The following is a 43,452-nucleotide window of genomic DNA, read 5'->3' on the forward strand; positions in this document are numbered from 1 at the left end:
CGGCGGCCGGTAGGTGACGGAGGAGACGAGGGTGCCGAGCGCGATCCGCTCGGTCTCGCGCGCGAGGCCCGCGAGGGTCGTCCAGGCGTCGGTCGGGCCGGGGCCGGGGTCGCCGTCGCCCATCCGGAGATAGTGGTCGGAGCGGAAGAAGCCGTCGTAGCCGAGGGCTTCGGTGGCCTGCGCGACCGCGAGGAGATCCTCGTAGCTGGCGCCCTGCTGGGGTTCGGTGAAGACTCTGAACTGCACGGGTCCAGCCTCGCGCACACCGGTCGCCGCGGTCGGGACCGACCCGCCCGCACGGCTCTCGGGACCCTCGATCGGGGACCTTGCGCCACCGGGCCGCCGAACGCGGTCGCGACCGCCCGTGTACCGTGGCAGGTTGCCGCCGACGAGAGGACCCCATGTCCGACAAGCCTTCCGCCCCGGACATCGCCGTCCCGCCCGCCGCCGACACCACCGCGAGGCCTCCGCAGCGCCTCGCCCGCTGGGTGTTCTGGCCCGCGGCGGTGATCACCCTGTCGATCGCCGCCTTCGCGATCATCGCGCCGGACGCCGCCACCAGCGTCTTCGCCTCCCTGCAGACCACGGTGGTGAACACCTTCAGCTGGTACTACGTGCTGATCGCCGCCGTCTTCGTCGCCTTCGCGATCTGGATGGGCGTCAGCCGCTTCGGCGACATCAAGCTCGGCGCCGACGACGACGAGCCCGAGTTCTCGATGCTCTCCTGGATCTCGCTGCTCTTCGCCGCCGGGATGGGCATCGGCCTCGTCTTCTACGGCGTCGCGGAGCCGCTCACCCACTTCGCCACCCCGCGCCCCGGCGTCACCGGCACCGAGACGGAGCTCGCGCAGAGCGCCATCTCGCAGACCTACCTGCACTGGGGCGTGCACGCCTGGTCGATCTACGTGGTCGTCGGCCTCGCCCTCGCCTACGCGATCCACCGCCGCAAGCGCCCGGTGTCGATCCGCTGGGCGCTCGAGCCGCTGCTGGGCCGTCGCGTCCGCGGCGGCTGGGGCAACGCCATCGACGTGGTCGCCCTCGTCGGCACGATGTTCGGCGTCGCCACCTCGCTCGGCCTCGGCGTCACGCAGATCTCCGCGGGACTGGAGGCGAGCGGCATCGTCGACTCCTCGCTCACGGTGCAGATCATCGTGATCGCGGTCGTGACGGCGCTCACCGTGTTCTCGCTCGTCTCCGGTGTGGGCAAGGGCATGAAGTGGCTCTCGACCGGCAACCTGCTGCTCGCCGCCGCGCTGCTCGTGTTCGTGCTGGTCGCCGGCCCGACCCAGTTCCTGCTGCGCGAGTTCGTGCAGTCGCTCGGCAACTACCTGCAGAACTTCATCGGCCTCACCTTCACGGTCAGCGCCTACGCCGGCCAGGAGGGCGAGGCCTGGCAGGCGACCTGGACGACGTTCTACTGGGGCTGGTGGATGTCGTGGGCGCCGTTCGTCGGCATCTTCATCGCCCGCGTCTCGAAGGGCCGCACCGTCCGCGAGTTCGTCGCGGGTGTGCTGCTGGTGCCGACCATCATGACCTTCCTCTGGTTCAGCGTGCTCGGCGGCACCGCGCTCTACCGCGAGCTCTACGGCGACGGCGGGCTCGTCGGCGCCGACGGCTCGGTCAGCACCGACGCGGCGCTCTTCTCGATGCTGCAGGGCCTGCCCGCGGGCTCGGTGCTCACGGTCGGCGCGATCATCCTGATCGGCATCTTCTTCGTCACCTCCGCCGACTCCGGCGCCCTGGTGATGTCGATGATCGCCACCGGCGGCGACGCGGAGCCGCGCAACCGCATCCGCATCTTCTTCGCGCTCGCGACGGCGCTTCTCGCGCTCTCGCTGCTGATCGCCGGCGGACTCGACGCCCTGCAGACCGCCGCGATCCTCTCGGCGCTGCCGTTCAGCGTGGTGATGATCCTGATGTGCGTCGCGACGGTGATCGCCTTCCGGAGGGAGATCCGCGCGTACGACAAGGCCCGCCGGGCCGCCTTCGTCGGCGACATCGGCTCGTTCTACGGCCTCGAGGTGGAGGAGCCGCTCGAGCGCGAGCCGGCCCACCCGCTGAAGCGGCTGGCGCAGCGGATCAAGCCGGGGCCGACCCCGCGGGAGTAGGCGGGATCTCGATACGCCCGGCTGCGCCGGGCTACTCGATCAGCATGCAGCGCGGACGCTCGCCGGGCTGCCCGACCAGGATGAACTCGCGCTTGCCGGAAGCATGCTGGTCGAGTAGCCGCCGCAGGCGGCGTATCGAGACCCGCCGTGTCCGGCTCCTCGATGAGCACTGTGGGCGGGCGTCCTCTCGGGCGGTTCGCGCCAGCGGATGACACCACCTCGCCGCTTGCTACCCTCTGGCCCGTCGGGGCGCAGCGAGAGGGAGCATCATGCTGATCTTCTACGTCGATGAATTCGGGAATCACACGCTCGACCGGAACGATGCACCGGGAACTCCGACCCTCAAGGAAGGCGCCAGCCAGTACTTCGTGCTCGGCGCCGTCGGAGTTCGAGACACGTCACGGCGCGCCCTGGCAGAGCGGATCGTCGACGTCAAGGAGAAGCACTTCGGTGAGCTCGCTGCATGCGATCTTCCGTGGGGTGATTCCGAGATCAAGGGTCGCCACCTCCGTCGGGTGGCACGCAGTGTCGCATCAGGACATCGTCTGGACAGGCCCGCTGCCTACCGGGCACTCACCACCGAGAAGCAGACGGCCGCCCTCTTCAAGGACGTCGGGCTGCTCTTCGACACCTTCCGCCCGCTCGTCTTCGCAGCGGCTGTGGACAAGCTCGAGATGGTGGAGACCGGACGCGACCTCATGCCGCTGGGCGTCGCGTACGCATACCTGCACCAGCGCGTCGCGACGACTGTGGGCGACTACTACTCCGGGGACGCCGCGATGTTCGTCGCCGACCAGCAGTCCCAGCACGAGAAGTTCTTCCGCAGCGGCGGCCTGCGGGACGCGCGGGCGACCCTGGACAAAATGCTGCGGAGGAAGCCCGAGTACGACCTGGTGCTCGACAAGCCGCTGTGGGTCGACACGGAGCTCAGCCACTGGGATCGCGAGATCCTGCAACTCGCTGACATCGTCGCTTACTCGGCAGGCACCTACCTTCTGCAGGGCGGAGCGCCGGAGGAGCAGAGCTATCTCTGGGAGCAGATCCGACGGTGCATGGCACTGCACCAGAAGACGGGACTGCGCCTCGGTGCCGGGTTCTCGATGTACCCGAGCAGCGCGCGGATCCCGACGGGCGAGGCCGACGACGCGTGAGGGACCGGGCAGACGGAACCGGCGCGATGCGAGGCCCGCCGGATTCCAGAAGCCCCCGCTCGCGCCGGTGGCGTCGACGCTAGCAGGCCCTCTCCTCGTGCTGGTGGAGTGGACGCCGCATGCCGGCTCTGGAGACCCGGCGGCATCGATCCTGCTGCGACCGGCCGCCGCCGCTGGTCCGGCCTTCGCGCTGCCCGTACGATCGCCTCGCACGAGACCGACGTCCGCACCCGCGTCCTCAGGAGCACCCGCATGACCGATCCCCGCCCGCTGCTCTTCAACGCGTTCGTGATGAACACGCCCTCGCACATCCACCACGGCCAGTGGCGGCGGCCCGGGGCGCGGCCCGGCGCGTTCGAGGACCTGGGGCACTGGATCGAGGTCGCGAGGACGCTCGAGCGCGGGGTGTTCGACGCGATCTTCTTCGCGGACGTCGTGGGCACCTACGGGGCGGTCGGCGCCTCGCTCGAGGTGAACGCGCGCGAGGGACTGCAGCTGCCGAACAACGACCCGTCGATCCTACTCGCCGCCCTGATCGGCTCGACCGAGCACCTGGGACTGGCGATGACCAGCTCGATCCTGCAGGCGCACCCGTTCGAGTTCGCGCGGCGGATGTCGACGCTCGACCACCTCTCGAAGGGCCGGGTCGCCTGGAACATCGTCACCAGCTACCAGGAGAACGCGGCCCGCAACTTCGGCCTCGACCGCCTGACCGAGCACGACGACCGCTACGCGCAGGCCGAGGAGTACCTCGACGTCGTCTACAAGCTGTGGGAGGGGTCGTGGGACGACGACGCCTCGGTCCGCGACCAGGCCGGCGCGTACTCCCGTCCGGAGTCGGTGCACCGCATCGACCACGCCGGCGCGAGCTACCGGGTCGAGGGCCCGCACCTCTCGGCGCCGTCGCCCCAGCGCACGCCGTTCCTCTTCCAGGCCGGCTCCTCCCCCGCCGGGCGGGCCTTCGCGGCCCGGCACGCGGAGGCGCAGTTCGTCGGCGGCTCGACGACGGAGCAGACCCGCGAGCTGATCACCTCGACCCGAGCGCTCACGGAGGCGGCGGGGCGCCGCGGCGACGACGTGCTGTTCTTCTCACCCCTGTCGGTGATCGTGGGCAGCACCGAGCGCGAGGCCCGGGAGCGCGAGGCCGAGCTCGACGCGTACAGCAGCGTCGACGCCCACCTGCTGCACGCGGGGCTGAGCGTCGACCAGGCCGACGGGACGCCCTTCCCGCCCGAGACGAGGCTGCGCGACATCGTCACCAACGGGAATCGCAGCACGCTCGAGTCGATGATCCGGCTGCTCCCCGACCGGGACGCGACCGTCGCGGACCTGGCGCGACTCACCGTCGGCCGGCACCAGCGCGTCGTCGGGACGCCCGAGCAGATCGCCGACCGGCTGTCGGAGCTGCGCGACGCGGGCGTCGACGGCATCAACCTCAACCACTGGTCGCTGCCCGACAGCTACGTCGAGTTCGTCGACGAGGTGATGCCCGTGCTGCGCGCCCGCGGCCTGGCACGCTCGGAGTACGCGCCCGGCGGGCTGCGCGAGCGGCTGACCGGGTCCGCGCGGCTGAATCCGCGGCACCCGGCGGCGCGCTACCGCGGCGCTTTCCGCGGCTGACGAGGGTCGGCCGCCTCGTCGCCCGCCGCCCGCAGCGACGTCAGCGGTGGAGGGCGTGCACAGACAAGGCTGGAAGCGGCGGATCGAGCGTTTCAGGGCCGATCCGGCCCTTCCAGCCTTAGTTGTGCACGCGCCGGGCCGGAGCCCGGTCCGTCGCTCAGCTGGGCGAGGGGACGAAGGGGTGCTCCGGCGGGTCCTGGTCGTCGTCGAGGCGCGCATCGTCGTCGAGACGGGAGTCGGCTCCCTCATCGGTCGCCTCTCCGGTCGCCTCCGCGTCGTCGACCTCGGCCGGGTCCTCCGGGGGGACCGGCAGGGAGTCGGCGTCGGGACGGGTGGTGTCGGTGACGTCCTCGGGGGCGTCGAAGCCGAAGCTGCTCATGGTGTCCTCTCCGCGACGCACCGGGAGGCGGCGCCGCTGCGGGCAGCCTAGGTCGCGCCTCCGAGCCCGGTCACCTGCTTGACGGCGCCGCACCTTGCGAGAACCTTCGGCACGCGGAATCGACCTGGGCACGCGGAATCGTGCGCTTCGCGCGAGCCGGACGTGATTCGGCGTGCCGAACATCCCGCCGGGAGGCGAGCGGACCCCTCCGGCACGCACGACGGACCCCGGCACGCGGGACCGCGCGATTCCGGCGAGCCGGACGATGTTCCACGAGCCGGAGGTCGGCGAGCTCGCGCCTCGAGCGAGCGAGCGGCAGCGGGCGCCCGCTGCGGCCCTCAGTGCACGTACTCCAGCAGGTCGACGCCCAGCGTGCGCATGCCGTCGAGCACCGCGAGGCGGTAGCGCAGGCTCGAGTCGTCGAACTGCGTGATGACGGCGTAGGCGACGCCGGCGCGCGGCCCGCGGAGCACGCCGACCTCGGCACGGACCCCCACGTCGGTGCCGGTCCGGTTGACCAGCAGGACGCCGTGGTCGGGCTGCCGGTGCGAGAGCGCGTCGAGACCGAAGGCCGAGGCGACCATCGACAGGTCGCTGTTCAGCGAGAGCCAGCCGATGACGCGCGAGCTGACCGCGGGGTCGACGACCTCGCCGTTCGCGAGGGTCGCGAGCAGCCAGGTCAGCTCGCTGGCCGAGCCGATGGAGAGCTGCGGAGCGTCGTCCGGACCGCGCTCGTCGCGGACGACATCGAGCAGAGCGGTGCGCGAGAGGCCGAGCGCCTCGGCCCGCTCGCGGACGGCGTCGAGTCCGACCCGGCGCAGGAGGACGTTGGTGGCCAGGTTGTCGCTGGTCGCGCCGACGAGGGCGGCGAGATCCGCGATCGGCATCGACGGGATCTGCAGGTGCTGCCAGATCCCCGTGCCGGTGACGGCGTCGGCGGCGGTGCGATCGACGAGGCGCAGGTTCTCCTGCGGGTCGGTGGCGAGCCGCGCCGCGACCTCGACCAGGAGCACGATCGTGCCGACGGACGCCGTCGGCATGGAGACGGAGTCGTCGACCGTGAAGAGGGCGCGGCCGGTGCCGAGGTCGACCGCGCGCGCCGACACCACGACGCCGTCCAGGGCGAGCCGGCCGAGCGCGTCGAAGCCGCGCTGGAAGTCGTCGTGGTCGTAGTCGCCCTTGTGCCGGCCGCGGCGGGCGCGACGACTCTCACGACGGGTCTCGTGGGCGGGGATCACCACGGCTGCGGCCTCTCTCCGGGTCGGTGGAACGGTCGGTGCGGAGGGGAGGAGCGGAGTCCGCCGCGACGACGCGTCGGTGGACGGACGGCGCGGGAGGCATCGGTCGGCTCTCGATGCCCGCCGCTCGCCCGTGGTGCGGGACGGCAGTCGGCGGCGACTACCAGATGGCGACGCGCTCGCTCGGCGGGAGCCAGAGGGAGTCGCCTTCGGTGACGTCAAAAGTAGCGTAGAACTCGTCCAGGTTCCGGACGATCTGGTTGCAGCGGAACTCCGACGGCGAGTGCGGGTCGATGGCGAGCAGGCGGATCGTCTCCTCGTCGCGCGCCTTCTGCTGCCAGGCCTGCGCCCAGGAGAGGAAGAAGCGCTGCGCGCCGGTCAGGCCGTCGATCACGGGCGACTCCTCGCCGTCGAGCGAGAGCAGGTAGGCCTTCCACGCGATGCCGAGACCGCCGAGGTCGCCGATGTTCTCGCCGATGGTGAGCGCGCCGTTGACGTGGTGGCCGGGCGTCGTCGCGGGAGCGAGGGCGTCGTACTGCGCAATGAGGGCCTTCGTGCGCTCCTCGAACGCGGCCCGGTCGTCCTCGGTCCACCAGTCGGTGAGGCGGCCGTCGCCGTCGAAGCGCGAGCCCTGGTCGTCGAAGCCGTGGCCGATCTCGTGGCCGATCACCGCGCCGATCGCGCCGTAGTTGGCCGCGGCGTCGCGGGTCTCGTCGAAGAAGGGGAACTGCAGGATCGCGGCGGGGAAGACGATCTCGTTGAAGCCGGGGTTGTAGTACGCGTTGATGGTCTGCGGCGTCATGAACCACTCGTCGCGGTCCAGCGGCTTGCCGATCTTGCCGAGCTCGCGGTCGAACTCGAAGGCGGCGACGCGGCGGGCGTTGCCGACCAGGTCCGCCGGGTCGACCGAGAGGGCGGAGTAGTCGCGCCAGCGGACCGGGTAGCCGATCTTCGGCGTGAACTTCGCGAGCTTCTCCAGCGCGCGCTCGCGGGTGTCGGCGCCCATCCACTCGAGGTCCACGATCGAGCGGCGGTAGGCCTCGATCAGGTTCGCGACGAGGACGTCCATCGCGGCCTTCGCCGTCTCGGGGAAGTGGCGCTCGACGTAGATCCGGCCGACGGCCTCGCCGAGCGAGCCCTCGACGAGCGAGACGGCGCGCTTCCAGCGCTCGCGCTTCTGCGGCGTGCCGGTCAGGGTGCGGCCGTAGAAGTCGAAGTTGGCGTCGACGAAGTCGCTGGAGAGGTAGGCCGCGGCGCCGCGGATCACCTGCCAGGACAGCCAGTCGCGCCAGGCGGGGAGGCGGTCGTCGGTCAGCAGGCCGGCGAGCCCCTCGAGGAAGCTCGGCTGGCGCACGACGACCTCGGCGAGCGCCCCCTCCGGCGCGCCCATCGCGGTCAGCCAGACGCCGAGGTCGATGCCGGCGGCGAGCTCGGTGACCTCGGCCCAGGAGCGGAGGTTGTAGGTGGCCTGGCTGTCGCGGCTGCGCACCTTGTCCCAGTGCACGGCGGCGAGGTCGGTCTCGAGCGCGACGATGCGCTCGGCGCGCGACTCCGGCGAGTCGAGGCCGGCGAACCCGAGCATCCGGGCGACGAAGGGCAGGTACGCCTCGCGGACGGAGGCGAACTCCTCCTCGCGGTAGTAGCTCTCGTCGGGCAGGCCGAGGCCGCCCTGGTTGACGAAGACGAGGTAGCGCTCGGGGTCGCCCGGGTCGTTGTCGACGAAGAGGCCGAAGAGGCCAGGGACGCCCGCGCGCTCGAAGGCGCCGACGGCCTGCAGCAGCCCGGCGATCGAGTTGACGCGCTGCACGGCCGCGAGGTCGTCGGCGAGCGGGGCGGCGCCGAGCTCCTCGGCGCGCTCCTCGTCGAGGAAGGAGGTGTAGAGGTCGCCGAACATCCGCGCCTCGGTGCCCTGCGGGGCGGACTGCGCTTCGACGATGATGTCGCGGACCGCCTTCTCCGCCTCCTCCTGGAGCACGTGGAAGGAGCCGTAGCGCGCCTTGTCGCTCGGGATCTCGGTGCGGTCGATCCACAGGCCGTTGACGTGGCGGTAGAGGTCGTCCTGCGGACGCGTCGCCGGGTCGAGTTCGGAGAGGTCGATACCGGAGCGAGGCGTCGTCGAGGTCATGGCGTCCAGCCTACGTCGGGGGTCGGACACCGCGGCCCGCGGGCGCGGGTCCGGCTCGCACGGCGAGGTCGGCCTGGAGCCGACGCGTGGCGTCACGGCGTGGACGCACCCCGTTTGCGGCAGTAGGGTCGTCTCATAACCACCCGGATGTCTCGACTACCGGGCGCGGCCCCCGACTCGTCGGGGGCCTGCTTCGTTCTCGGGGTCGATCCGATCGCTGCAGAACGGCTCAGGCCCAGTCCCACGGGCGGTGCACGATCCGCCCCGCTCCGTCCACCAGAGAATCGGGGAACTGCGAGGACGACAGAGTTCCCGCACGGATCTGTCGGACCGTCTCGAGGCCGATGGAGGCGAACGCCTTGTTGTAGCGGTCGTCGACGACCGAGACGAGCGCCAAGGATCGACTGCGCTCCGCCAGCATTCGCATCGGCGGAACGAGATCGGAGTCGTTGGTGACGACCGCGAACGAATCGGCGGCCCCTTCGAAGGCGTCGACGAGCAGGTGCGACGCGAGGGCGACATCTGTTCCCTTCTCCTCCGGACGCTTCACTCGAACGGTCACGACACGGCCATCAGAATCGAGCACCTCCGGGTGCAGGGGCAGGAACTGACGGTTGAAGTGGAAGGTGCCCTCGATGATCTCGACCGAGGTCGTGCGCAGAGCACGCCAGTACACCTGCTGACGCTGACCGATACCGCGGTCGTTCGTCATCGGCTTGAGCGCCGCCGTGAAGTACTTGACGCCGACGACCGTCCGGTGCGGGAAGAGCCTCTGGGCCAGGGCCTCGAGGTCGAGCCACTTGAACTGCGGATACCGGCGCTGCAGGAGTGCCTTGTAGAGAGCGAAGCCGTCCACGTAGACGAGGACGGACCGGCGCGATGGCATCCGGTGAGAGTAACGAGGTGGCCGCACTCCCGGGACCGGTGGCGCGGGGTGGCGGGTCGGCCGCTCTCACGCCTCCGGCTCACTGAACGGCCCCCGGCTCGCGAGAACCGGACGATCCGGCGAGCCGGAGCGGGTTCCGCGAGCCGGAGGTCAGCCCCCGGCAGGCCGCGGCTCAGCCGGCGAGCTGCTCCTCGACGTAGGCGCGGATCGGGGTGGTCGGGCGGCCGATGAGGCGGGCGAGCGAGCCGTCGGTCTCGCCGAGGAGGCCGTCGGCGATGTTCGCGTCGAGGCCGACGACGAAGCCGACGCCGCCCTCGGGGACGCCGGCCTCGGTGAGGATGCGGGTGTGCTCGGCGGAGTCGACGTGCGCGATCGCGGCGTCGCGGCCGGCGACCTCGCCGACGAGGGTCGCGAGCTCGTCGAAGCTCCAGGCGGTGTCGCCGGAGAGCTCGTGCACGGAGCCGACCAGGGAGGCGTCGAGCAGCGCGACGGCGGCCGCCTCGGCGTAGTCGGTGCGGGCGGCGCTGGAGACGCGGCCGTCGCCGGCGCTGGAGAGGGTGGTGCCGGTCGAGGCGAGCTCGGCGACGGTCTGCGCGTAGTTCTCGTTGTACCAGCCGTTGCGGAGGATCACGGCGGGGAGGCCCGCGGCGGCGATCGCCTCCTCCGTCGCCTTGTGCTCGGGGGCCAGGATCAGCGGGCTGGTGGTCGCCTTCGGGGCGCTCGTGTAGACCAGCCGCGCGCCGGCGCGGGCGGCGGCCTCGATCGCGGCGGTGTGCTGCGCGACGCGCTTGCCCACCTCCGAGCCGGAGACGAGCAGCACGGCCTCGGCGCCGGAGAAGGCGGCGTCGAGCGAGGCCGGGTCCTCGAAGTCGGCGACGGCGGTGCGGACGCCGAGGTCGGCGGCGAGCGCCTCCAGCTTGGCGGCGTCGCGGCCGGTGGCGACGATGTCGGAGGCGGCGGTGCCGCGGGCGAGCAGGTGCTCGACGGCGAGACGGCCGAGGTGGCCGGTGGCTCCGGTGACGACGAGGGTCATGGGGGTGGTCCTTCCGTTCGGGAGACGGCGGGTGGGGCGCCGTCGGAGAGGGGAACCGGGCCGCACCGCCAGAACTTCCCGGAATGCAGTACCCACTATTTGGTTAGTACTCCTGTGACCATCATCGAGAGCCCCCTCCTCACCGGCGACGTCTACTCCGCCGACTGCCCGAGCCGCGAGGTCTTCGGCCACGTCACGAGCAAGTGGGGCGTGCTCGTCCTCGCCGCCCTGGCCGAGCGGGGCCTGCGCTGGGGCGAGCTGCGGCGCCGGATCGGCGGCATCAGCGAGAAGATGCTGGCGCAGACCCTCCGCACCCTCGAGGAGGACGGCTTCGTGCACCGGGAGGCGCACGCCGTCATCCCGCCGCGGGTCGACTACGCGCTGACCCCGCTCGGCGCCGAGCTCGCCGAGCGGCTGCTGCCGGTCGTCGAGTGGATCGCGGACAACGTCGGCGCGGTGCTGGCCGCCCGAGACGCCCGCCGGAGCGACGAAGGATAGCCTCACCTTCTTGTGAGAACGTTCATATTCCGTTCAGGGAGAGGCCGCCGCTGAGCGGGATGCGCGTCCCCTCGCACTGGTCCACTCGATCGCACTGCCTGCCGATCGAAGGACCTCGCATGACCGACACCGCCCGCCGCCCGCTCCTCCTCCCCATGGCGGGGCACGTGCGCGGCAAGCGCAGCCCCGTCACCTGCGCCCTGAAGTGCGCGAACGCGTGCTCGACCGCCGCCTGCAACACCTCGCACAACAGCTCGTTCCGCGACATCGTCGCGCGCCAGATCTCGCGCCGCAGCGCGCTCGGACTGGGCCTGGCCGGCGCGGTCACCGTCGCCGTCGCCTCGGCCGGCGGCGCCCCCACCGCGGAGGCGGCTGTCGCCGACGCCGCGGTCGGCGGGTCCCCGCTCGCCTTCACCCCGATCGCCCCGGTGCCGTACACGGTCGACGAGTTCACCGTTCCCGAGGGCTTCGCCTGGCAGCCGATCATCCGCTGGGGCGACCCGCTCTTCGCCGACAGCCCCGCCTTCGACATCCGGAACCAGACCGAGGCGGCCCAGGCCGCGCAGTTCGGCTACAACAACGACTACACCGACATCGTCGAGATCCCCGGCTCGAAGCGCCTGCGCGCCCTGCTGGTCGTGAACCACGAGTACACGAACGAGTCGATCATGTTCCCGGCCGCGCAGCTCGAGGCCGAGCCCGAGCGCGTGCGCGCCGTCGGCCGCGCCGCCCACGGCCTCAGCGTCGTCGAGCTGGTCCGCACCGCCGTCGACCGCCCCTGGGCGTACGTCCGCGGCGGCGAGCACAACCGCCGCTACCTGCTGGACACCCCCTACGAGGTCACCGGCGCCGCGGCCGGCTCGGCGCTGCTGAAGACCGCCGCCGACCCCACGGGACGCTCCGTCCTCGGCACGCTGGGCAACTGCTCCGGCGGCACCACGCCGTGGGGCACGATCCTCTCCGGCGAAGAGAACTTCAACGGCTACTTCCGCGCCACCGCGACCAGCGACGCCGAGAAGCGCTACGGCCTGACCGACGCCGAGACCGCCCGCCTCTGGGAGCTCGACGACCCGCGCTTCGACGCCCGCACGCCCGGCTACGAGAACGAGCCCAACCGCTTCGGCTGGATCGTCGAATTCGACCCGTTCGAGCCGGAGTCGACCCCGAAGAAGCACACCGCGCTCGGCCGCCTCAAGCACGAGGGCGCGAACGTCATCGTCGCCCCCGACGGCCGCGTGGTCGCCTACCAGGGCGACGACGAGCGCTTCGACTACCTCTACAAGTTCGTCTCGAAGAAGCGCTACCTCGAGGGCGACCGCGCGCACAACAAGACGCTGCTGGAGGAGGGCGACCTCTTCGTCGCGAGCTTCACCGGCGACTCCCCCGTCGCCGAGATCACCGGCACCGGCGCGGTCCCCTCCGACGGCGGCTTCGACGGCATCGGCGCCTGGCTGCCCCTGGTCCTCGACGGCGCGTCGATGATCGCCGGCATGAGCGTCGAGGAGGTGCTCGTGCACACCCGCATGGCCGCCGACATCGCCGGCGCGACCAAGATGGACCGCTGCGAGGACGTCCAGCCGAGCCTGGTCAGCGGCCGGATCTACGTCGCCTGCACCAACAACTCCAACCGCGGCACCGAGGGCAAGGAGGGGCCGACCGAGGTCAACCCGCGCTCCGAGAACCGCGACGGCCACATCGTCGAGATCATCGAGGACGGCGGCGACCAGACCGGCCGCACCTTCACCTGGAACCTGCTGATGCTGTGCGGCGACGTCGCGCAGGGCGACACGGTCTACTTCTCCGGCTTCCCGGTCGACCAGGTCTCGCCGATCTCCTGCCCGGACAACCTCGCCTTCGACTCCGTCGGGAACCTCTGGATCTCGACCGACGGCGCCCCCAGCGGCATCGGCTACAACGACGGCCTCTTCAAGGTGGCGCTCGAGGGCGCCGAGCGCGGGCGGGTGGAGCAGTTCCTCTCGGTCCCGCGCGATGCCGAGACCTGCGGCCCGATCGTGCACGACCAGGACCAGCACGTGTTCGTGGCCGTCCAGCACCCGGGCGAGGAGGGCACCTTCGAGGAGCCCAGCTCGTACTTCCCGGACTTCGCTGCCACCGGAGCCCTCGCGGCCGGTGCCGTCGCGGCGCCGCGCCCGACGATCGTGCAGATCCTGCCGGCGTCGCAGCTCGTCACGCCGACGCCCACGCCGACCGCGGGGCCGACCACGGCGCCGACGGCGACTCCGACGGCCGGACCGACCGCGGTGCCGACGGCGGGGCCGACGACCGGACCGACCGCTGCGCCCACCGCGGCGCCGACCGCCGGGCCGACCGGGGTTCCGACCGTCGCGCCGACCGGCACGCCCGTCCCCCTGCCCGTGGGCGGCGGCGGCGGACTCGCCTCGACCGGTGTCGAGAGCGTGGGCCTCGTCGCCGGCGCCGCCGCCCTGCTCACTGCGGGGGCCGCCGCGCTGGGTCTGGGTGCGCGCCGCCGCGCGGCCGGCGCGGAGGCCGAGCCGGAGGCCTGATCGGGGACGCAGGTCCGTTGTGCAGGCGATCCGACGCTCGGCGGCGCACTCGACGCGGTGGCAAGAGCTTTCCGCGGCCGGTCGCCTGCACAACGGACGGGCGCCTGCACATCGGACTGACGCCTGCACAACGGACGGGCACCTGCACAACGGGGGCCTGAGGGGTGCGCTAGGTTGAGCGCGATGTCGACCCTCCGGAGCCGCGAGTCCGCGGTCATCGTCGCCGTGCAGCGCTCGCCGCTGGCACCGCCCCTGCGCCCGATCGCCCGCTGGCTCAGCTTCTTCGGCGAGCACGCCGCGGGCTGGCTGCTGCTGGGCGTGGTCGGTGCGTTCGCCGATCCGTCCCGCTTCTGGGCGTGGGCGCTCTGCGACGTCGCGATCGTCGTGGCGCACGGGCTGTCGATCGTGATCAAGCGCGTCGTCCGGCGGCCGCGGCCCCTCGGCGAGGGCGTCGAGGTGCGGGGGACGGCGCCGAGCAAGCTCAGCTTCCCGAGCTCGCACGCGTCCTCGACCACCGCGGCGGCGATCGTGTTCGCGGTGATGCTGCCCGCGCTCTGGCCGCTCGCCGTCCTCGTCGTGCTGGTGATGCTGCTGTCGCGCCTCGTGCTCGGGATGCACTTCCCGACCGACGTGCTCGCGGGCGCCGCGCTCGGCACGCTCGCGGCGCTGGCCGCGCTGCCGTTCCTCCCGCTGCTCTCGGCCTAGCTTCCGGCGCGGGGGCGTCTGCCGTCCGTTGTCCGATCTGCAGGCGATCCGCGCGCCTGTCTTCCGCGCCTCGCGGTGGAAGGCGCCTTCCGCATCGGATCGCCTGCAGATCAGACGGGAGGCTCAGAGGAGGCGGCGGGCCGAGGCCCAGGCGGTCAGCTCGTAGCGGGAGGAGAGCTGGAGCTTGCGGAGCACTGCGGAGACGTGGGACTCGACGGTCTTCACCGAGATGAAGAGCTCGGCGGCGGCCTCCTTGTAGGCGTAGCCGCGGGCGATGAGGCGCATCACCTCGCGCTCGCGAGCCGAGAGGCGGTCGAGCTCGTCGACGGACTCCGCCTGCTCGCCGCTGAGGGCGCCGAAGGCGTCGAGGACGAAGCCGGCCAGGCGCGGCGAGAAGACGGCGTCGCCGCCGGCCACCGCGAGGACCGCCCGGCTGACCTCGGCGCCGGAGCTCGCCTTGGTGATGTAGCCGCGGGCGCCGGCGCGGATGACGCCGACCACGTCCTCCGCCGCGTCCGAGACGCTCAGCGCCAGGAAGCGCACCGCGTCGAGGTGCGCGGCGCTGCGGCGCAGGACCTCGGCCCCGCCGCCGCCCGCGCCGCCGGGCAGGTGCACGTCGAGCAGCACGACATCCGGACACTCGGCCGCGACCAGCGCGACGGCCGAGTCGACGTCGGCCGCCTCGCCCACGACGTCGAGCTCGGGGGCGAGATCGGCGCGCAGGCCGGAGCGGAAGATGGAGTGGTCGTCGACCAGCACGACGCGGGTCACCGCTCGGCCCCCGCCGGCAGGCACAGGTGGACCTCGGTGCCCGAGCCGCCCGCTCCAGGCCGCACGGTCGCGCTGCCGCCGGCGCGCGCCATCCGGCCGACGATCGACTCGCGGATGCCGAGGCGGTCGCCGGGGAGTGCGCCGAGGTCGACTCCGGGGCCGCGGTCGCGCACGAAGACGTCGACCCCGGTGGCCGACGACTCGACATAGACCGAGACCTCGCCGCCCGCGTGCCGAGCCGCGTTGAGCATCGCCTCGCGGGTCGCGGCGAGCACGGGGGCGGCGCCCGGCACCGAGGCCCCCACCGCGACCACCTCGAGCGTCGCCGGCCAGTCGAGCTCGATCGCGGCGGCGATGGCGCGGATCTCGGCCGCCAGGTCGTTCGCGACCGGGACGTCGCGCTCGAAGAGCCAGTCGCGCAGCTCCCGCTCCTGCGCGCGGGCGATGCGGGCGACCTCGCTCGAGGCGCCCGCCCGGTTCTGGATCAGCGCGAGGGTCTGCAGCACCGAGTCGTGCAGGTGCGCGGCGATCTCGGCGCGCTGCTCCTCGCGCACCCGCGCCGCCCGCTCACCCATCAGCTCGGTCCACAGCGTGACGACCCGGGGCGCGGCGAGCACGCCCGCGGCGACCAGGAGGACGCCGACGGCCAGCACCGCGTTGACCGCGCTCGGGCGGGCCGTGAGCACGGCGGCCCCGGCGACGACGAGCACGGCGCAGGCGGCGAGGCGGACCAGGACGGAGGAGCGCGCCGAGCGCGAGGGGTCGCCGCGGTCGAAGCCCAGACTCCAGGCGACGGCGCCGCCCGAGAGCACCGCGACGGCGGCGAGCGCCCGGGTGACGTCGGCGTCGTCGCCTCCGCGCAGTGCGACCACGACCGAGAGCGTCGCGGCCCCGGCGACGCCGACGAGCAGCACGGCGACCGGAACGGACCGCCGCACACCGCCGGTCTGCGCACCGGAGTCCGGGCCCGCGTCGCGCAGGGGAACGAGCGCCCACAGCCACAGGTAGAGCAGCGCACCGCCGCCGCCCAGCAGCGTCGCGATGATCATGAGGAAGCGCACCGTCCCCGGGCGCAGGCCCAGGTGCTCGGCGAGCGCCGCGCACACGCCGCCGAGGACCATCCGGCGCGGGCGGCGCAGCGGAGGCCGTGCCGAGGCGGGCCGACCCGCGGACGATCGGCCCGGGGACGGCCGACGCCGCGGCGGGTGCGCCGCGGTGCTCGGGAGGGTTGGTGTGCTCACCCCTGCATCCAAACAGGTCGTCGGGGTCGCCGGGGCGGGAGTCGGGGTCGGATCAGGGGTTCCCCCGATGGTCGGCGGCTGTGGAGGAGGGTCACACTCGAGCCATGACAGCAGCGAGCACGACCCCGCCGGACCCGGCGCAGGAGACGGCGGGCGATCCGCCGACGCCGGACCCGACCGCCGGAGCAGGCGATCCCGGGAACGGCACCCACGGCCCCGGCGCCTCCGCACCCGGCCCCTCCTCCGAGAACCGCTTCCTCCTCTGGCTGCGCTCCCTCGATCTCGCCCGCCGGCCCGGCTGGGTCGGCGGCGTCTGCTCCGGCATCGCCGATCGCCTCGGCATCGACCCGCTGATCGTGCGCGGGATCTTCGTCGTGGTCGCCGTCCTCGGCGGCCCGGCCTTCCTCTTCTACGCGGCGGCCTGGCTGCTGCTGCCCGACGAGGACGGCGTGCTGCCGGTCGAGGAGCTGCTCCGCGGCCGCCTGACCCGCGTCCACGCCGGCATCGGCGCCCTGGTGCTCGCCTCGATGCTCCCGGTCGCGCAGGGCTTCTGGTCGCTCGGCGGCGCGTACACCGGGGCGGTGCCCTGGGCGCCCGCCACCGGTCGTGCCCTCTGGACGGTCGTCGTCCTGGTGCTCATCGTGCTCTTCGTGGTCTGGATCGCCCGCCGCTCGGGCCGCACCGACCCGGCGCCCCCGCCGCACGGCAGCCCGGAGGGACCCGGCGCCTCGACCGCCGCCTACCCCGCTCCCACCGGCGACCCGGCGAGCGCCGCTCCTCTCCTCCCCCCGCAGCGCCCGACCGAGGCGCGGCCCAGCACCCCGGAGGACCTCGCGCTGTGGCGCGAGCGCCAGGAGGAGTGGAAGGCCGAGCGGGAGGCGTTCCGCGCCCAGGAGAGCGCGACCGCCCGCGAGACGGCCCGGGCCCGAGCGGAGGAGTCGCGCCTCCGGGCCGCCGCGATCACCGCGGCGCGCCTCGAGCGGCGTCGGCTGCACCGCGAGGCGAACCCGCGGCTGCGGCGGAGCGTCACGCTGCTCGTGCTCGGCCTGGCCGCCGTCGCCGGCGCGATCGCGTCGCTCACCGTCTCCGGCTCGACCGCGACCGTTGTCGGCTTCAGCGTCGCGACCCTGGTGCTCGGACTCGCGATCGTGGCGGCCGGGCTGCTCCGCCGGCGCGCCATCCTCCTGATCGCGGTCTCGGTGATCACGGTGCTGACGGCCTCGACGGCGTCGCTCGTGCCGCCCGAGCGGCAGCTGCTGCCCCTCCTGAGCTCGTACGGCGTCTCGAACGCGACGCCCGGTAGCTACGCGATGCTGGCGGGCGACCTGCAGATCACGATCGACCCGGCGCTGGGTGCTCCGGGGGAGGTGATCGACGTCTGGCAGGGCGCCGGGAACATCACCGTCATGCCGATGGCCGGAGCGGCGGTCCGCCTCGAGGCGTCCACGGCGAACGGCTACTACTGGCTGACCACCGCCTTCGCCGACGGCGACGTGGGCTCCGAGCCGGAGAACGTCGAGTACAGCCGCGACGGAGCCACCTGGACGCAGACCTTCGGCGACCCGGACGCCGAGCCGGTCGTCGTCCGGATCGCGCAGGGCCGCGGCGGAGTCACCGTCTACGACCGGACCGCCGAGGACTCGACCAGCGGCGCCGCACTCGACCCGGACGGCACGGCGACCGCGGAGCCGACCTCGGAGGCGACCGCTGCCGCGACCGACCTCCCGACCCCGACGGACCCCGCCACCCCGACAGACCCCGGCAGCACGACCGGAACCGACAGCACGACCCCGACGGAGGCAGGACGATGACCGCGCAGAGCACCACCGCCACGCAGACCAGCACCGCCCCCGAGACCGCTCAGCGGCCGAGGATCCGCGCCGGCGCGGTCGTCTGGGGACTCGTCCAGGCCGTCGTCGCCGTCCTCCTGCTCCTCGTCGCCGCCGACGCCGGGCTGCGGACCGCCGTCGTCGACTGGGCGCTCTCGCTCGGCCCGGCCGGAGCCGCCGCGATCGCGATCGCCGCGCTGGGCACGATCGCCCTCCTGATCGGCCTCGTCCGGGTCCTCGACCGGCGCTGACGAGCGACAGCAGGGCAGGGAGGCGACCGACGTCGGTGGGGAGTCGGGTCTCGATACGCCCCTGCGGGGCTACTCGACCAGCATGCAGGTACGCCCCGGCGGGGCTGCTCGACCAGCATGCAGGCGGGCGTCTCCTCCCAGGAGATCGGGCCCGAGCCACGCACCCGCCCACCCGCAACCCCCCTAGGCCGAGGCCGGATACGAGCGCAGACTCGCCGTCCGGCCTCGACCGCGCGCGCGAGCGCCCGCGCACGGACAGGCGCCTCGCCCTCCCCGAGTCGAGACCGCCGATGCCCGACGCCGCCCGCAGGACGCTCTGATGGAGCTCGGCATCGCCGCCGTCATCAGCGTCGAGGAAGAGAACCGCTCCCGCTCTCGCGGCCATCGATGATGCTCATCGCGCGCCTCCGAGCCAGAGTCCTGTCGCTGCGGCGATGACGCTGAGGAGGAGCGTGCCGAGGGCGTTGGTGACGGAGGCGAGGCGGCGTCCTTCGGCGAGGAGGCGCACGGTTTCGAGGCTGGCGGTGGAGAAGGTGGTGTAGCCGCCGAGGAAGCCGGTGCCGAGGACGAGTCGCCACGGCTCGGGGGCGAGGCCTGCGAGGGCGAGGCCGGTGATCAGGCCGAGGAGGAGTGATCCGGTGACGTTGATGACGGTGGTGCCCCAGGGGTAGGCGCCGCCGGTGCGGGTTTTGATGAGCCCGTCGAGGAGGAGCCGTGTTGCGGCTCCGATTCCGCCGGCGAGGGAGAGCGCGAGGAACAGTGCGGGTGTCATGCCGGCACCTTCCTCTGGGTGCGTCGCCGGTGGAGTGCTGCGGCGAGGGCGATTCCGGTCCAGGACGCGAGGGCACCGAGGAGGACGGTGCCGAGCGCGTAGAGGGCGGCGGGTGCGGGGTGTCCTGTGGTGAGCAGGTGGGCGGTGTCGGTGGCGAGGGTGCTGTAGGTGGTGAAGCCTCCGAGCGCTCCGGTACCGAGCAGCAGCCGTGCGGTGCGGCGTCGGCCCTCGTCGCTGCCGGCTCTGGCGAGGCTCTCCAGGAGCACGCCGAGCAGGAGCGCGCCGACGATGTTGATGGCGAAGACGACGGTGTCGAAGGCGGGACCGGCGGGGAACGCGAGGGTCAGGCCCTCCCGCGCCCCGGTCCCGACCGTGCCGCCGGCGGCGACGAGGAGGAGGTACCGCAGGCGCAGGTGCACGGGTCGTGGCGTCCCGTCGGGGGCGTCGTCGACGTCGAGGTCGCTGTCGACCGGCAGCTCGGGGTCGGGGTCCGGGGGGCGGTGACGGTGGAGGTCATCGGTCACGAGGAGTGGGGCCTTTCGGGAGGGGGCGGGTCAGTGGGTGAGGCCGTAGTGCAGCGCGGGGTCGAGGTGCTCGATGTCGACGAGGCGGTTGTACTTCGCGACCCTCTCACCGCGCGCGGGGGCGCCGGATTTGATCTGCCCGACTCCGGTTCCCACCGAGAGGTCGGCGATGAAGGTGTCGAGGGTTTCGCCGGAGCGGTGGGAGACCATGCAGCGCATGCCGGAGTCGTGCGCGGCCGCGATCGCGTCGAGGGTGCCGGTGACGGTGCCGATCTGATTGGGCTTGATGAGTGCGGCGTTGGAGTAGCCGTTGCGGGCTCCGTCGCGGATGCGGTCGGCGTCGGTGACGTAGAGGTCGTCTCCCACGAGCTGCACCCGGTCGCTGATGGTGTGGGCGAGGAGGGCCCAGCCCTCGTGGTCGTCCTCGGCGAAGCCGTCCTCGATGCTGCGGATCGGGTAGTCGGCGATCAGCTTCTCGTAGTAGCGGGCGAGTGCGTCGCGGTCGAGGTCGGTGCCGGCGACGGTGTAGTGGCCGTCGCCGTGGAAGAAGCCGTTCGCGGCGGGATCCATCGCGATCGCGATGTCACCGGTGCCGGGCTGGTATCCGGCGTCGGTGATCGCTGCGACGAGGAGGTCCAGGGCGTCTTCGGGCCGGTCGATGGGGGGCGCGAAGCCGCCCTCGTCGCCGAGCCCGGAGGTGCCGTAGGCGGTGCGGACGCGGGCGGCGAGGGCGTGATAGATCTCGGCGCCGACCTGCACGGCCTCCTCCTCGGTGCCGGCGGAGACGGGAGCGATCATGAACTCTTGGAAGTCGAGGCCGTTCGCGGCGTGCGCGCCGCCGTTGATGACGTTGAAGTGCGGGACGGGCAGGGAGGCGGTCGCCCCGGTGTGATCGGCGATCCACCGGTGCAGGGGCAGGCCGGTGCGCGCTGCGAAGGCGCGGGCGGCCGCGATGGAGACGGCGACGACGGAGTTCGCTCCGAGGCGGGCGAGGTTCGCGGTTCCATCCAGTGCTCGCAGCGCTTCGTCGATCTCGCGAAGCGAGGTCCAGGAGTGCTCGAGCAGGAGGGCGCGGATCTCGCCGTCGACGGCCGCGACAGCGGAGCGGACTCCGCGTCCGCCGAACGCGGGGCCGCCGTCGCGCAGCTCGACCGCTTCGAACGCGCCGGTCGAGGCGCCCGCGGGGGCGGAGGCGTCCAGGACGGTGTCGTCGTCCAGACGCAGGGTGACAGCGACGGTCGGGAAGCCGCGGGAGTCGAGGATCTGCCGTGCGGCGACGTCGGTGATGACCAGCGGGTGTCCGGCGGGGTGGGTGACGTACTCGCCCGATCCGTGGATGCTGGTGCGGGTGTGGCTGATGTAGGCGTTCATCAGGTTCCTCCTTCGTGGGCGAGCGTGATCGCCGCCCGGTCGGCTCTTGCGGGGTCGAGGTAGCGTCCGCTCCTCGAGATCGGTGTCCCGGACGGCCCGGTGTCGTACAGGTACGGCTGACCGGTCGGGATGTTCAGATCGCGGACCGCGGCATCGCCGAGGTCCGCGAGAAGGGCGCGCAGCGCGCGCAGGGAGTTGCCGTGCGCGACGATGAGCACCGTCTCGCCCTCCTCGAGGGCGGGCAGGATGCGCTCCTCGAGGAGCGGCTGCAGACGGTGGACGACGTCGCGCAACGACTCCGTCTCCGTCATCGCCTCGGCCGGCTGCCCACGGAACGCCGCGGACCTGTGCAGCTGCGCGAAGGCGGCGGCGGACAGGGCAGGCGGGCGGACGTCCATCGACCGGCGCCACTCCAGGAAGGCGTCGGCCCCGTACTGGGCTCTGACGGCGCTTTTCGACAGGCCGGTGAGCGCTCCGTAGTTGCGCTCGTTCAGCCGCCACTGGGCCGCGACGATCCGCGGCCGCCCTGGAAGGGCGCCGGCGATGATCCGGGCCGATTCGGTGGAGCGTTGCAGGGTCGACGTGAGGATCAGATCGGGGTCGATCGATGCGTCCCTCAGTAGCGTCGCCGCCTGTCGCGCTTCGTCACGTCCGAGGTCGGTGAGGGGGACGTCGAGGACGCCGCAGAAGAGACCGTCGGCATTGCCGGTGCTCTCACCGTGGCGCACGAGGACGAGCGGGGGATGCGCGGGCATGGGTCACCTACCTGGTCTCTGATCGAGAAGGTAGGAACCATCAGCCTCGGCGGCAGTTCGAGCTCACGCTCGGGCGGGATCCATCGCCACTGCCGTCAGCCTACGCCCGCACCTCGGTCAGGACCAGGGCAGCGGCTCCGAATCATCGACCGGGGAGAGGGGGATCATGAGGACCGGCCGGTGCTGACGGTGAGCGAGACGGGCGCCGACGGCGCCGGAGAAGACCTCCTGCACGGTGCGACGCAGAGACGGCTCCTTCGTGCCGACAATGATCATGACCGCATCGACACGGTCCGCGAGCGTCGCCAGAGCGTGTGCAACGTCACCGGCCATCTGATGCGTCTGCCACGGGACACGGTCACCGATGATCCGGTCAAGCCGCTCGAGGATCGCAGGATCGAACGGATCCTCGCTGCTGTCGGCGGCATCCGAATCCAACGGCATCGACCGCTCGACCAGCGGATCCTCCCCGAACTGCCCGTCGATGACGTACCGGCCCGTGTCCACCTGCACGAACTCCAGCCGCCCCCCGAAACGCACGGCGAAGCGCAGCGCTTCCTGAATCACCGCTTCCGGCTGATCCGCCTGCACCCCGACCACGATCGCGTCCTCAGCCATCACGCGCACCTTTCCGATCCTCGTGCGCTCGGACGGAGAACAGTGACGCCGTACGGATCACAGCTGCTCCTATCTCCGCGCACACCACTGACAGAGATAGGGACTGTTGTCGACGTCGTCGAGGTTGGGTCCGGCGAGCCCCACCGCCGGAACGCACTGCGTTGATCTCAGTGTGCACCCGCGCCGCCCCGCCCGCACCTGCAGTCAGGTCGCCGCCGTCCGCTGGAGCCAGTGGAGTGTCGCAGATGCACTTCGGGCGACACCGGTGCCTTCCTCCCGGGTCTGGTCCCCGCCAGCTGCCCGCGCGTACACGCGCGGACGCTGCGGCGTATCCGAATCGGCTGCTACTGACCAAGCGCCTCGGGAACGAACGGCGGGATCACGCTCGACCCGACGATCGGGGTGTCGTCGAGGATGGCACGCGGTCGAACCGATCACCACGGAGACCACCGCGCGCGCGACGGTGAGAAGCAGCTCAGGCGCAAGGGGGTCTCGGATCGTCGTCGTCGCGGTTCACTCACTGCATGGATGGTCTGCCCTTCGTTGTTCTCGTCGTCATCTTTCTCGCCGCCGCCGCAGTGGTGTGGATCGCCGGCATCCAGTTGTCGAAGGCCACGGACGTTCTGGATGCGCGTCTGCACCTGGGGAGTGCGCTGGGCGGTCTGATCGTCCTCGCCGTCGCGACGAACCTGCCGGAGATCGCGATCACCGTGTCCGCCGCGCTCTCCGGGAACCTGGACGTCGCGGTCGGCAACATCCTCGGCGGCATCGCACTGCAGACCGTGGTCCTCGTCGTCCTCGACCTGTTCGGCAAGCGCGGAAAGGGTGCGAAGCCGCTCACCTACCGTGCCGCGTCCCTCACACTCGTGCTCGAGGGGCTCGTGGTCGTCGCGGTGCTCGCCGTCGTCATCGCCGGCAGTCAGCTGCCCTCCGGACTGGAAGTGCTGCGCCTGACCCCGGACGTCGTTCTCATCGCCGGCCTCTGGGTCGTGGGGCTGCTGCTCGTGCAACGCTCCGGCAAGCACCTCCCCTGGCACGAGGACGGGCGGGCCCCCGACGCGACAGCATCCCCCGCGAAGAAGAAGACGCACCCGATGAGCACACGCAAGGCGACCATCGTGTTCACGATCTCCGCCGCGGCGACCCTCCTCGCCGGTGTCGTGCTCGAGCGCGCCGGTGACGCAGCATCCTCGCAGCTCGGTCTCTCAGGGGTGCTGTTCGGAGCCACCGTGCTCGCTCTCGCCACCTCCCTCCCCGAGATCTCGACCGGGCTGCAAGCCATCAAGCAGGGCGACGACAACCTCGCCATCAGCGACATCTTCGGCGGCAACGCCTTCCTCCCCGTCCTGTTCCTCGTCGCCACCGTCCTCTCCGGCACCGCAGTCCTCCCGCAGGCGAACTCGTCCGACATCTACCTCACCGCTCTCGCCGCCCTGCTCACCCTCGTCTACATCGTCGGACTGATCTTCCGACCCACCCGGCGCATCGCCGGCATGGGAGTCGACTCGTTGATCGTGCTCGCGCTCTACACCGTCGGCATCGCCGGGCTCTTCGCCATCACCGCGAATTGACGTCCGTGCCGCCGTGTGCAGATCGACCAGATCGCTGCAGCTCGAGCAGACACGGCCGCTGGCGTGATCGGCGTTGCGACGAGCCGTGCACCGGTCAGCGCATCTCGTGCGCGATCTCCAGGAACGCCGCCGCGGACGACCCGATGCGATCGGACCAGATGGCGCGGAGGGGTCGCACGAGTGCTGGTCCGCGGAGGGGCACTCGTATCAGTGAGCGCGCGGCGAGATCTGCTTCGACGGTGAGGACGCTCATGACGGCGGGCGCGATGCCGGCGCGGGCGTTCGCTCGGATGATCGCCGTCGTCTCCAGGATCGCGGCGGGAGTCGTGGGTGCGAGCCCGGCGTCGTGGAGCCATGCTTCGAGGGTCGTCCGGGTGCCGGAGCCTTCCTCTCGTGTCAGCAGTGCGGTCCCGGCCAAGTCCTCGGCGCTGATACTCGCCGCGCGTGCCCAGGGGTGGTCCGGTGCGACGACGACAGCGAGTTCGTCCTCCGTGACCACGTGAGAGGAGAGCGTAGCCGTGGACGCCGGAGTCTCGACGAATCCGAGCTGCGCGGCACCGGATCGCACGAGCTCTGTGACCGTGGCTGAATTGCCGGCGATCAGCTGCACACTCACCTCGGGTGTGCGCTGTCGGAATTCGAGGAGCCAGCGTGGGAGCAGCAGTTCGGCGATGGTCTGCGACGCCGCGAGGACCAGTGAGCCGGTCGGCTGTCGCAGTGCTGCCGCGCCCGCCTCGAGGCGGCGGGACGCCTCGAGGACCGGGCCGGCCAACTCGAGCACGAGCCGGCCCGCGTCGGTCATCAGGGACCCGGTCGGAGAGCGGCGCACGAGCGGCTGCCCGATGGCGCGCTCCGCGACCCGCAGACGCGCCGAGACGGCCTGCTGGGTGACGCCGAGGGCTTCGGCAGCGCGGGAGAGCGAGCCCGCCTCGGCGATGCGTTCGAGCACCTCCAGCGTGTCGAGATCCAGGATCCGGTCCGTCAATCGCCGCGTCGCCACAAGCACTCATTGTGCCCCGCCAACACGATCGCTGTATCGGCTGGTGCCGGCGATGTTCAGGCTGGAGTCATGACAACCTCTTCCCTCGCCCGCGCATCTTCCTCGATCGGGCATCCTCCGCGGTCGAGGCGCTTGTTCCGGGAGCTGGAGCATCCGGGACTGATCGTGTCGAACCTGACGCCGAACTGGTTCGCGTCGATCATGGGCACCGGCATCGTCGCGGTCGCCGCCGCGTCCCTGCCACTCCAGTTCCCCGGGCTGCGGACCGGGGCCACCGTCGTCTGGGCGATCGCCGCGCTGCTGCTCGTCGCGCTGACGGTCGCGACCGGGCTGCACTGGGTCCGCTACCGCGCTACAGCGGTGAGGCACCACCTGAATCCGGTGCTCTCGCACTTCTACGGCGCGCCGCCCATGGCGTTTCTCACCGTCGGCGCGGGAACCCTCCTCCTCGGCAAGGACTGGATCGGCGTGCCCGCCGCTGTCGCCATCGACTGGGTGCTCTGGACCGCGGGGACTCTCGGCGGGCTGGTGACGGCGGTCCTGGTGCCCTACCTCGCGTTCACCCGGCATGAGAACAAGCCCGATTCGGCGTTCGGCGGCTGGCTGATGCCGATCGTTCCGCCGATGGTGTCCGCTTCCACCGGCGCACTGCTGCTGCCGTACGCGCCCGCCGGGCAAGCGCGGGAGACGCTCCTGTGGTCCTGCTACGGCTTCTTCGGCCTCAGCCTGGTCGCGTCGCTGGTGGTGATCACCCTGATCTGGAACCGGCTCGCGCAGCACAAGGTCGGAGCGGCGGGGATGGTGCCGACGCTGTGGATCGTCCTCGGTCCGGTCGGACAGTCGATCACCGCTGTGAATCTGCTCGCCTCGAACGCGCCCACCGTCGTCGACGCCGGCACGGCGCGTGCGCTGCTGGTCGTGGCTCTGGTGTACGGCTTCGCGATGCTCGGCTTCGCACTGCTCTGGACCGTCATCGCCCTCGCGATCACCCTCCGCACCGCGAAGGAGCACCTGCCGTTCAGCCTGACGTGGTGGTCGTTCACGTTCCCCGTCGGCACCTGCGTCACCGGACTGAACGGCCTCGCCCTGCACTCCGGTCTCACGGTCGTCGCCGGCCTCGCCGTGCTCTACTACGTCGGCCTGGTCGCCGCGTGGATCTTCGTCGCCGCCCGCACCTTCCACGGTTCCGTGATCCGCGGCACCCTGCTCGCACCACCGCGACCGGCCTGACCGGGATCGAGGACCATCGTGGACATCCGAACCCTGAACGCCCTCGCCGAGACCTGGCGGAGTACCGCGGACGCGACCGGACGCTTCGTCCCGGGCTTCGATCCCCGCTCCGGCGGCACCGCCAGTCGCGTCCTGGTGCTGATGCAGTCACCCGGCCCTCGGACGATCGCCGCGGGATCCGCTGCCGTCTGCAGTGAGGACAACCTCGGGCCCACCGCCGCCGCGTTCCGGGCGGCCCGCATCGAGTCCGGACTCTCCCGCGACCACTACCTCCGATGGAACCTCATCCCGTGGGAGATCCCTGGCCGCGTCCGCCCCGCGGACATCGAGCAGGGCAGGCTCGCGCTCGGGGAGCTGCTGGAGCTGCTGCCCGCGCTCGACGCCGTCGTCACCTACGGGACCGTGGCGCTCGACGGGGTCATGCGCTACCTGACCCTGCACGATGATCCCCGTGTCGTCCCCGTCCTCGCGGCACCGCACCCCTCACCGGCCAACGGACGTCACCGCGCCGACCAGCACCTCCGCTCCGTGAACGCGCTCCGCCTCGCGAATCGTCTGGGATCCGGTCGGCGACTCGCGGACTGACGGCACTGAAGGCAGACGTCCGCGGCTCGGTCGGCACCGGTCCTCGTGACCGATGGGGCGCTGATCTCAGACGGTCCCCGTCCTCGGACCGCTGACGGGAACGACCTGGTCGTCCACGACGTCGACGGTGTACGCCGCGCCGTGCTCGAGCGTGTGGCCGACGGTGCACTGACGGTCGACCGCCCGGCGGGTGCGCTCGGACAGTGAGGCGATCCGCTCGGGATCGAGCGCCGAGAGGTCGGCGCGGATCACGGCGGTGATCGAGTCGTAGCGGTCCTCACCCTCGGGCTTGGTCGCGGTGATGTCGGTGGTCGCTTCGAAGTCGGCTCCGAGGCGGCTGGCGAGGAGGTGGTCCGAGGAGAGCATGCCGCAGGCGGCGAGGGCGAGGTGCAGCAGCTCGCCGGGCGAGAACACGCCGTCGGCGTCCGACCCGCCGATGCGGACCTCGGCTCCTCGCGCGTTGCGGCCGATGAAGCTTCTCGGGCCCTCGCGGGTGATGTGCAGCGGCGTGGTCTCGGTGCTCATGGTCTGCTCCTGTCCGGTGTCCGCGGCACCGCGGGCAGTGTCGGTGTCTCCTGCGGGTGGATGGTGTCTCAGGTGTCGGTGCGGACGAGGGGGGTGTTCGTGCCGCGGACCCTGATGTCGACACCGGTGATCTCCGACCGGGCGATGCCCGTGGACGCCGCCAGGTCGACGGCGCGCTGCCCGGCCGCCGTCCAGGTGGCGACCGTGATCGTGCTGCCGTCTGTGCGGGTGATCACGAGTTCGTACTCCGCGCCGGCGGGCGCGTCACCACTGTAGGTGCAGCTCCACTCCAGCCGGGTGCCCCACGGCTTCCCCTCGACCTGGATGTCCGCAGCGAGAGCGGGATCGGCCGCGATCGGGTCCATCGGTTCCAGGGTCGCCTCGCTCGCCACGGGAGCGCCCGCGATGCCCGTGCCGAGAGCGACGCCTCCGAAGACGGAGGCGGTGACGGCGGCCGCGACGGCGAGGGACGTCACGAGCCGGCGCCGACGTCGGCGCGTCCGGACACGGTGGGCGATGGCGGGCAGCGTCACCAGGGAGGGCGGCGCGTCCTCGCCGTCGTCCGATGCGCTGATGGCGAGAGCGTCCTCGACGGAGAGGCGACCGACGATGCCGGGCAGTCCTGCCAGCTCTGCCACGGCCGCGCGGCAGGCCGCGCAGCCGCTGAGGTGCTGCTCGTACTCGAGTCGCTGACCCGCGGGGAGAGCGCCGAGGACGTAGGACGCGTCCCAGTCGCGGTACTCGTCCTCCGTCGCAGAGCTTCCGTGGTGGTCGTTCATCGGGTGACGCCCCTTTCCTGCAGAGCCAGTCGCAGTCCGCGCAGTCCGTAGTGCAATCGGGATTTCGCTGTTCCCTCGGGGATGGAGTGCCGGCGGGCGATCTCGGGGACGGTGTGTCCGAGGAAGTACGCGTCCACCACGATCTGACGATGCTCCACCGACAGCGATGCGAGAGCGTCCGCGACGAGGATGCTGTCCAGGACCGCGTCGGTGCGATCGGGGACGGCGCCGCCGCCGTCCTCGTCCTTCGCCGGCACTTCGCGTCGACTCCGAGCGGAGCGGGCGTCGTCGATGACGAGGTTGCGGGCGACGGTGAACAGCCACGCGCGCGCGGCGTCGGCGTCGCGTTCGAGGACCTGCGGGCGCTGCCAGGCCCGGACCATCGTCTCCTGCACGACGTCCTCCGTCAGCGCCGCGTTCCGAGTGAGGTTCTGCACGAAGCGCCGCAACGCCGGGCCGTGACTCTCGTACAGCGCGGCCAGGAGCTCATCGACGGGGCGGGGCACAGTGCTCACCGCCTCGAAGCGCCACGGCGCGCTCCCTCATCTCGGTTGCTGCGATCACTGCCGGTCATCCCTTTCCGTCCTTGCCTGTCGAGAACCGGCGACCCGTCCGGGCGATGCGCTTCGCTGCGCGCGGGGACGGGTCGCCGTCGCATCAGGACGCCGGGGTGGCGGTGCTCATGGCCGCGGCTTCCTTGTTCATCGTGCCGTCAGGGAGGAGGACGTACCAGGCGTCCTTCACACCCTGCCCGTTGACCTGGCCCGGCGCGGTGTCCTTCGCGAACCGGTAGACCGGCCATCCGTCGACGGTCAGCTGGGTCGTCCCGTCGGTGCGCGTGATCGAGCCGACCTCTCCGGTGATCCCGTCCGCGGCGGTCGTGCTGGACGCCGACACGGCCGGCCAGGTCGTGGCGCACTCGTCGTAGCAGCTGCTGCTGCCCGAGTTCTGCGTGTCCTTCGTGAACGTGTAGACGGTGGAGCCGGCCTCGTCCGTGATGATCTCGCCCAGCGGCGAGGACGCCGTCGTGAGAGCCGCCGTCTCAGCGGAGGCGGTCGCGGTGGCGGAGGCCGTCGCGGTGGCGGAGGCCGTCGCGGTGGCGGAGGGGCTGTCGGCCGGCGCTTCCGACGAGGCGGCCGAGCCGGCGGCCGTCGAACATCCGGCGAGAAGGACGGCGGCGAACGCCGCAGTCGTCACAGTGGTCGCGATTCGCTTGAGCATGATGCCTCCTGTAGTGCGGGGGCCGAGGTGGTCCCACCGAGGACACGACACAGCAGTCGCGGACGTTCAACGAGGCGAGAAGATCGCTGGGACGCTGCTGATCCAGGGCAGCACCCTGCCGCTGCTCATCCGCGCCACCGGGATCCGCGGGGTCGACGTGCCGGAGGACCAGCGCGAGCTCGCGGGCCTGCTCGACGAGATCACCGAGAAGGCGCTCGCGGTCCCCGAGAAGCCCGGCGAGGTGGTCGAGGGCGTCGACGACGTCGATCCCGCGGCGGACCCGGCGCGACGCCCGACCCGCGACCTCAGCCCGCGGTCGTCCGCGTCATGATCGCGACGACGAACAGTGCCGCCCAGAGCGCGCCGCAGACCAGCAGCCGCAGGTTGCCCAGCACGATGTCCTCCGGCGCCGACGCCCGCCCGCGCTCGATGTCGAGGGCGTAGAGGAACAGCGCCGCACCGAACGGCACCACCGACGCCATCGACCAGAGCGAGTTCTCGCCGTTGATGAACAGCGCCCACAGCGCGTAGGAGATCATCGTCAGCGACGCGGCGACCGACCAGATGAAGCGCAGGTAGCCCGGCGTGTAGACCTTGAGGGTCGAGCGGGTGTGGCTCTCCTCCTTGCCCTCGCTCTGCAGCTTCTCGGAGTAGCGCTTGCCCGCGACCATGAACAGCGAGCCCGAGGACACCGCGAGCAGGAACCACTGCGTCAGCGGGATGTCCGCGATGGCCGCGCCCGAGATCGCGCGGAGCACGAAGCCGCCCGCCACGATCAGGATGTCGATGACCGGCTCGTGCTTGAGCCAGAGGCAGTACGAGATCTGCATCACCAGGTAGGCGGCGAGCGTCGCCGCGAACCAGGTGAAGCCGAGCAGGAAGGTGACCAGCACCGGCACGATCATCAGCACGAACGCGGCCGGCCAGGCGACCTTCAGCGGCAGCGCGCCCGAGGCGATCGCGCGGAAGCGCTTCTTCGGGTGCACGCGGTCCGACTCGACGTCGAGGAGGTCGTTGAGCAGGTAGCCGCCGGAGGAGGCGAGGCTGAACGCGATCACGCCGATGACGGTCGCGACGAGGATCTCGGGCTCGAGGATGCGCGCGGCGGCGACCGGAGCGGCCAGCACCAGGACGTTCTTCAGCCATTGGCGCGGGCGCATGGCGGCGACGAGTGCGCGGGCGGTGTTCACGACGTCTCCCTCTCGGGGGAACGGGGCCTGGAGCGGCCGGATCGGGCGGGATCGGGGTGACGCGGGCCCAACCTACAATCGGGGGTGAACGCGCTCCCATCCGCCCGGATCCGCAGCGCTCACGACCGGAGCACCACGGAGGGAAGCGCATGCGGACGGCCGCGCTGTACGTCGTCTTCGCGATCCTTGCAACGGCGGTGAATCTGGGCACTCAGATGCTCGTCGAGCTCGCCGTCGACGCGGAGTGGGCGACGATCGCCGCCGTGCTCGCGGGCACCCTGACGGGGGTGATCGCCAAGTACGTGCTCGACAAGCGCTTCATCTTCAAGCACGAGACGATGAATGCGGTGCACGGGCTGAAGACCTTCCTGCTCTACGGCGTGATGAGCGGCGTGACGACCCTGATCTTCTGGGGCTTCGAGTTCGGCTTCGACTACCTCTTCGGCACGGACTTCGCCCGCTACACCGGCGCCGTCATCGGCCTGGCCATCGGCTACGTCGCCAAGTACCACCTCGACAAGAACGTCACGTTCTCCGGCCCGCGAGAGGAGCCCGCATGACCACCCCCGTCTCCTCCTGGGGCCTGCTCTCGCGCGACGAGCACCGCGTCACCCGGATCACGAGCGTCGAGCAGGCGCAGGCCGCGCTGGCCGCGGGCGACAGCGGGATCGCCTACGGGCTCGGCCGCAGCTACGGCGACGTCGCCCTCAACGGCGGCGGCCGGATCTGGGACTTCGGCGGCTTCGACCGCCTGCTCGCCTTCGACGAGGAGACCGGCGTCCTGCGGGCCGAGCCGGGCGTGCTGCTGCGCGACGTGCAGGCCGTCTTCTCCCCGCGAGGCTGGATGCTGCCGGTCACTCCCGGGACGAAGAACGTCACCCTCGCCGGCGCGATCGCGAACGACGTGCACGGCAAGAACCACGCCTCCGCCGGCACGATCGGCCGGCACGTGCGCTCCTTCACGCTCCTGCGCAGCGACGGGTCGTCCTCGCGCTGCACGCCCACCGAGAACGTCGAGCTGTTCGAGGCGACGATCGGCGGCCTCGGGCTGACCGGGCTGATCGTCGAGGTCGAGCTCGGGCTCGCCCGTGTCCCCGGGCCGTGGCTCGTCAGCGAGGACGTGCCCTTCCAGACGCTCGACGGCTACCTCGATCTCGTGCACGAGTCGATGGACGTCTTCGAGCACACCGTCGCCTGGATCGACGTGACGACGGGCGGCGGGCGTCGGGGCGTCTACTCCCGCGCGGACAGCACGGCCGCCCCGGAGCTGCCGGAGACCCGGCCGGGCTCGCTGAAGGTGCCGTTCGCGTTCCCGCTGTCGGTGGTCAACCGCGCCACGCTGCCGCTGCTCAACCGCGCCTACTACCGCCTGAAGGCGACCCGCGCCCGCCGCTCCGTGCAGCACTACGAGCAGTTCAATTACCCGCTCGACGCGATCGAGGGCTGGAACACGATGTACGGCCCGCGCGGCTTCTACCAGTACCAGAGCACCGTGCCGTGGGAGGGGGCGCTCGAGACGACCCGCGAGATGCTCGCCCTGATCGCGGCCTCGGGCACCGGCTCCTTCCTCGGCGTGCTGAAGACCTTCGGGGCGCTGGAGTCGCCGGGGCTGCTGAGCTTCCCGGCGCCCGGGGTCTGCTTCGCGCTCGACTTCCCGAACACGCCCGTCGCGCTGCCGCTGTTCGAGCGCCTCGACGCGCTGGTGCTCGCCGCGGGCGGCCGGCTGTACCCGGCGAAGGACGCGCGCATGACGCGCGAGATGTTCGAGGCCGGCTTCCCGCGCCTCGCCGAATTCGCCCTCCAGCGCGACCCGGGGATCTCCTCCGGCTTCTCGCGCCGAGTCCTCGGGAGCTGACGTGAGCACTGGTACCCCCTCCAAGATCGTCGTGGTCGGAGCGACCTCCGCCATCGCCGAGCACACATTGCGGCTGTGGCTGGGCACGGGCGCGCGCTCGGCTCTGCTGGTCGGCCGCGACGCCGGCCGGCTGGAGGCGCTGGCGACGGATCTGCGCGTGCGCTTCCCCGCGGCCGCGCTGTCGGTGGCCGCCGTCGACCTCACCGACCCCGCCGCGATCTCCTCCGTCGTCGCGACCTCGCTCGAGGGCGGCGCCCCCGACACCGTGCTGATCGCCCACGGCGCGATGACGACCCAGGACGAGGCGTCCGCCGACCTCGCCGTCGCCCGCGACGTGCTCGTCGTCACCGGCGTCTCGGTGGCCCTCTGGATGGAGGCGTACGCGAACGCGCTGACCTCCGGCAGCATCGGCGTGATCGGCTCCGTCGCCGGTGACCGCGGCCGCAAGACCAACTACGTCTACGGCTCCGCCAAGGGCCTCGTCGAGCGCTTCGCCCAGGGCCTGCAGCACCGCCTGGCCGGCTCGCGCCTGTCCGTCGTGCTGATCAAGCCCGGCCCGACGGACACCCCGATGACCGCCTCGCTCAAGCAGAGCGGCGCCTCGCTGGCCCCGGTCGACTCCGTCGCGAAGGACGTCGCCGCAGCGATGGCCTCCGGCCGCACCGTCGCCTACGCCCCGGCCAAGTGGCGCGTCATCATGACGGTCATCCGCCTGCTGCCGTCCCCGATCTTCAACCGCCTGAACATCTGACGCCGGGTCTCGATACGCCCCTCCGGGGCTGCTCGACCAGCATGGATGGTCAGCGGCACGCCGCCTCCTGCTGATCGAGTAGCCCGCGCAGCGGGCGTATCGAGATCCACCACCGTCAGAAGTCCGGTCCACCGAGAGGCCGCCGCGACGTTATACATCGGCCCGATGTATAACAACGCGAGCGCAACGGGAGCTGGATCGACGTCCCCCGCGGAATCACCTCCGGAAGGGGGATCTGCAAGGGGGTCCGCCGCAGACGGCCGCGTTCTACGCTCGGCGCATGCCCCTCCGCAGTGCTGCGAGCGCCCCCGCCGTCCTCCCGCAGATCGCCGCGCCGAGCGCCCGGAAGCGGGCGGCGGCCGAGGTGCTCGGGCACGTCGTGGTCGCCCTGGCGGTCGGGTCGGCTCTCCTGCTGCTGGCGTCGGCGAGTGTCGCGGGGCTGCCGTTCCTGCCCGGCGGGGGCCGCGTGCCTCCGTTCGAGGCGTGGTCGCTGATGCGGACATCGGCGACGGTGCAGATCGGCGCCACGGTGCTGGCGGCCGGCCTCGCTGCGCTCGCCCGCGCGGGCGGCTGCCGTGTCCGCGCCGACCGCTGGTGCCTCGTCGCGGCCCTCAGCGCCGCGGCCGGCGCCGTGCTGCTGGCGGCCCCGCCGCTCTAACGCCGCCGAGGCGTCCTCGAACGGTCGAGACGTCCAGGTGGAACGGGACGCCTCGACCGGAACGGGACGTCTCGGCGAGCGCACCTACGCCGGCGCGCCGATCGTCGAGTCCTCGTAGTCCTCCGTCAGGCCGTGGGGGGTCTTCTCCCACTTGTGCGGGCTGAAGACGATCTGCCAGGCCGCGCGCCAGGCCGAGATGGAGTGCAGCACCCAGTAGACGGGGTTCAGGATCGCGAACGCCGCGACCCGCCAGTTGTAGCGCTTCCAGGCCGCGATCCCCGAGACGACGATCATCAGGGTGTTCGAGAAGAGCATGTTCGTCGTCCCCGCGACGATCAGCCACTCCGGCAGATCGAGCCCCAGGAACTGCACGCCGATGTAGGTGATCACGGTGAAGCCGAGCACCAGCGGGTAGAGCAGGAACGCGACCGGCGTCCCCATGATCAGCGCCACCAGGCTCAGCGAGCCGAGCACCCCGTTCACCTTGAACCAGCGGATCGGGTGCCGCGTGTTCACTCCCGCGGTCATCATGTAGCCCTTGATCCAGCGGGTGCGCTGCTTGATCCACGCGGGGACCTCGGCGCACGCCTCCTCCCAGGTGTTGGAGTCGACGACGCCCACGCGGTAGCCGTGCGCGGCCACGCGCAGGCCGAGGTCGGCGTCCTCCGTCACGTTGTACGGGTCCCAGGCGCCGAGCTCGCGAAGCACGCGCGTCTCGAAGTGGTTCGAGGTGCCGCCGAGCGGGATCGGCAGGTGCGACTGGTCGAGGCCCGGCAGCATCGCGCCGAACCAGTGCGCGTACTCGACCGCGAACATCCGGGTGAGCACGTTGTAGTCGGCGTTGAAGTAGCTCAGCGCCCCCTGCAGGCAGACGAGCTGCTTCTGCTCCGGATCCACGTGCTCGCGCTCGAACGCGTCCTCGCGGAACAGCCGCACGCACTTGCGCAGCTGGTCGGGGTCGGGCCGGTCCTCGGCGTCGTAGATCACCACGAACTCGCCGCGGGCGAAGCTGAGCCCGTAGTTGCAGGCGCGCGGCTTGGTCTGCGGGCCGCCCGGGGGCACGATCACCATCCGCACGTACTCCGGCGGGCTCATCCGGCGCACCGCCGAGATCGTCTCGTCGTCGTCGGCCTCGAGCAGCACGAGCACCTCGAGCTTGGCCTTCGGGTAGTCGAGGGCGCCGATGTTCACCAGCAGCTTGCTGATGATGTTGGCCTCTTTATAAGCGGGGATCAGGATCGTGTAGATCGGCAGCTCGTCGTCCGTCATCCGCGGCGGCGAGACGTCCAGGCCGCGGCGGCCGCGCTCGAGCGCCACCTCCTCCTCCCACGCCTTCACCGAGCTCTGGTTGAGCGGCGCGCGCAGGCCGGCCAGCGCCTTGAAGGCGATGTTCATCAGGAACAGCAGGTTGGCCGAGGCGAGCACGATCACGAAGGTCAGGCTCGGCGCCAGCACCGCTCCGACGATCACGATCGCGGCGACCACGAGCGGAGTGATCACCTGCCAGCGGCGCAGCCCCGACTTGGCCGACTCGTCACCGCTCTGCACCGCGAGCGAGTCGGCCGCGCCGAAGAGCAGCGCGGCGCGGCAGGCGCTCTCGACCGCTTGGAAGATGTCCCAGTCGGTCGTGGTGCGCACGGTGACGACGTCGACCTCGAGCATCTCCCGCGCCTCGGCGAGCATCGCCTCGGTCGGCGGCACGGAGGTGGCGATCACGCCGGTCCCATCGGGCAGCACCCGCCAGGGCACCCAGCCCGCGCCGACCAGGGTGGAGGCGCCGATGCGGGCCAGCAGCGCGGCCCCAGGCGGCTCCTCGACCAGGTCGAGCATCGGCGCGTCCCACTGCTCCGCGAGCGCGCCGTACATCTCGCGCCGGGTGACGGCGCCGTCGATGACGAGATGCCGTCCGAGCAGACCGCCCTCGCGCTCCTGGCGGCGCAGCGCCTCGTCGAGCTGCTCGGCCGTGATCAGTCCGCGGGAGAGCAGGATCTCGCCCACCCGGGGCGTCGTCGTCGCCATGGTCAGCCTCCGAGCCGCTCGTAGATGACGTAGATCCCCTGCGCGAACACCGGCCGGTAGCGGGTGTCGAAGGAGGAGTCGCGGGTGATCGCGTCGTAGACGAGATCGGCGACGCCGGTCTCGCTCAGCTCGGGGGCGTCCGCGGTGGTCACGAAGACCCACTTCGCGTGCGTGTACGGGGCGGCGAGCGCCTCGTCGAACAGCTCGCCGGCCGAGCGGTTGTAGTACTCGGCGAGCGGCACGCCGATCTCGGGCAGCAGCGCGTTGCCGGCTGCGCTCTCGTCGATCAGGATGCCGCCGCCGTCGTAGTTCTCGCTCAGGAACCGGGCCGCCGCGGTCGCGCCCGACGCCTCCTTGATCGAGACGTAGCCGGTCGCCTCCGCGATCACCGCGTTGCGGTCCAGGTCCTGCGCCCACCAGGCCGTCTGCGCGCCGAGCAGCACCAGCACGAGGCCGAGCGCGCCCGCGCCGATCCGCGGCACCCGCCGCAGCGCGTCGACCAGCACGGCACCGAGCACCGCGAGGAACGGCAGCACCGACAGCGCGTAGCGGTTGTTCCACCAGTTCGTCGGCAGGGTCTGATCGTTGTTCATGTGCGTCTGGCCGAGGTAGAGGCTCAGCAGCGAGAAGGCGTAGGAGACGATCATCAGCCAGATCACGAGGGCGTCGTCCGAGATCCCGCGCCGCCAGGCCAGCACCAGCGCACCGGCCAGGCCGAGCGCGACCGTCAGCAGGCCCGAGGTCTCGAGGACCGCCCAGTTGTACGACCAGAGCGTGAGCCCCGCGTTGCCCTGGTAGGCGAGCAGCCCCGCGTCGGCGACCGCCTTCTGCAGATTCGCGGCCGAGTACTGGCCGTTCATGAACTCGAGGGGGTTGCTGTAGACCGCGAAGTTGTACACCAGCCACCAGACGATCGCGATCAGCGGCAGGATCCCGAAGGCGCTCGCCATCTTGATCGCGTAGACGAAGGAGCGCTTCTTCCGCCAGGCGACGATCAGCACCACGAACGTGCCGCCGAAGACGAGCACCCAGCCCTCGTAGCGCGAGAGCGTCGCGGCCGCGGCGGGCAGGCCGGAGAAGACCATCATCTCGCCGGCGCTGAGGTTGCGCCGGCTGGTGACCCAGTGCGCCAGCCCTGAGAAGCAGCCGACCATCGTGACGATCAGCACCGGCTCCGTCATCGCCGTCGAGAAGGCGTAGAGCACGCCGGGGTTCGCCAGCACCAGCAGCACCGCGGTGAGCCGGCCGGCGCGCAGGTGGCCCACCCGCGCCGAGATCCGGTAGACGCCGCAGGCCGTGCCGGCCAGGCAGATCATCCCGAGCAGCCCGGCGGCCCAGCCCGTGTGCCAGAGCCAGAGCGACTGCACGAACGGGATCAGGATCAGGCTCGGCACCGGCAGCCAGACCGTGCCGAGCTGGGTGAAGCCGGGCGCCTTCGAGTCGAAGATGCGCCGCGAGATCGCGAGGTGGCTCTGGGTGTCCGCGTAGGCGAGGTTGATCCCGGAGGAGGTGGTCACCAGGCAGGCCGCGAAGCCCACCAGCAGCGAGACCACCAGGATCACGACCGTGCCGGGCACCTGCCGCCCGGTGACCGGCCGGCCGAGGCGGGCCCACGCCTCCCGCCACCAGGGGAGGCGGGCGGGCGCGCCGGCCACCGGCGGCGGGGCGGCGATCGTGCTGGTCATGCGCTCGGTCAGTCGGTCGAGGAGTGGCGCGCGGCGGGGTGGTCGCCCTCCGCGGCCGGCGCGGAGGCGGGTGCGGAGTCGGCGGCGGAGTCGGCGGCCGCGGGCTCGCCGGCCGCACGCTCCTGCGCGTCGACGTAGGCGGCGACCTTCCGCGACCGGCGGCGGCGCGCCAGCCAGCCGAGGAGGATCAGCAGGCCGATCACCACGACCGCGATCACGAACCAGATCGCGTAGGAGGAGTAGTCGTCCTTCACCTCGTCCTGCGGCGTGATCTCGTTGCTGTCGATCGCGACCGGGTCGGACTCGGCCGAACCGGAGACGGCGAGGTTCCCGGACAGCGAGGTCCAGCCCTCCTCCGCGGCCCAGCCGGCGATCGAGGACTGCAGTCCGGAGGACGCCGTCGCGTCGCCGTCGGCGCTCCAGCCGCCCAGCAGCACGATGTCGCGGCCGTCCGTGGTGAAGGCCTCGAGGGCCGCGTAGGGCGCCTCGGTGCCGACGCCGTAGCTGAGGCGCGAGGCGTCGATCGCGGTGAAGGAGGCGAGGCGCAGCGGCGTCTTCAGCGCCTCGGCCTCGTCGGTCCCCGCGCCGACGACGATCCCCGAGCGGTCGGAGTCGACGAACTCGTCGACCCCGACGACCGAGACGGCGAGGGGGTCGGAGTCGACCCGCTGCAGCGCGGTGACGAGGTCGCCGGCGCTGCGCAGCGCGTCGGCGCCGGTCGCGGAGCCGCCGAACGCGACGGCGAGCTCGCCGCCGAACGCCTGCGGGAAGCGGCCGAAGCCGGGCGCCGCGGACTCGCCGCGGACGCCGGTGACACTCGAGCCCGCGCCGTCGACGAAGAACTCGATCGGCACGGAGTCGGCCGAGCCGATGCAGGCGCCGTCGCTCTCGCGCACGGCCGAGAGCGTCACCGAGAGGCCGTTGGACGCGCTGAGCTGCCCGGTCGGCACCGGCAGCGTCATCGCGACGTCGGTGTCCTGGCCCAGCACCGTCGAGCCGATCAGGAAGTCGTTCCAGTAGACGTTCGCCGTCGCGGTGATCCCCTCGGGGACGGCGGAGTGCGTGCCGACGAGGTTCAGCTCGACGCTCGAGACCGGCCCGCCGAACGCGGACTGCGTGATCGTCGTGTAGCTCGTCGACGCCCCGGTGCTGCCGAGGGCGATGCGCTCGGTGCCGAAGTCGGCCAGCGTGTGCTCGAGCGAGCTCGAGGGGACGACCTTCTGCGCGAGACCGGTGGTGGTCGCGCTAGAGGCGAGGCCGGCGTACTCGCTGCCCAGCGCCGCGCCGGCCGCGGCGAGGTCCGCCTCCGCCCCGGTGAGGGTGAGCTCGGGCACGCCACCGGCGTCGCCGATCGCGCTGACGACGTCGCCGTCCCCCGCCGCGAAGCGCACGATGCGGCCCTGCGCGGCGTCCAGCGCCGGACGGCCCTCGGTCGCGCTCTCCTCCGACACGGTGATCGCGGTTCCGGAGGAGTAGCGCGAGGCGAGCGAGGCCGCCGCCGAGAGGCCCGCGGCGCGCAGGGCGTCGTCGGCGCCGTCGGGCACGACGATCGAGACGCCGGTGACCGCGTCCGGGAAGAAGTCGCCGACGGTGGTCGGCGCGGTCGGGGTGCCGTCGACGACGACACCCAGGCCGGAGACGCTCAGCACCTCGCTCCCGACCTCGCAGAGCGCGCCGCCCGAGTCGCCGGAGCCGCCGAGCTGGAAGCCGACCGCGAGCACGCCGTCCACGACGTCGGAGGCCTGGACCGGCGCGTCGATCGCGGTCGCGGTGGCGGCGTCGAGCGTCTGCACGACCCGGCCCGACACGATGACCGAGAGCGTGCCGGTGAGCGGCTCGAGCGGAGCGAGCGACGCGATCACGCGGGTAGGCACGACCCCGTCGGCGACCGGGACGGTGACGAACTGCGGCTCGGAGCCGGCCGCGACCGAGACGACGGCGTCGCTCTCGAGCCCCTGGACGACGCCGCCGGTGGCCGGATCGACGAGGTCGGCGGCGGACGCGGAGGTCGCGCCGCCGAGGACGAGACCGAGGCAGAGCACCGGGACGAGGGCCGGGACGAGGGCGCGTCGAGGCAGGAGCGAAGGAGCCATGGGGCGGGGTTCCGATCGGCATACGGGAGCCCGGGAGGTCCGGCGCTCGAGGATGGAGAGTGGAACGGTCGTGCACGAGGAGCGGCGGGAGACCGCGGAAGTGCGGGAGAGGACGCCCCGTTCTGGCGTCAGTCTAGGCAGTCGCCGACAGCCGATCCGGTGGTGAGCAACCGCTGCTCCGCCCCCGTCCGAGTGTCAGGCCGGCCGTAGACGAACCCCTGCACATCGGTCACTCCGAGCTCGCGCAGCACCGCGACCGTCTCCTCGTCCTCCGCCCCCTCGACGATCATCCGCACCCCGACCGCGACCGCGAACGACTGCATCGCCCGGACGATCTCGCGCTGGCGCAGCTCGGTCGTCAGATCGGCGATCAGGGCGCGGTCGAGCTTCACGACGTCGAGGGGGAACGTCGCCACGGCGAGCGCCGAGGAGCCCTCCGTGCCGAAGTCGTCCAGCGCCAGCAGCACGCCCGCGTCGCGCAGGAGCTGGGCCTGCGCGCGCAGCTCGTCCGTCGCCGCCGCGAGCGACCCCTCGCTGAGCTCGAGGCAGAACCGCAGGCCCGGGAAGCGCTCGGGCACGGCGGCGAAGTACGGGCCGAGCCGCTCGGCGGCGAGCTGCTCCAGGTCCGCGTTGACGCTCATGCACTCCACCCCGGCGCCGGAGTCGCGGAAGCAGGCCGCGGCGGACATCGCCTTCTCCACCACCTGCACGGTCAGCTCGTCGAGCAGGCCGGCGTGCCGCACCGTCCGGATCAGCAGGGACGGGTCGATCCGCCCGAGCACCGGGTCCTCCAGCCGCACGAGCGCCTCGTAGGCCCAGATCCGGTCGGTGCCGAGGTCGACGACGGGCTGGAAGGCGAGGTCGAGGGTGCGGTCGCGGAGGGCGCGCGACGCCACCTCGCGCACCGGGTCGGTCAGCACCGAGGTGACGTCGAGGCTGCTCGAGCGCCCGCGGCCGCTGCGGCCCCGCCCGCGCTTGAGCGCGAGCATGCTGCGGTCGGCCTCGATCACGATGGTCGTCGGGTCCGTCTCCTCGTGCGCCGAGAACGCGACGCCGACGGTCACCACCGGGGCGAGGGTGTCGCCGTCGACGGTCGCCGGCTCGCTCACCCGCTCGACCAGGGCCTGCGCCCGCCGGCGCGCGTCCTCGGCCGAGTCGAGTCCGCGCAGCACCAGCGCGAACTCGTCGCCGCCGACCCGCGCGGCGACTCCGCCCTCGTCGGCCACCTCCGCGAGCCGCTCCCCGACCAGGCGCAGCATCTTGTCGCCGACGTGGTGCCCGCGGCCGTCGTTGAGGTCCTTGAAGTCGTCCAGATCGAGGAAGAGCACCGCGATGCCCTCGAACGGCCGCCGGTCGCGGTTGGCGGCGGCGAGCGCCGACTGGAACACCCGCTGGTTCGGCAGCCCGGTCAGCGCGTCGTGGTCGACGGAGCGCCGCAGCGACTCGACGTCGTAGCGGGTGCCCAGCGTGTCCGCGCCCATGTGCGCGAGGGCGTCGAGGATCTGCTCGTCGTCGCCACTGAAGGGGATCGCGCTCACCCGCTTCGACGCGACGACGTACCGGGTCCGGCCGTCGGGCAGGAGCATGGCGGAGGCGATCTCCCGCCCGGAGGCGGGCTCGTCGCGCACCTCGATCGCGTCCGCCTCGATCGAGGTCAGCGCGTGGCGGACGATCTTCCGCTCCGCCTGCTCCACGGTCCCCCAGGGCAGCGCGAGTGCCGCGTCGAGCACGCCGGCGAGCCGCCGCCGCACGCCGCGCACCTCGATCCGCTTCGCCACGCCGAAGACCAGCGCGCCGACCACCAGGACGACCATCGGACTCTGCTCGATGGCGCGGTCCCCGGCCATCGCCGGCACGACCACGGCGTCGAGGAACCAGACGGCCGTGCTCAGCAGCCAGACCAGGAGGAGGTAGAAGCCGACCCGCTTGGGCGACAGGGCGCCGAAGCCCCGCTCCCACTGCATCCCCCAGCGGCCGCGCTGGCGGAGGAGGTCGACGAGCAGGATGACGGCGAGGAAGAGCGCGCTCGCCGCGAGCAGCGCGATCGGCGGCGTCAGCACGGCCCTCCCCGCCTGGAAGACGGTGACGTAGAGGAGCGCGGCGAGGGACCCCAGTCCCGTGACATAGCCCGCGACCGCGAGGTTCCGGGTCTGCAGCAGCTGGGTGACCAGGCTCGCCGCCGTCCAGACGCCGAGCAGGCGGAACGGGTCGGCCTCCGGCTGCATGATCACGAGGAGCGTGACCGTCAGGCCCGCGACCGGCATGCCCGAGCGGCGGCCGAGGGCGATCCGGAAGGCCGCGGTGAGCGCGACGGCCACGCCGAACGCGGCGACGAACGCCCAGCTGACCGGCGGCGTGATGATCAGCAGGGCCGTCGCGCGGGCGATGAGCACGAGCGCGAAGAGGCTCAGCACGCCCGCGATCGCCAGATCGAGGAGGCTCAGCTCGCGCGTACGGGGCATGGTGGCATGCTAGGCCGTGGGTCGTTCCGCGCCGCCTCCGCCGGACTGTCGACGATCCCTGCGGCCCCAACGCCCCACTTCGGAGGTCGGCGCCGCCTCCCCGACCGGTCGACTGTGAGCGGATGCCCCCTCTCACCGCACTGACCGCCGACCTCACCCGTCGCAGTCTCCTCGCCTCCCCCCTGGGCGCCGCCGCGGCCGGCACCGCCCCCTCCGACCCCGTCCTGCACTCCGAGATCGCCTCCCCGGGCGGAGTCGCCGGCCTCGACTCCACGGCCACCGTCCCCGTCGCCCAGCTGCCGGAGGCGGTGCGCACCGTCTCCGGCGAGCGCCCCGTCGCCAAGGGCGAGCTCGTCTTCAACGTCCAGGACTACGGCGCGACCGGCGACGGCAGCACGGACGACCTGCCCGCCATCGACGCCGCGATCGACGCGGCCGTCGCCAGCTACGGCGGTGTCGTGTACTTCCCGCGCGGCATCTACCGCATCGCCGGATCGATCGGCCGCGCCGAGGGCCTGGCGAGCATCGCCTTCCGCGGCGCGGGCGAGCTGTCCACCCGGATCCGCTCGCTGACGAACGCCCCCGTCGTCACCGGCGCCTTCTCCGCCTGCCGCTTCGACAACCTGATCCTCGACGCGAACGGCCTCGGCTCGCCCTGCGTCTCCGCGCACCTGGACAAGACGGTGCTCGACTCGCTGCAGCTCTACGGCTGGACCGACTACGGCATGCGCCTGAACGACGGCACCTTCGGCGACCTCGGCCTGCTCAACCGCATCCAGCGCTGCAGCATCGACCAGTGCACCGGCACCGGCATCTGGACCGGCTACCGGATGATCGACTCCTGGATCGTGGAGAACAACATCGGCGCGAGCTACGCCGACCTCTCGATCGAGGGCGGCCCGATCCGGATCCTCGGCAACCACCTCGACGGCTCGCCGCAGATCAACATCGAGCTCCGCGGCAACCGCCGCATCACCATCGCGAACAACATCATGGAGGGGGCGCGCCGGCAATCCCTCGTCTACACGATGCCGCCGTGGCTGACCGAGGACCTCGCGCAGATCCAGATCGTCGGCAACGCGATCAGCAACGGCGGCAAGGCCGCCGCGAACACCTACCCCGCCATCGCGATCCTCGGCGTCTCGCCGACCGCCCGCACCGTCGGCTTCAGCATCACCGGCAACATCTTCGCCTGCGAGGACGCCGGCTCCGGCTGGACCCACTGCGTCGAGGCCCTCAACGCCCGCGCCGTCTCCGTCCTCGGCAACCAGTGGGCGACCGGCCACGTCAACGCCAAGCCCGTCCGCGCCGTCGGCAGCACCGCCTACGAGGTCATCGGCAACCACGGCGACAACGCGGTGAAGACCACGTAGCCGCCGATCGAGCGGCCCGCCGCACGGGATGCTCGACCCTGCCGGTCGAGCAGCC

At 72.0% G+C, this 43,452-nt stretch carries 40 protein-coding genes and 1 riboswitch (1 of these 41 cut by a window edge); of the genes, 17 read left to right on the forward strand and 23 right to left on the reverse strand.

The annotated features are described in order from the left end of the window. A protein-coding gene (locus MT351_RS04885) for an LLM class F420-dependent oxidoreductase (protein ID WP_243581409.1) crosses the window boundary here: on the reverse strand, positions 1-246 show its 5' portion. 681 nt of this gene lie to the left of the window's left edge; only the first 246 of its 927 coding nucleotides appear in the window; its start codon is at positions 244-246; the stop codon falls past the left edge of the window. Between the two features lie 155 nt (positions 247-401). Here MT351_RS04885 and MT351_RS04890 point away from each other — a divergent pair, with 155 nt between their 5' ends. The 3 genes from MT351_RS04890 to MT351_RS04900 all read left to right on the forward strand — a co-directional run bounded on the left by MT351_RS04890 (position 402) and on the right by MT351_RS04900 (position 4,879). Continuing rightward, complete coding sequence (locus MT351_RS04890; RefSeq protein WP_132437371.1) at positions 402-2,108, forward strand: BCCT family transporter; 1,707 nt, start codon at positions 402-404, stop codon at positions 2,106-2,108. A gap of 269 nt (positions 2,109-2,377) precedes the next feature. Continuing rightward, complete coding sequence (locus tag MT351_RS04895) at positions 2,378-3,259, forward strand: DUF3800 domain-containing protein (RefSeq protein WP_243581410.1); 882 nt, start codon at positions 2,378-2,380, stop codon at positions 3,257-3,259. 252 nt (positions 3,260-3,511) lie between these two features. Continuing rightward, positions 3,512-4,879, forward strand: coding sequence for an NtaA/DmoA family FMN-dependent monooxygenase (locus MT351_RS04900; RefSeq protein WP_243581411.1), 1,368 nt, complete (start codon positions 3,512-3,514; stop codon positions 4,877-4,879). Positions 4,880-5,036: 157 nt separating this feature from the next. Here the strand turns inward: MT351_RS04900 and MT351_RS04905 are convergent, their stop codons facing one another. The 5 genes from MT351_RS04905 to MT351_RS04925 all read right to left on the reverse strand — a co-directional run bounded on the left by MT351_RS04905 (position 5,037) and on the right by MT351_RS04925 (position 10,540). After that, positions 5,037-5,258 (reverse strand): hypothetical protein, encoded by a 222-nt coding sequence (locus MT351_RS04905; protein WP_243581412.1) that lies wholly within the window; start codon positions 5,256-5,258, stop codon positions 5,037-5,039. Between the two features lie 338 nt (positions 5,259-5,596). Next, positions 5,597-6,499, reverse strand: coding sequence for a serine hydrolase (locus MT351_RS04910; protein WP_123736213.1), 903 nt, complete (start codon positions 6,497-6,499; stop codon positions 5,597-5,599). A 157-nt stretch (positions 6,500-6,656) separates the two neighbouring features. Then, complete coding sequence (locus MT351_RS04915; protein ID WP_132437367.1) at positions 6,657-8,621, reverse strand: M13 family metallopeptidase; 1,965 nt, start codon at positions 8,619-8,621, stop codon at positions 6,657-6,659. 229 nt (positions 8,622-8,850) lie between these two features. Beyond that, the gene (locus tag MT351_RS04920; protein WP_132437366.1) at positions 8,851-9,507 is read right to left on the reverse strand and encodes an NYN domain-containing protein; all 657 of its coding nucleotides are present in this window, start codon (positions 9,505-9,507) and stop codon (positions 8,851-8,853) included. 172 nt (positions 9,508-9,679) lie between these two features. Further along, positions 9,680-10,540, reverse strand: coding sequence for an NmrA family NAD(P)-binding protein (locus MT351_RS04925; protein WP_132437365.1), 861 nt, complete (start codon positions 10,538-10,540; stop codon positions 9,680-9,682). 114 nt (positions 10,541-10,654) lie between these two features. Between MT351_RS04925 and MT351_RS04930 the strand changes: the two genes are divergently transcribed. The 3 genes from MT351_RS04930 to MT351_RS04940 all read left to right on the forward strand — a co-directional run bounded on the left by MT351_RS04930 (position 10,655) and on the right by MT351_RS04940 (position 14,268). Beyond that, positions 10,655-11,038: a helix-turn-helix domain-containing protein gene (locus MT351_RS04930; protein ID WP_243581413.1), complete on the forward strand. Its 384-nt coding sequence runs from the start codon at positions 10,655-10,657 to the stop codon at positions 11,036-11,038. Positions 11,039-11,157: 119 nt separating this feature from the next. After that, on the forward strand, positions 11,158-13,563 hold the full coding sequence (locus MT351_RS04935) for a PhoX family phosphatase (protein ID WP_374204749.1): 2,406 nt from the start codon (positions 11,158-11,160) through the stop codon (positions 13,561-13,563). A 183-nt stretch (positions 13,564-13,746) separates the two neighbouring features. Beyond that, positions 13,747-14,268: a phosphatase PAP2 family protein gene (locus MT351_RS04940; RefSeq protein ID WP_243581414.1), complete on the forward strand. Its 522-nt coding sequence runs from the start codon at positions 13,747-13,749 to the stop codon at positions 14,266-14,268. Between the two features lie 123 nt (positions 14,269-14,391). Here MT351_RS04940 and MT351_RS04945 read toward each other — a convergent pair whose 3' ends face one another. Both MT351_RS04945 and MT351_RS04950 read right to left on the reverse strand, forming a co-directional pair. Then, positions 14,392-15,039 carry a response regulator transcription factor gene (locus tag MT351_RS04945; protein ID WP_243581415.1) on the reverse strand — a complete coding sequence of 216 codons (648 nt, stop codon included), beginning with the start codon at positions 15,037-15,039 and terminating at the stop codon, positions 14,392-14,394. Then, positions 15,036-16,280 (reverse strand): PspC domain-containing protein, encoded by a 1,245-nt coding sequence (locus MT351_RS04950; protein ID WP_374204750.1) that lies wholly within the window; start codon positions 16,278-16,280, stop codon positions 15,036-15,038. The genes MT351_RS04945 and MT351_RS04950 overlap by 4 nt, the downstream gene beginning before the upstream one ends. 104 nt (positions 16,281-16,384) lie before the next feature. On the opposite strand from MT351_RS04950, the gene MT351_RS04955 reads away from it, so the two are divergent. Beyond that, positions 16,385-18,091, forward strand: a complete 1,707-nt coding sequence (locus tag MT351_RS04955; RefSeq protein ID WP_243581417.1) for a PspC domain-containing protein — start codon at positions 16,385-16,387, stop codon at positions 18,089-18,091. Continuing rightward, positions 18,088-18,360, forward strand: a complete 273-nt coding sequence (locus MT351_RS04960; RefSeq protein WP_127887872.1) for a hypothetical protein — start codon at positions 18,088-18,090, stop codon at positions 18,358-18,360. The genes MT351_RS04955 and MT351_RS04960 overlap by 4 nt, the downstream gene beginning before the upstream one ends. A gap of 394 nt (positions 18,361-18,754) precedes the next feature. On the opposite strand, the gene crcB is transcribed toward MT351_RS04960, so the two are convergent. From crcB to MT351_RS04985, 5 genes are all read right to left on the reverse strand, one after another. Continuing rightward, on the reverse strand, positions 18,755-19,132 hold the full coding sequence (gene crcB, locus MT351_RS04965; RefSeq protein ID WP_243581418.1) for a fluoride efflux transporter CrcB: 378 nt from the start codon (positions 19,130-19,132) through the stop codon (positions 18,755-18,757). After that, complete coding sequence (locus MT351_RS04970; RefSeq protein WP_243581419.1) at positions 19,129-19,656, reverse strand: CrcB family protein; 528 nt, start codon at positions 19,654-19,656, stop codon at positions 19,129-19,131. The genes crcB and MT351_RS04970 overlap by 4 nt, the downstream gene beginning before the upstream one ends. Before the next feature lie 30 nt (positions 19,657-19,686). Continuing rightward, positions 19,687-21,027 (reverse strand): phosphopyruvate hydratase, encoded by a 1,341-nt coding sequence (gene eno, locus MT351_RS04975; RefSeq protein WP_243581420.1) that lies wholly within the window; start codon positions 21,025-21,027, stop codon positions 19,687-19,689. Next, on the reverse strand, positions 21,027-21,782 hold the full coding sequence (locus MT351_RS04980; protein WP_243581421.1) for a 2,3-diphosphoglycerate-dependent phosphoglycerate mutase: 756 nt from the start codon (positions 21,780-21,782) through the stop codon (positions 21,027-21,029). Before MT351_RS04980 ends, eno begins: the two co-directional genes overlap by 1 nt. Before the next feature lie 24 nt (positions 21,783-21,806). Beyond that, a riboswitch (Fluoride riboswitch) is annotated at positions 21,807-21,879 on the reverse strand. 20 nt (positions 21,880-21,899) lie between these two features. After that, positions 21,900-22,400, reverse strand: coding sequence for a universal stress protein (locus tag MT351_RS04985; protein WP_132437357.1), 501 nt, complete (start codon positions 22,398-22,400; stop codon positions 21,900-21,902). Positions 22,401-22,924: 524 nt separating this feature from the next. Here MT351_RS04985 and MT351_RS04990 point away from each other — a divergent pair. Continuing rightward, a complete protein-coding gene (locus tag MT351_RS04990) occupies positions 22,925-23,971 on the forward strand; it encodes a sodium:calcium antiporter (protein WP_243581422.1) in 1,047 nt (348 codons plus the stop codon). Positions 23,972-24,065: 94 nt separating this feature from the next. On the opposite strand, the gene MT351_RS04995 is transcribed toward MT351_RS04990, so the two are convergent. Continuing rightward, the gene (locus tag MT351_RS04995) at positions 24,066-24,920 is read right to left on the reverse strand and encodes a LysR family transcriptional regulator (RefSeq protein WP_243581423.1); all 855 of its coding nucleotides are present in this window, start codon (positions 24,918-24,920) and stop codon (positions 24,066-24,068) included. 216 nt (positions 24,921-25,136) lie between these two features. On the opposite strand from MT351_RS04995, the gene MT351_RS05000 reads away from it, so the two are divergent. Next, positions 25,137-26,201: a TDT family transporter gene (locus MT351_RS05000; protein ID WP_243581424.1), complete on the forward strand. Its 1,065-nt coding sequence runs from the start codon at positions 25,137-25,139 to the stop codon at positions 26,199-26,201. An 18-nt stretch (positions 26,202-26,219) separates the two neighbouring features. After that, positions 26,220-26,786 carry a uracil-DNA glycosylase family protein gene (locus MT351_RS05005; RefSeq protein ID WP_243581425.1) on the forward strand — a complete coding sequence of 189 codons (567 nt, stop codon included), beginning with the start codon at positions 26,220-26,222 and terminating at the stop codon, positions 26,784-26,786. A gap of 66 nt (positions 26,787-26,852) precedes the next feature. On the opposite strand, the gene MT351_RS05010 is transcribed toward MT351_RS05005, so the two are convergent. The 4 genes from MT351_RS05010 to MT351_RS05025 form a co-directional block, all read right to left on the reverse strand. Continuing rightward, positions 26,853-27,311, reverse strand: coding sequence for an OsmC family protein (locus MT351_RS05010; RefSeq protein ID WP_243581426.1), 459 nt, complete (start codon positions 27,309-27,311; stop codon positions 26,853-26,855). A gap of 68 nt (positions 27,312-27,379) precedes the next feature. Beyond that, positions 27,380-28,090, reverse strand: coding sequence for an anti-sigma factor (locus tag MT351_RS05015; protein WP_243581427.1), 711 nt, complete (start codon positions 28,088-28,090; stop codon positions 27,380-27,382). Next, the gene (locus tag MT351_RS05020) at positions 28,087-28,596 is read right to left on the reverse strand and encodes a sigma-70 family RNA polymerase sigma factor (protein ID WP_056865923.1); all 510 of its coding nucleotides are present in this window, start codon (positions 28,594-28,596) and stop codon (positions 28,087-28,089) included. Before MT351_RS05020 ends, MT351_RS05015 begins: the two co-directional genes overlap by 4 nt. A gap of 151 nt (positions 28,597-28,747) precedes the next feature. Further along, a complete protein-coding gene (locus MT351_RS05025) occupies positions 28,748-29,311 on the reverse strand; it encodes a hypothetical protein (RefSeq protein WP_243581428.1) in 564 nt (187 codons plus the stop codon). Between the two features lie 13 nt (positions 29,312-29,324). Between MT351_RS05025 and MT351_RS05030 the strand changes: the two genes are divergently transcribed. After that, positions 29,325-29,642, forward strand: a complete 318-nt coding sequence (locus tag MT351_RS05030) for a hypothetical protein (RefSeq protein ID WP_243581429.1) — start codon at positions 29,325-29,327, stop codon at positions 29,640-29,642. Here the strand turns inward: MT351_RS05030 and MT351_RS05035 are convergent. Then, positions 29,617-30,501 (reverse strand): decaprenyl-phosphate phosphoribosyltransferase, encoded by an 885-nt coding sequence (locus tag MT351_RS05035; RefSeq protein ID WP_243581430.1) that lies wholly within the window; start codon positions 30,499-30,501, stop codon positions 29,617-29,619. The two genes, MT351_RS05030 and MT351_RS05035, sit on opposite strands and share 26 nt — an antisense overlap. A gap of 149 nt (positions 30,502-30,650) precedes the next feature. On the opposite strand from MT351_RS05035, the gene MT351_RS05040 reads away from it, so the two are divergent. The 4 genes from MT351_RS05040 (at position 30,651) to MT351_RS05055 (ending at position 33,765) form a co-directional block, all read left to right on the forward strand. After that, positions 30,651-31,061: a GtrA family protein gene (locus MT351_RS05040; RefSeq protein WP_243581431.1), complete on the forward strand. Its 411-nt coding sequence runs from the start codon at positions 30,651-30,653 to the stop codon at positions 31,059-31,061. Further along, the gene (locus MT351_RS05045) at positions 31,058-32,356 is read left to right on the forward strand and encodes an FAD-binding oxidoreductase (RefSeq protein WP_243581432.1); all 1,299 of its coding nucleotides are present in this window, start codon (positions 31,058-31,060) and stop codon (positions 32,354-32,356) included. The genes MT351_RS05040 and MT351_RS05045 overlap by 4 nt, the downstream gene beginning before the upstream one ends. 1 nt (position 32,357) lies before the next feature. After that, a complete protein-coding gene (locus tag MT351_RS05050; RefSeq protein WP_243581433.1) occupies positions 32,358-33,107 on the forward strand; it encodes an SDR family NAD(P)-dependent oxidoreductase in 750 nt (249 codons plus the stop codon). A gap of 280 nt (positions 33,108-33,387) precedes the next feature. Then, positions 33,388-33,765 carry a hypothetical protein gene (locus tag MT351_RS05055; RefSeq protein ID WP_123736193.1) on the forward strand — a complete coding sequence of 126 codons (378 nt, stop codon included), beginning with the start codon at positions 33,388-33,390 and terminating at the stop codon, positions 33,763-33,765. Positions 33,766-33,849: 84 nt separating this feature from the next. Here the strand turns inward: MT351_RS05055 and MT351_RS05060 are convergent, their stop codons facing one another. The 4 genes from MT351_RS05060 to MT351_RS05075 all read right to left on the reverse strand — a co-directional run bounded on the left by MT351_RS05060 (position 33,850) and on the right by MT351_RS05075 (position 42,024). Next, complete coding sequence (locus tag MT351_RS05060; RefSeq protein ID WP_123736192.1) at positions 33,850-35,784, reverse strand: glycosyltransferase; 1,935 nt, start codon at positions 35,782-35,784, stop codon at positions 33,850-33,852. Between the two features lie 2 nt (positions 35,785-35,786). After that, a complete protein-coding gene (locus tag MT351_RS05065; protein ID WP_243581434.1) occupies positions 35,787-37,469 on the reverse strand; it encodes a glycosyltransferase family 39 protein in 1,683 nt (560 codons plus the stop codon). A gap of 8 nt (positions 37,470-37,477) precedes the next feature. Continuing rightward, a complete protein-coding gene (locus MT351_RS05070; RefSeq protein ID WP_243581435.1) occupies positions 37,478-39,562 on the reverse strand; it encodes a hypothetical protein in 2,085 nt (694 codons plus the stop codon). Positions 39,563-39,690: 128 nt separating this feature from the next. Further along, a complete protein-coding gene (locus tag MT351_RS05075) occupies positions 39,691-42,024 on the reverse strand; it encodes a bifunctional diguanylate cyclase/phosphodiesterase (RefSeq protein WP_243581436.1) in 2,334 nt (777 codons plus the stop codon). 122 nt (positions 42,025-42,146) lie between these two features. Here MT351_RS05075 and MT351_RS05080 point away from each other — a divergent pair, with 122 nt between their 5' ends. Further along, on the forward strand, positions 42,147-43,397 hold the full coding sequence (locus MT351_RS05080; RefSeq protein ID WP_243581437.1) for a glycosyl hydrolase family 28-related protein: 1,251 nt from the start codon (positions 42,147-42,149) through the stop codon (positions 43,395-43,397). The last annotated feature ends 55 nt before the right edge of the window (positions 43,398-43,452 follow it).

Source organism: Rathayibacter sp. VKM Ac-2926, from assembly GCF_022815565.1.
Taxonomy (GTDB): domain Bacteria; phylum Actinomycetota; class Actinomycetes; order Actinomycetales; family Microbacteriaceae; genus Rathayibacter; species Rathayibacter festucae.

Bases quoted from the DNA above. Each gene is read 5' to 3' on its own strand.
- MT351_RS05060 (WP_123736192.1), bottom strand. From the start codon at position 35,784: ATGGCGACGACGACGCCCCGGGTGGGCGAGATCCTGCTCTCCCGCGGA.
- MT351_RS04980 (WP_243581421.1), bottom strand. From the start codon at position 21,782: ATGCCCGCGCATCCCCCGCTCGTCCTCGTGCGCCACGGTGAGAGCACC.
- MT351_RS05010 (WP_243581426.1), bottom strand. From the start codon at position 27,311: ATGAGCACCGAGACCACGCCGCTGCACATCACCCGCGAGGGCCCGAGA.
- MT351_RS05025 (WP_243581428.1), bottom strand. From the start codon at position 29,311: ATGCTCAAGCGAATCGCGACCACTGTGACGACTGCGGCGTTCGCCGCC.
- MT351_RS04890 (WP_132437371.1), top strand. From the start codon at position 402: ATGTCCGACAAGCCTTCCGCCCCGGACATCGCCGTCCCGCCCGCCGCC.
- MT351_RS04905 (WP_243581412.1), bottom strand. From the start codon at position 5,258: ATGAGCAGCTTCGGCTTCGACGCCCCCGAGGACGTCACCGACACCACC.
- MT351_RS04920 (WP_132437366.1), bottom strand. From the start codon at position 9,507: ATGCCATCGCGCCGGTCCGTCCTCGTCTACGTGGACGGCTTCGCTCTC.
- MT351_RS05040 (WP_243581431.1), top strand. From the start codon at position 30,651: ATGCGGACGGCCGCGCTGTACGTCGTCTTCGCGATCCTTGCAACGGCG.
- MT351_RS05065 (WP_243581434.1), bottom strand. From the start codon at position 37,469: ATGACCAGCACGATCGCCGCCCCGCCGCCGGTGGCCGGCGCGCCCGCC.
- MT351_RS05015 (WP_243581427.1), bottom strand. From the start codon at position 28,090: ATGAACGACCACCACGGAAGCTCTGCGACGGAGGACGAGTACCGCGAC.
- crcB (WP_243581418.1), bottom strand. From the start codon at position 19,132: ATGACACCCGCACTGTTCCTCGCGCTCTCCCTCGCCGGCGGAATCGGA.
- MT351_RS04960 (WP_127887872.1), top strand. From the start codon at position 18,088: ATGACCGCGCAGAGCACCACCGCCACGCAGACCAGCACCGCCCCCGAG.
- MT351_RS05075 (WP_243581436.1), bottom strand. From the start codon at position 42,024: ATGCCCCGTACGCGCGAGCTGAGCCTCCTCGATCTGGCGATCGCGGGC.
- MT351_RS04895 (WP_243581410.1), top strand. From the start codon at position 2,378: ATGCTGATCTTCTACGTCGATGAATTCGGGAATCACACGCTCGACCGG.
- MT351_RS05070 (WP_243581435.1), bottom strand. From the start codon at position 39,562: ATGGCTCCTTCGCTCCTGCCTCGACGCGCCCTCGTCCCGGCCCTCGTC.
- MT351_RS04985 (WP_132437357.1), bottom strand. From the start codon at position 22,400: ATGGCTGAGGACGCGATCGTGGTCGGGGTGCAGGCGGATCAGCCGGAA.
- eno (WP_243581420.1), bottom strand. From the start codon at position 21,027: ATGAACGCCTACATCAGCCACACCCGCACCAGCATCCACGGATCGGGC.
- MT351_RS04935 (WP_374204749.1), top strand. From the start codon at position 11,158: ATGACCGACACCGCCCGCCGCCCGCTCCTCCTCCCCATGGCGGGGCAC.
- MT351_RS04990 (WP_243581422.1), top strand. From the start codon at position 22,925: ATGGATGGTCTGCCCTTCGTTGTTCTCGTCGTCATCTTTCTCGCCGCC.
- MT351_RS04955 (WP_243581417.1), top strand. From the start codon at position 16,385: ATGACAGCAGCGAGCACGACCCCGCCGGACCCGGCGCAGGAGACGGCG.
- MT351_RS05080 (WP_243581437.1), top strand. From the start codon at position 42,147: ATGCCCCCTCTCACCGCACTGACCGCCGACCTCACCCGTCGCAGTCTC.
- MT351_RS05055 (WP_123736193.1), top strand. From the start codon at position 33,388: ATGCCCCTCCGCAGTGCTGCGAGCGCCCCCGCCGTCCTCCCGCAGATC.
- MT351_RS04940 (WP_243581414.1), top strand. From the start codon at position 13,747: ATGTCGACCCTCCGGAGCCGCGAGTCCGCGGTCATCGTCGCCGTGCAG.
- MT351_RS04900 (WP_243581411.1), top strand. From the start codon at position 3,512: ATGACCGATCCCCGCCCGCTGCTCTTCAACGCGTTCGTGATGAACACG.
- MT351_RS05045 (WP_243581432.1), top strand. From the start codon at position 31,058: ATGACCACCCCCGTCTCCTCCTGGGGCCTGCTCTCGCGCGACGAGCAC.
- MT351_RS04925 (WP_132437365.1), bottom strand. From the start codon at position 10,540: ATGACCCTCGTCGTCACCGGAGCCACCGGCCACCTCGGCCGTCTCGCC.
- MT351_RS04915 (WP_132437367.1), bottom strand. From the start codon at position 8,621: ATGACCTCGACGACGCCTCGCTCCGGTATCGACCTCTCCGAACTCGAC.